Below are 41,586 nucleotides of genomic sequence, written 5' to 3' on the forward strand. Positions count from 1 at the left end.
CTCGCGCGGGCGATAGCCGTTGCGATGGTTGACGCGTTCCTCGCTGACCTGCCCGTACTCCGCGTTGCAGAGGGCGTCGGCCTCCGCCGACATGAGCGCATCGGCGAACGTCTTCACCATCGCGCGCAGCAGATCGGGACTCGCCGAGGCGAGGTTGTCCTCGGCGAGGGCGTGCAGGGGCAGACTGTCTGGTGCGGTCATCGTGCTGATCTCCTTCGAGGCTTCGACACTTCGAAGATCAGCCGGTGGCCGTTCGTCTATGCGGGCGCCATCCCGATGCCGGAGCAAACCCCCGGATCAGGTCGAACCCGTACACCACTTCCCAGGACGCAACCGAGCGGCGGGTCTGCAGCACAGTCGCCTCCCGTTGCTCGCCCACCTCAGATGGCCCCCTGACGACCCTCTTCCCGGTTCGACGCCGCCGCTCAGGAAGATTCCCGTCGTGGCGGCATCCGTGACGCAGCTGGGTGTGGCGCACTGATTGTGCTGACCTGGCCTGCTTACGCAGTGCTCCAGGTCTAGTCTTCTCAGGCCCGCCGCACAGGTCGGGCCTTTGTGCTGCAGTGATCCGTCACAGAAACCCGCCCCACTGACCCCCTATTCACTCCGCGCCAAGCCGTGAATGAGAAGCGTCCGCCGCCGGATGTTGACCCGCGGGTGCGACTGGCGCACCAGCCGCGATGTCCGTGAGCAGCAGTGGGAGGAGGTCTTCCTCGTACACATGTGCGGAGTGTGCCTTCATTGCCGGTGCCAGGTGCGGGTCCCATGGGGAGTCCGATTCCTGCAGGCGCAGTTTGATGGCGCCGTGCTGGGCGACAGATTCGTAGTCGGCTGCATTCATCCGCCATGGAACTGCTGTTGGAGCGGCGGCGAGGAGGGCTCGCATGTGGGCCAGTCCGGCTGGGTCGAAGTCCGCTCGGATGGCGACGCGCCATCCGACATCGGCCAGCGCGCCGATGGCTGCGCACTCCACCTGGGAGGGCGTGCCAGCGGTGCATATCACCCGCGGCGTCTCGGCTGTGTCGTCCACGAGGGCCTGACTGCTCGCGGCGGCGAGGACTGATGGGTTCTCTGTGACGAAGACCCACGTTCCTGCTGTTGGAGGGGACTCCCATGCGATCTCGGCCAGTTCCCTCGGTGGCACGGTGAACGTTGCGTTGGGCGGGATCTGCCAGCCCTTGGGAGTGACTCCGGTGATGAGGAGTCCCCCGAGCAGGTTGTCGTAGTCCACTCCCAGGCGCGCCCAGGCCGAGCGTGGGGTGGTGCCGGAGCTCTGGGCGAGTGCGAGCACGAGCGCAGGCAGAGGCCCGCCGTCGAGTGCGTGCGGGTCTCCGGGGACGAGTGTGCGGCGGTCGATGCGGTGGCCCGGCCGCGGCAGGCGTCCGGCTACCTCGATCGCCTGGTTCAGTAGTGCGTCGGGATCGGGTGTATTGAGGATTCGGGTGATCCATCCGAGACTGTGCAGCCGGGCAAATGCGGTCGCGGGCTCCACAAGTTCGCGTACGTGCTCGGGCCAGGCCTCGGCGCGCGCCTGGAGTTGATGATGGAGCCGGTCGCCGGAGGCCTTCTGTTCGGCGCGGGCGCGGGCCTTCTCCGCGAGGCGTCGGCCGCAGGCGTGGGCAGCGACGGCGCCGGGAGTGAGCGCCGGTCCGCGGATGGTCAGGGCGGTTGTCAGTTCGTTCAGATCGAGGCGGCGACGCTGGCCTGGTGCCAGTGGTCGTCCGCCGATCAGTCCTGCTGCTGCGGCGCGCTGGGCTGGTGAGGCGGGGATCGTCACGGTGACTGCGGGCCCGCGGGTGAGGGCTTCGTCTCCGCGTCGGTCAGCGGCTGCTGCGAGTGCTTTCCACAGCCAGGTGAGCTCAGGCGCGAGCAATGCGGTCAGGTCAGCTCCGGAACACGCCCCGGAGCACAGGTGACAAGTCATGCCGGGCTCCCTGCCGGGGGTGTGAGATCGGTGTCGCCGGGGACTGGTGACACGCCGCGGATCAGCATGGGGAAGGCGACGACTGTTCCGTCTGCGCCTGCTTCGAGGTCGTGAGCATCGATGCCGTCCCACGCGCCGGGTGCGCCGTCCCACAGGTAGGAGGTGCACAAGATGTCTAGGTCGAGTGCGGCGAGGTAGCGTGCCAGGCCTTCGCGGCCGCGCTCGTCGACTTCGGCGGGAACTTCGTCCAGCGGGACGAGGCGCAGGCCCGTGTCCGTGAGACGGTCGTAGTTGGCTGCGATGGCAGCCAGCATGGGTGCCAGTACGACCAGGCGTCGCTCACCGCCGGACAGGCCGGTGCGTGAGCCCCATCGCCGGGTGATGGGCGTGCCGTCGGGTCCGGGGCGCTCGACGAGGTAGTGGACGTCGACCCAGTCTCGGATGTCGACGGCTGCGGCGAGGCGTTCGGTCATGGTGGAGCCGTCGGCGGCGGCGAGCAGCGACTGGAGTGCTTGCCCGACTTGCTCTTTCTGCGTTTCGGTGCGTACGGCGTCGCTCACCTGGCAGGACAACTCGTAGACGGTACGGGTGGCAGCGTCGAGGTCATCCCGCAGCCCGATGTGGACTTGGACGCCGACTCCGGAGGATGCCTGGGCTGCTCGCATCTTGGTGTTGACGGACTTCTTCCAGTCCATCAGGGCGGTCCACGCGGTACCGATGGCGGCCGGCAGACGGCCGATGACAAAGTTTTGCAGCGCTGCTGCTTCGGCCGCGGCGAGGGCGTTTTTCGCCTTCGCTGCCAGGATCTGCGCGCGGGCGGCGGCTATGACCGGGTCGTAGTGGTGTTCCGCGTGCGTGAGGACGAATGTATCGAGGTCCTCGAGACCGGCGGGCGGATCGTCGCGGGCGATGGTCCAGGTTTGTGCGAGTTCGGCGCGGACCTCGTCGTAGCGCTCGCCGAGGGTCTTCTTTGAAGAGGTGGGACGGCGGGCGAGCATGCCTTCGACGGTGTCGAGGAGTTCCTGGCCGGTGCCGGGACCATCAGTGGAAGGGGCGCCGCGGGCGGAGAGGAAGGTGTCGACGTCGAGGGCCTGGGTGATGGGTGGCCAGGCGAGCAGTGCGGCCAGGTGCGCTTCCGTTGTCGTCTGGTGAGGGCGGGCTTCGGTGAGCCGCTTCTGGGCCGTGCTCAGCTCAATCTCGCAGGTGCTGAGCTGCTTCTCGGCTGTGGTCAGCGTCCCTCGGGCTGTTTCGAGTTGTGCGTAGAGTTGGTCGCCTTGTGCGGTGGCGGCGTCGAAGCGGCGGACCGCGTCGTCCGCGTCGCCCTCGGACTGGAGCTCGGTCAGCTCGGCCTGGGTTTCGAGCACCGTGGTGTGCGCGGTCTGTGCTGCGTGCTGGAGGTCGGCGAGGTGGGTAGTCAGCCCGGTTTCGTCGGGAAGCGATCGCAGCCCGCGGTCGAGCTTGGGCAGCAGCCGGTTGGTGAGCCGCTGTGCACACGTGTTCAGCTTCTCGGCGTGAGCGTGGCCGTTGCTGACCAGTGCGGCCAGTTCATCATGGTCGGTGGGCATGCCCAGGTCGCGGGCGCGCATCGCCCAGGCGGTATGCAGGTTGGTGTGCTCGGCGGCGGCTTCGTCTGCCTGCTGACGCAGAGTGTGTGCGGCGCTGTGGAGCCGGTGCGCTTCTTTGGCTGTGTGGGCACGCTCAGCTTCAGCGTTGGTCACCTCGCTCCGCGGGGGGAAGGACTTCGCTTCGCTTCGGAGGGTGTCGCGTCGCTGGCGGCGATCCGCGGCGGACCTGCGCTCGGCTTCCGCGCTGTCCTCGAGTTCCTGCGCGCTCGCGTCGAGCTCGTCCGCCTTGGCGCGGGCCCTGGCCAGGCGCGTGCGGCCACCGATGTGCGAGGCGGCAGGGATCGCGACCCCGGCGGTGGCAAGCGCGGCCGTGGGGTCTGCGATGAGAGGTCCGGCCGCGAACGTGCCGTCGCGTCCGATGACGAGGGCGGCTGCATCCGGGGGGCGGGTGGCGCTGTCGGTCAGGGCGATGCGGGCCAGGACGGTACGGGCGAGATCAGCATGCGGGTGTTCGGGGTCGACGTCCAGGACGGCGGTCAGGCTGTGCCCTGTCGGGGTGCCAGCAGGACTGATGTGCCAGGCGTTGGTTGTGGCGCCGCCTGTGTTCAGGTGGGCGCCAAGGACACCTGCGCTGGCGAGCGCGAGCTCGATCAGCGCCTGCTGGTCGTCCGTGTGGTCGAGTCCGGGACGCCATTCCAGCAGCGCTCCGAGTGCGGTGTCATCATCGCCGGGGCCCGCCCAGTCGGGGCGCGGCAGCGGCAGCAGCTGCCCGGAGCGCAGACGGCGGGCGTCGGCACGGTGCTGCCCGGCAGTGGCGTCGAAGTGAGCCGCGGCGGCGAGATGGTCCTTGGCCGCGCCTTCGTGTAAGGCGGCGAGGGCTTCGCCGGCTCGCACAGTCTGATCGGCCCAGGCATTGAGTTGGTCACGCACAGCGGCAGGTTCAGCGCCATTGAGAGCGTCGATGTCATCTGCGTCCCACACGGGATGCTCGTGGATGGAGAGGGCCGGTCGTTGTGCAGGCCGCGCAGATGAGCATGGTGCAGCGCCCATTGGGCGACGGCGGCGAGTGTCTGGCGGGCAGCTGTGCGGGCCTCAGCGGTGGCGCGATCTGCTGCCTGACTCGCTTCGTCATAGGTGGACTCGGCGTCGGAGGCTTTGCGGCTTGTGGTCTGGGCTGTCTCGGCGGCTGCCGCGACAGGGCGGTAGTCACGCTGGACCAGTGCTGCTTTGTCGGCTGCGGCGCGGTGGTCCTTTGCCGAGGCCTCCCATCCAGTGGCGAGCTGCTGAAGACCGGAGCGGTCATGGGTGAGCGTTATACCGGGGCCGGGGTCGAAGACACGGTCGGCGACTGAGCGTGTGACACGGGCGCGGGGGTGGTGAGCGAGCAGGACATCGAGCGCGGTCGGCGGGATGCCGACGGACTCAGCGTCGGCGGCAAGCTCGGCCAGGTCGGCAATGATCTCGTCCAGAACTTCTTGACTGTTCTTGGTCTGGGTACGGGCCTGGGTGGCGGCGGTGTCGAGGGTTGAGAGGCTGCCGGCCGCGGCGACTTGCTCGGCCTTGAGCCGTTTACGCAGGTCCGTCACTCGCCCGTGCGCCTTGTATGCATCCGAGATCTCAATGGCGCGGGCGGTAGCCATTGCCGCGCGGTGGTCGGTACTTAGGCGCTGGACTTCGGCTGTGGCCTGTTCGACAGCACTTTTCGCATGGGTGAGCATGCCGCTGCCCTTCTGGACTTGCTGATGGCGCGCGCGGGCTTCGTCAGCAGCTTCGCGTGCAGCCGTGTATGCGGTTCGGGTGACGTCGACGACGTGTCCGGTCCACACGCGGGCGAACTCTGCCAGGACGGTGGCGGCATGCTCGTCCCGCTCAAACGCCTCGCGGGTGGTGTCGGACTCGGCAAGGGCCTCAGCCGTCGCGGCAAGGACATCGCTGGCCACGCCCGGAAGTGACTGGCGCAGCGCGTCGGCGGCCGCGGTCGGGGAGACGTCGCCCAGCAGGGTCGGATTGCGGACTTCCCGTAGCCGCGAGGCGAGCTCACGCAGTTCCGCGGCGGTGGTGGACCAGATGCGGGCGGCGAGGTGCTCCACATAGTCCTCGGAGTCTTGGAAGACCTGTCCGCCAGCAGCTTCGACGCGGGCCGAGAACTCCTCATGCTCCAGCGCGGCACCCGTCGGGGCGCGAAGGGCCAGTTCCTTCAGCGGGCGGCCGGGGACCGTGAACGGGACGACTTTCACTGCGGGGGTCGAGCTCGGCGAGTACTGCAGCCGAACTCCGAAGCTCACCTCCCCGTCATGTGATGTTGCTTCTTCCAAGGCTGTCGCAGCTGGTGCGCCGGCGGGCGCGGCAAAGGTCAGCCATAGGTAGCCGTAGCGGCGGCCCTTTGCAGGGGCGCCCTCGCTCATGAGGAGCTTCAGTGTGGTGGGGCGCGCTTTGCCGGCGGCCAACTTGGCCGCGTTCAGATCGAGCAGGTAGGGCCACAGCGCCTCCAGGGCAGTGGTCTTGCCGGTGCCGTTGGGACCTCGCAACAGCAGACGCCCTGATGCTGCGGGCAGGTCCAGGTCGCCGTAGCGCCACACGTTCGACAGTCCGGCACCGACCAGGCGCCAGCGGCCACCGAACCGGTCGGGGTTGCCGGACGGCGGAGGGGGCGTCGGGGAAGCGAAGTCCAGATTGAGGATGTCGCTCACTGTGTGGGCTCCTCCTTCTGCTCGGCCGCGAGGGCACTGAAGAGGTCTGGGCCCTCTTGAGGCCGTGTGGGGCGGTTGCCCGGGGCGGGTGGGCGCTGGCTGGCCGACGTGTGGGTCCGGGAACGGGTGCTCTGGCGCGTGGCTTTGGAGGCGGCGGTGCCTTCTTCCGCCCAGCGGCCGGTGGTGGGCGCAAACCACCACATCGAAGTGGTGGTGTCGTCGGGCTGTGTGTCGGCGTGGGTGAGATGGACAAGGTTCGTGCCGGCCAGCAGATCGCGGACCTTGGTAGCGAGCAGGAGAGGGTCGCTGGAGTACTCGGCACCCCAGCCGCCCTTTCCGGAGGCGTTGTTGCTGGCGAAATCTGTCAGAGCGGCCACCACCTGCTCCTGCGTCATGCCACGCCATCCTGGGCCGGGTCCGGTGCCGGGGGTGCCGTGAATGGCGGCGTGGTCGAGCAGCAGCAGCGCGGCGTGCGCGATGGTGCCCGGGACGGGGAAAGGCATCGGGCCGAGTTGGCGGAAGTGACGGAATGCTTCGCTGGGCACGACGAATGCCGCTCCCTCTACGCGGCGCTCCAGACCCAGTCCGAAGGCGTCCGCCAGGGGGGCGCCGTCATCGCCGCGCACTCGCTGACTCAGCCACTGTGCCTCGGCTTCGTCCAGGAGCGCGGTGTGTACGCATGTGTCGTCCACGAGCGCGCGGCGCATCCGGCGGGCCGGGTCCGGTTCGCGCTGGGCTTGCTCAAGCCATCCATGCGGGTCGGTGGCGGGGTCGAGGGTGCCGGGGTTGGCAACCACGTAGGCCAGTCGAGTGTGGTGCACTGCGAGCAGCACCGGGGCCTGCTCGTCGTGCAGGTAGCCGTCCAGATCGCCGTCGAGTCGCTCGACGACGCCGCGTTCGTCGAGCATGCGGAGTGCGGCCACGACGGCGCGGCGCTCTGCCATGTCGTTGCGTGACGGCAGTGCTGCCTCAGCTGCTGCAGCGCGGGCGGCGGTGACCAGCTGTCCCAGCGCGATCCGTGGTGGCATGGATTCAGCGGCTGCGACGAGGAGGAAGAACCAGGAGCAAGTCGCCGGGCTTGGGCCCTGGAGGGCCCACACGGCTGGGCGTGGCGGTGCGCTTTTGCGTAGACGCACCAGGTCGCGTTCGATGACCAGCACCCATCCGAGCCGGGCTACGGCGGAGCGTAGTGCGGTCTCGTTGCGGCGCACTGCGGCTATGAGGTCGTCGTCGCGGCCGCCGACCAGCCAAGGGGTGGCTGCCAGGTGGCGCAGCAGGGCGGCCGCTTCGGTGTCGGCCTCGGGCCGCCATGCCTTCCGGCGTCGCCGTGGCGGATCTGTCGTGTCCGCCGTATCGGCCGCGAAGTCTGGTTTGGTGGTTTCGGTGAGAGTCTCCTCGCTCATGCCGCGCCTTCCTGCGCTGTGCCCGCGTCAGAGGTGTCGTCGCCGCGGTGGTGGTGTGCGCCGCGATGCGTGGTGAGGTGCAGCGTCGCGCGCGGAGCCAAATCGTCGGCTGTGGTGGTGCCCGCGACGGCTGCGAGGGCAGCAGTGGAGGGGCGGCGGCCGGGTTCGTGGAACAGGGGAATGCGGCCGGGCAGGAGAACGCGCCAGGTGGGGGCGTCCAGCGTGCCGGTGCCTGTGCCCGTGTGGACAAGGGTGCACGCGAGTCCTCCACTGCTGCCGGTGCGTCGCGGCCCTGTCGCGGCAGCGCGGGCGGCGGTCATGAGAGCGGCGAGCGCAACTCTGGCAGCGGCTTCGTCCAGCTGCTGTCCAGGCACGGAGGCCAGGACCGTGGCGACGGCGGCGGTGTGCTCGGCTTGGCGGCGGGCCCGGGCTTCGGCCACTTGGGTCTTTACCGCTGTGTCGTCGCGTGGTGCGGTGCCTCTGCCGCGCGGACCGGAGCGTCCGGCGGTGCGCAGCAGCGTTGGCACCGGCACTTGCGGTCCACCGCGCCAGGACGGGTTGCGGCCGGCTTCGTCTTCGTCGGCTTGGCCGTAGAGCTTGCGCCAGGAGTGGTCACCGGCCGCGGCCTGGAAGATCTGGACCCCGATGTCGGGGGTCAATACGGCTCGGGCGAGGGAGAGCGCGCGGGTGCGGCTCGAGGCTGTGCCGGCTGATGAGTGCAGTCGGCGCAGGTTGGCATGCATGCTCGGCAGCGTCCGTACCAGGCGCAGCGAGAACCGTGCTGCGCGTCCGGTGCGGGCGTCGAACCAGGCGCATAGCCCGTCCCAGTCCTCTACGCGGCCGCCGCGGGAGGCGCTGAGCGCACCGGCCGCGATGAGGTCGCGGGCCTGGGAGGCGTTGACCGCCGCCTGAGCCAGCAGAGGGAACCATGGCCTCAAAGCCGTCAGAGCCGCGGCCGCGCGGGCGGAGCCGGAGTCGAGTTCGGCCGCGACGCGGGTGGCATAGTCGACCAGTAGCCCCTTGAGGTCATTGGTGCGTTCCTCGTTCAGGTCAAAGCGGTCGGCCAGGTTCATCAGCGCGTCCTCGGCGCCGACCAGAGCGGCGTCCAGGTCGTCGTGGCTGGTGAACACGGCCCCTACCGCATCCACGCACGTAGCGTCGAGGCTCCCGTCCACGGGCTCGGTCGTGCCCAGGGCAGCGGCGAGTTGCTCGATGTAGGTGACGATGCGATTCAGCGACACGATCGGGATCTCGCGCACGGTCGCTGTTCCGGCGAGGACTTGGCGGTAGAAGCGCTGGACGTGCCGCCCAGCGGGGCTGGCGGTGTAGCGCCAGTTCCGCGCGAGGATCTCGACGTATCGGCGTGCATGGCTGGTGTCTGACCGCACCGACACCGCGCCCATGCCTTTGAGAGCATCCAGACGTGCCTCGACCACACGCACGTCCAGGCGCAGGCCGACGGACGAGAGAGCTGCCGTGACCTCGGCGACCGTCAGATCGGTCACCGATCCCTCAAGCACGTCCATGATCGCGATGTAGTCAGAGGACTCAGGGCGCACCAAATAGCCCACGACATGTCGTGCATCGGCCGCGCTGTCATCTACAGCAAAGTTCGACTCTTCTGCCGTCACCACTCCCCCTCCATGCGGCCAAGGTCCGTGTCCGCCTCAGGCCTCGCTTTCGGAAAGTAGACGCCGCCACCGACAACGCCCCCGAGAATCGGCAAATCCGCGGGGCTGCTCCCCCACTCCCGGTGACGCAAATTCGTCGGCGGCTACTCCTGCCTGCTGTTGATCAAGAGCCGGCGGACGACTCACCTTGCTCCCCTTCCAAGGGCGACACCAGAGAAGGTTCCGACATGCAGTAATGCGTCTCCGGGCGGGCTTCATCGATCACAGGTGCAGTTCCCTCGAAATGCACCAGACGGCCATCACAGGCTGGATCTGTTCAAGTGGGATCCAGCCAGATTGACGCGGTTGCTGCCGGACCCGGGCACTGAAGATCCGGACGCGGCCTCCCAATTCACGTAATTCGATGATGCGTTCGAGAATTGGGCGGCTGGGGCCCGCGGGCGTTTCGCAATATGAGCGTCGGCTCTACTGGGTGTCGGATTGAAGCCTGCGGTTGTTGCCGGAGCGGCCGATGTCCAGCTCGAGGAACGAGGTCAGCACGGTGCCGTTGTTCCAGAAGCCGAGCAGGTCGATATCGATCAGGCACAGATTGTGCCGTGCGGCGAAGTCGCGGGCCGGCTTGGTGAAGACGCAGGAGGCCACAAAAATGGGCACGTCAGCGCCGTGTTCGGCGCGAGCGGTGCCGTTGAACGTCTGGATGTCGCGGCTACCGACGGTGCGATGTTTGGCGTAGCGCTTGCACTGGATGACGAACCGGCGACCGTCGGGCAGGAGTCCGGTGACGTCGGCACCGAGGTCGCCGGCGCCGCCGACCCGCTTCACGTCTGTGCATCCGTCCCGTCGGCACAAGTCGGCGACGAACTCCTCGAACTGGCGGTCGTCCATGGCCCAGACCGCGCCCAGTGACTGGCGGGCCTGGCGGCGCGCGTCTTCGGCCAACCGCGCCTTCTCCGCCTGGGCTTCGCGCCGTCCAGCGCGTACGAGCTGTATGACGGCGATCCCTATGACGACGACGGCTAACGCGATGAGCAGCGCTGTACCCAATGTGGTCTCCCCTCCGGTGGTCTGCCCACTTCTTGCTCCCCCACTGGCGGTACGTCTATCCAGACAGATGTCGTGCAGCGTGTGGCTGGCGCGGAGCCCTTGGCGATGCCGGCGTGAGACAGCGGTCGGTTGTCTCCTGCAGGGGAAGCCGGGTGATGGTCGATCCATGCCAGGCCACCGCGGTCGAGATGTTGCCGGGCTCGGGTGACGGCGACGTAGGCGAGGCGGGCTTCGGCGTCGTTGACGGGTCCTGGGATGGGATGGCCGGTGTCGTCGCTCTGGTCCGTGTCTTTGGGAGGCGTGAAGTCGTCGGCGATCTTCACGGTGGACCATTCGCGACCCTTGGCCTTGTGAGCAGTGGAGACGACGACGTCTGCCCGCTGCTCTTCGCTGAGCTGGTCGACCGCGGCCAGGACGGTATCGGTGCCGTGTCTGTCGATGAGGTCGACGAAGGGCTGCAGGTCGCCTCCGGCGGGGTCATGTCCGGCGTAGTCCTGGAGGTCGCCCCAGGTGGTGAAGAGCACGAGTTCGGGATGGCTGGTGCGGCGGCCGGCCTTGAGGTCGCGCGCGGCGAGGGCGAGGGAGCGCAGGCCTGCTCCGCCTCCGACGAGAGCGACGCGGCGACCGGCGTCAAGGAGCTGCATGACGTGGGTCATCGCGCCGACGTTGGTGCGGCACAGGACCGCATGCGGTTCTTCGAGAGGACCGAGTTCGGTTGCGAGGTGCGTACTGCCGTGAAGGCGGATCGGGGCCTGGGCGAGGGCGAGCCAGCGGTTGGCTTCGGCAGCGAGATGGGGTCCGAAGCGGAAGGACTGGGACAAGGCGAGTGTGGTGCCGTCGAATCCGGTCATGACGTCGCGAGCGCCCCGCCAGTGGTAGATGGCCTGCGCGGAGGCCCCGACCATCACCAACTGCGCATGCTCGCGCTGCGCATTGAAGACCTGTTCGACGACGGGATTGGTGTCCTGGGCCTCGTCGAGGAGGAGGAAGTCGGTCTCGATGGCAGGGTTCGTGAGGGCCCAGATCTTGAGGTAGTGGTCGTGTTCGAAGCGGACCACTCCCCCGTCGGGGTCTTGGAGATCTTTCCAGGCGCGTTTGGCGAATGGCAGGACGGTGCTGGCCAGTTGGGCGTGCGGGGCGGGGGCTTCGAGGCCGCGCATGCGGGGTACGTGGTGGCGTCCCAGGGTGGGGTCGGCGGAATGGCAGAAGCGGGTGATGGTGCGCAGGGCGGCGTACGAAAGCGCTCGCGGGCTGAGGTCGCGTTCTGCGATGCGGACGGGCCTGGTGATGCCGAGGGCCTGTCCGGTCTTCCAGGCAGGCTGGCGTGGGGCGGTCAGGCGTGCGCGGTAGCGGTGGCCGACGGCGGCGTAGGCCAAGGCGTGCGCGGTCTTGCACCTGACGGTTGGCGGGAAGCGGGTGGCGGCGTCCTGGGCGATGGCGCGGTTGTAGGCGAGGTAGCGGCCGCGGCGTCTGGTGCCGTGGGCGAGGACGGCGAGGGTGCTGGTCTTGCCGGTGCCGGCGCCGGCTTGGAGGACGAGGTGGTCTCCGGCGTGGAAGCGGTCGGCTGCAGCGGTCTGTTCGTCGGTGAGGTTCAGCACGGGCGCGCTTCCGGGGTAGTGAGTGCTCGGGCTGCAGCGGTGAGCAGGCGTTCTCGGGTGGTGGTGGCCAGCAGCGCTTGCATGGCATGGGTGAGGCGCTCGGCTTCCTGATGGTCGATGCGCTGCAGTGCACGGGTGAGGGACTGCTCGATGAAGGCTGCGACGTCTTGGCCGTGACGGGCTGCGGCGCGTTGCAGGAGGGCGTGAGTGGCTGGCGGAGGGTCGATGTTGAGGATGATCTGGCCGTGGGTGTCCGGGTAGTGGGTGGCCAGGACGTCGATGGGGAGTGTCTCCTCAAGGGCGCGGCGCACCCGGCTCAGGGCGCGGTTGGGGGTCTTTGCGCGGGTCAGGGTCAGCAGTCGGGTGTGGTCGTGGTTGATCGCGAACCGGGTGAGACGACGGGCTTGATCGAGTTCGGTCGTGGTTGCGGGTCTGGTCAGGGTGATCTCGAGGGCGTGGTGCGGCACGTCATGGCTCCTGTCGGGCGGCGGTCCTGCGGTGGCAGGACTGTTGCCCGTTGCCGCGGCGGCGTGCGGTGTCGGGGAGTCGGGTGTGGATGTGTGGGTGGTGGAGGAGGGGGTCGAGGACTTCCCAGCCGGTGAGGGCGAGGTCCGGAGCGCCGGGGGTGGTGGCGTGGCGGGGGCAGCGCTGGGTGCGCCAGCGCAGCTGTTCGCTGTAGGGCAGGTGGCTGAGGTCGTAGACGGCCATGGAGGTAGCGGGGAGGGTGAGTTGGCCGCGGGCGGGGGTGGCGGGCAGGAGCTTCCAGATGCCGGCCTCTGTGGTGGGGTCGAGGACGGGCTGGGTGCAGCGTCGGCGGGTGCGGGTCTGTGCCACGCACTGGATGTCGTCGAGTGGTGTGGCTGCGAGGTAGCGGCCGTAGAGGAGCTGGACGACGGGGCGGGCCGGCCGGCACTCGGCCGGGTTTCGGGGTTCGGTGGGGGCGAGGGGCGGGGTGAAGGTGCCGTTGTCGGTGAGGCGGCGGGTGTGCAGGGCGAGGCGGCGTCGGAGTGCCGTGAGCTTCGGGGTGAGCAGGGTGGATGCGGAACGGGCCGGGCACAGGACGGTGTGCGGGATACGGCACCACGGGCTGCCGTCGTCGGCGGGGTGTGCGATGCCGGAGTCGATGTGCCAGCGGCAGACGAGGGGCACCGCGGTCGCGGGGAGCTCCTGCGGGTGCATGGCGATGGGGCGGTGGTCGGTGCGGTCGTGCCAGGTGATGTGGTTTCCGCAGTCGCGGCAGCGGCTGGCCTGGGCCGTGCACAGCAGGCGGCTCGGGCTGCTCTCGGAGAGCCGCAGGCTCCGCAGGCGGTGGGTGCGGATGGGGGTGCCGTCCCATCGGCGGCCGGAGGAGGCAGGGGTGGTGGAACTCATGGCGGCGAAGGTGGCAGGCGACGCGCCGCAGGCATCGAGTTGGCGCCGTGCGTGTCCTGCGATCGGACCAGTTCCCGGGAACGGCCGTGCGGAATGCCGTACGTCAGTTCGCAGCGGCTGACTCGTTCAGGTGATTCGCTGCCCGAGGGCGGAGGGCTATGCGGTGGGGGTGGGCGGCTCGTGCCCCTCGCAGAGGGTGGCGAAGAGCCGGTCGACCGGGACGCTCAAGGCGTGGGCGAGGGCGTGCCAGGTTCTGAGGGTTCCGATGGTGCGGCCCTGCTCGATCTCGATGAGAGTGCGCCTGGCCAGGCCGCTGCGGCGGGCCAGCTCGTCGTAGCTCCAGCCGCGTTCGCTCCTCAGGCGCGCGAGCTCCAGGCGGAGCGCGGCGAGGTTCGGGTCGGGCGGAAAGATCGTCACCCCACCATCCGACGGTGCAGAACCCTGCCCTGTCAGTGCAGACCTCTGCCCTATTTCCGCAGGTGGCCGCCATACGGTGGAGGGCAGAGGTCTGCACTACGGTGTGCCGCCGACACTCACCCGCTTCCCGCACGGAGCGGATCGGGATCTGACGCTTAGGCAGGAGGAATGGACGCCTCATGAGGCTGTGCACGCTGCGCCCTCACGTGCGGCGCACCTGGACCGTGGAACTACGACCGCAACGGGGCGGCCCGATGCTGTACTGCCCACTGTGCACGTCGGACGGCCACGCCCTCCTGGCCCCTGCCGCCCAGCCTGCAGTCCTTGCGCACCTGGCCCAGCACGCCAGGCACGAACCACTACCGGCCCATCTGCGTACCTGCCAGTGCCACGAACGCGGATGCCGATGGCATCCCCGCCACCGAGGCTGCGCCGGCCCGGTCCTGCTCGTCCTCACCCGTGAACGCGGCGGGCGGCTGTGGCGCCTGTCGGACATCTGCACGGCCTGCGCCAGCGCGACACCGGGCAGTGCCGTAGTCCCGGACGTCTCCCCCACACCACCTTCGGCAAAGCCGGCCACCAGCCCGCCCAAGGCGAGACGTGCCAGGGTCCCCCGTGGCGCCCGTCCGGAACTGCGCGTACGCGACATGCTCAGCTACCTGGCAGCCGCCCTCCCCTGGCCCGTGAGTGCCGAGGCCCGACTCATCGCCCTGCAATGCGCGCTGCGGGCCAGCGCACCAGGACTGGCGGTCATCCACGCCGGGCTGCTCCGCGCCATGCGCCTGGCCCACTCCCCCGCACCGTGGAACGAGCTGGAACAAGCACGCTGGCTGTGCCTGCTGCCGGACCACCTCTCACTCCAGCGTCCAGGTGGCGTCGCCGTACGCCTGCTCGATGCCGCCGTCCATTACCAGGAGCCTGCACGCCGCGATCGTCTCCACGCTGCCGGCTGGGCGATGCGCGTGGTCACTCAACCCGAACTGCGCGCCCTGCCGGCCGAGGCCAGGCTCACCGCGTTGACGCTCACCGCGCACCATTACTCCGGCACCGGATGGTGCACCAGCGTCGAGACGGATCGGCTGCTGCGGACATGCGCTCTGGATCGGAGCAGGCTGGCCGCAGCGCTCGACCTCCTCGTAGCAGTGAAGGCCATCGCCACGTGGACAGTGGATCCCACGACAGAGGACCTGCACTGGGAGCCACCACCCGGATCCGCCTTCCCTGCTCACGAAGTCTCATGAGCCGTGACGCCAATGCACTGGGCTACAGCGGAGTCGGTGCGTCAGGCGTCGAGCTCAGCCTGCGAACTCGACGCCGGGCCAGCGCGGCCGTGGGGGCAAGGGGGTGAACGGCTTCCGGGCGCTGAGCGAGTCGGTGCCGGAGGTCCTGTCGGCCAACGCAGTGCAGCGGTTTCGCGGAATACTCCCCATATGCCTGGTCCTGATCTTCCTGCACCCGAGGAGCCGATGACGGTGGAGGCTTGTCTGCACCGTTGGCCTAGCTGCGCGTTCAAGACCGAACTGATTCACGGTGTTCTCCTCTTCAGCGGCGTGTTCGATGAGCGTGATGTCCTGGCGGTCGAGCGGACCTATCCGGGCCGACGGGTGCTGCTCAACGCTGACGGCAGTATCGAGGTTCATCCGGCTGGTGCCGCCCGCCACCGTGCGTGAGGCCTCACACCGCGCCCTGGCACCACGCCCCTCTGGCCGGCTTTCCCTGTGGCCGTTCGACAGCTCACTGCGGGGAATCAGGACCCAGCCGACCCGCCCCAAGCGATTGCCGCCGGTCACTGATAGGCGTGAGCTATCGGTGTGCTGACGCTGGCGCCTGCCCCTTCGGCCCGGTAGGAGATGGTCCACAACGCGTTGGACTTGTCCGGCTCTCCGTATAGGTGCCCCCCTTCCTCACAGCCATAGTTCATGCGTTCTCCGGCGAGGACAGTGGTGGCACCTGTCATCGTCCGGCAGGCGTTCCCGTCAGCGAGGATGATCAGGAGCGGTGTGACCTGTGGTCCACCGGGGATGTGGAAGTTGTTGCCGGGCAAGGGCTCGGTCAAGGTGAGGCGCACCATCCGGTTCGGCTGGGTGCCCATGCAGAGCAGTGCTTCGTGTTCGGGGCTTTCGTCGGGTGCGAAGCAGGGGTCGAGTATCTGGTCTTCAGCGATGCATCGCCAGGAGTCCAGTCGCATGGTGGCTTCAGAGGATGACCAGCAGGAGCCGACGGTTTCGCCGGTGACCGTGATGTCATCAGCGGGGTATCCGCCTACGGCCCAGGGGGCGATGGTGGTTACTTGTGTTCTACCGACGGGCGGAGTCGGTGATGGCGCCACTTGAGATGGCGTGGAGACAGCCCGTGCAGCGGGTGGCGAACTGACCGGAGGCGGGGACGTCGCGGGTGACGGCTTTCTCGCGGTCTCGCGGACGCTGGCGGGTTCGGTACTCGGTCTGGTTCCAGTGTCCGAGTGGCTATTCATCGCGGTGGCCGCCCAGGCGCCCATCGCCGCGGCGAGAATGAGCACGAAGGATGCGGCGAGCCAGGCCGCGCGCCTGGTGTTTCGACGGGGGGCTATCGTCCAGGCCGGATCATCGTCGACTTCCGGTATGTGCCATTGGCTCGCCAGGACTTCCTCGACGGCTGTGGTCTGGATGGGTCCTCTGTCCAGTACCTGCGTCGCTTGTCTTCCCAGCAACTCCGTCGTCCGCTCTGCGAGCGTCGCGGCTGTTGGCCGCTCTTGCGGGTCCTTGGCCATGCAGGACTCAAGCAGTTCGCGCAGATCATCGGGCGCACCCTCCAGGTTGGGCTGTTCGCGCATCACCCTGAACGCGACCGCGTCTGCCGCTCCGGAACCGAACGGGAGTCGTCCCGTCGCCGCGTAGGCGACGAGCGCGCCCCAGGTGAACACGTCGCCGGGTGGGCTGACAGTGCTGTCCCGATAGTGCTCGGGGCTGATCCAGCCTGGTGTGCCCGTCAGCATTCCCGTTCGGGTTATCGCTGTTCCGTCGGCGACGTGGGCGATGCCGAAGTCCAGCACACGCGGCCCTTGGGGGGTGAGGATCACGTTCGTCGGCTTCAGGTCGCGGTGGACCACGCCCTGGGCGTGTATGGCGGCCAAAGCGCTGGCCGTTCCGGCGGCGAGGAGGTGAAGCTGCATGGGCGCCAAGGGCCCGTGCGCGGTGAGGTGCTGCTGCAGGGTGGGCCCGGGGACGTAGTCGGTGGCAAGCCAGGGGATGTCGGCCGCAGGTGCGGCATCGAGCAGTGGCACCAGGCACGGGCCGGCCACCCGGCGTAGGACTTCGACCTCGCGATGGAAGCGGGCGCGGAATTCGGGCTCCGCGGCGTGCTGCGGGTGGATGACCTTGACTGCGACCCGGCGGCCTTGAGGCCCCAGCGCTGCGTACACCGTGCCCATGCCGCCCGACCCCAGCCGACCCAGAATGCGGTAGCAGGCGATGCGCTCTGGGTCTCCCGGCGCGGCGGGCACGATCGACGGCATGGCTTCTCCGGTCCGGACACGGTGGGGTGCGAAATGTTGAAGGACAAACCGTAGCGGTTGGGCAGGTCCGGAGTGCGGACTTCCCAGATGAGGACACCGGTATCTCGCTGGCCTGCTGCTGATCCTTCTTGTGGCGGGCAGCGACTGCTTGCTCTCAGACTTCCGATCGGCCAGACGCCGACTTCACCTGTGCGGGAGTACGTGGCGGGTGGTGGGGTCGAGGCGGCTGAAGGCCCAACGTACGAGGTCTTTGGTGAGCGTGAGGTCGGGGTTTTTCCTCGAGGGCGTCTTGGAGGTGGAGGGTGAGTTTGGCCCAGTTGCGGAAGGAGCCGTGGCCGGCGTGGTCGTCCGTGTAGAGGATCAGGTCGGGGTCGGTGTCCGTCCAGATGGGGTGGTAGGCGGGGATGGTGTTGAGCACTTCGGTGGGCTTGAGGGGGGTGAACTGGTACCAGTCGTAGATGCGGGAGTGCAGGGCGGGGCAGCTGAGGATTCGTTGGCGGATGGTGCCGCTGCCGACGAAGATGACGGCGGCGCGCTGTTCGTCGTCGCCCCAGAGGTCGCGGATGTACTCGAGGGCGGGTTTGCTCAGCCACTGTGCCTCGTCGAGGAGGAGAACGCGCCGGGGTTGTTGTTCGAGGGCTCCTTTGAGTTGTTGTCCGCACAGGTCGGCGGACTGGTGTGGTTCGCCGGGTAGTTCCAGGGCGCGCCAGAGGGCTCCGCGGAGTTCGCTCATGTTGTGGGCTTGTCGGAAGCGCAGGCGGATGGTGGTGTCGGGGGCGTGGCGGCGCAGGACGGTGTGGACGGCGAAGGTCTTCCCGAGGCCGACGTGGCCGTGGATGCACACCATGGCGGCGTGCTTGAGGGCTTTCCTGACGCGGTCTTCGGTCTCGGCGACGGCTTTCGTGCCCATGATGTTGGCGCGGGTGAGGCCGAGGTAGTGGTCGTTGGAGGGCGGCGGGAGCTGGCTGGGGGGTGCGGCGGGTTCGGTCATGTCTGGTCCTGGTCTGGGTCGGTGGGGGTTGTCCAGTCTTCTGCGGGTGCGGGCAGGGGGACGATGTCGGGCAGGGCCTGGGCTTGCATGTCGAAGCCGTCGAGGTTGCGCAGGTGTTCCAGTGCCTGCTCTTCGGGCATGGCGTCCAAGGGTGTCGGAGGCTGCGGTTCGGTCGCGGCGGCGTAGCGGGTGCGTCGGTTCTTTTCGGACTTCTTGAGTTGGGCGCGCAGCCGGTCGGCTTCGCGGCGCTGTGCGCGCTTGATGTCGCGAACCTGTTGAGGGGTTGCCTGGTTGGTCATGAATGCGGGGCCGAGGTGGCGGCCGGTGTCGGGGTCGTAGAGCTCGACGCGGTGGTCGTGGTCGGGCAGGTAGCGCAGGGTGACTTTCTCGCCGGCGAAGCCGTGCATCCAGTCGGCGATGTAGTCGCGGCGCTTCCAGCGGACGCCGGTGTTGTTGATGGTGAGTGGCTTGCCGTGCCGTTCGAGGGTGTAGGTGTGGAGGTCTTCCGCGCTGACGGTTTCGATGAGGGCGGTGTCGTCGTTCCAGGCTTGGGCGGGGGTGCGGCCCTCGAGGTCTTTGATGGTGTGCTCGTGGTTCCACCGGTGGACCCAGTCGCGGACGAGGGCGACGAACGCGTCGAAGCGGAGCAGGGGCTGGTCGGGGTCTACTGGTTTCCCGCCGCGGAGGGTGGGTGCGTGGGTGTAGCCGGGCATGCCGGTGAACAGGGTCTTCTTGACGGCGCCGTTGACGGCCTCGACGGTGCCTTTGCCCTCGGGTGTGTACGGGGGAAGGACGATGCGTTCGGTGCCGAGGGCGCCGAGGGCTTCTTGGACGGTGGTGCAGAGGAACTCTTTGCCGCCGTCGACGCGGATGCGGTCGGGTACGCCGCCGAAGGGGCCGTGGTGTTCGTCGATGAGGACGGCGTCGCGGACGGCGACGAGGACGGCTTCGCGGGTGGGCCGTTGGGGGGTGATGGCGAGGCCGCAGATGGCGCTGGTGGCGACGTCGACGAACCAGGTGATCCAGGGTTTGCGGGGGTGGCCGTCGACCATGACTTTCACGCTGGCTTCGACATGGTCGGTTTCCCAGGCGTAGTTGCGGTGGTGGCGTTCGCGTCTGCCCGCGATGTCGTGGCGGCGACGGGCGTTCTCGCCGTGTCGCAGGCCTGCTCGCATGCCGGGTGAGAGGGCTCTGTTCACGGCGCGGTGGAAGGTCGCCGGGGAGGGGAGGTCGTGGTGCTCGGCTTGGAGTTCCCGCCATGCGGCGGTGGCGTTGCCGCGCCAGCGGGCCACGGCGTCGAGCATGTGGGGGGTGAGTTCGAATCGGGAGCGGGCGGTGGGGGTGTAGGTGCCGCAGTTGTTGCGGGCGTTTGTGAGCCAGCGGTCCACGGTGCGGCGGTCGACGCCGAAGGCGTCGGCGACGCCGGCGATGCGGGTGCGGGTGAGTTTGCCCTGCTGTTCCAGGCTGAGGAGTCGGTGGACGGCGGTGGCGCGCAGGGTGGTGAGGTCGGGTTGCGGGTTCATGGCGGACGCTTTCGGTCAGGGCTGTGCGGGGGCGAGGGAGAGCAGTCCGGCTCCGTAGTTCTTGGCTTTGCCGATGCCGTGGGTGACGGCGGTCGTGAGCAGGTCGGTGTCGGTGATGCGGGCGTGGCCTTCGAACTGGGTGAGGGTGTAGGGGCCGATGCGGCTGTGGTCTTTGCGGGGGAAGGGCCGTGGGGTGGCGTGGCTGGTGAGGGGTTCGAGTCCGGCGGCCAGAGCGCGGCGGTGCCACCAGGCGTCGGCGGCGTCTCCGGTCAGGGGGGTGGTTTTGCCGCGGCGTTTGCCGGTGACGGGGTGCGGGTGGGGGGTGCCGGCTGAGCGGGCGATGGTGGGGGCCGCGGTGATGCGGTAGCGCACGGGCATGCCGGGGCGCAGGGCGGTGAACATGGAGGCGAGATTGCGGGTCTGGGCGGTGCCGTAGCGGCGGGGTAAGGCATTCAGGTCGGGTTGGTGGGCGGTTTGGATGAGCAGGACGTGCTCGGGTCCGGTTTCGAGGCGGAAGAGGAGACCGGCGCGGGCCCGGGGGTGGGGGCCCAGGTTGTCCGGGACCAGGCGCATGAGGGTTTTGTGGAGGCTGTCGACGTCGGCGAGGTCTTTGCGGACGGCGGTGTGGCGGGGGTCGAGGGTGAGGCGGGTGAGGTGGGTCATGCGGGTGCTCCGAGCTTGTAGGCGGCGAGGGCGTCGAGGGGGCGGGGGCCGGTGTGCAGGCCGGCAGGGAGGGGTTCGGTGGTGAGCCACAGGGGGCGCGGTAGGTGGCGGCGGGCGCCGGTGGTGAGGTCGATGGGTTCGCTGGTGGCTTCCCGGTCGGGCTGGTCGGGGTTGGTGGCGTGGGGTGGGGGGTGTTCCCACACGAAGGTGACCGGGATCGGGGTGTCGTCGCGGGGCGGGGCGTTACGGGTGAGGGGCGCTGCGGTCTTCAGTTCGTGGATGGGATCGGGTGTGTGGTGCCGCAGGACGAGCGGCTCGTCGGGCAGGCATGAGCGGCGGCCGAGGAAGAGGCCGAAGCGGGGCTGCTCGAGGGTTTCGGCGATGTGGGCGATGAGGGGGGCTGGGCCTTCGACGGCGACGGTGAAGCAGGCGTCGATGAGGTAGTCGCGGTGGGAGACGAGGGTGGATTCCTTTTCGGGCCGGTAGGTGCCGTTGCCGGTGCGCAGGGCGTTGCGGGGGCCGTATCCGCCGCCGACGGTGTGGAAGTCGCGGTAGCGGGTGCCGGGCTGGTCGATGCGGATGGTGATGGTCAGGTCGCGGTGGTCGGGGCGGCCGGGAAGGTGCGGGTAGGGGTCGAGGGCGTGTTCGCGGGTGCGGCCTTGGGCGGCGGCGAACATGCCGATGAGGGCGGACCGGGTGGGGAAGGCGCTGGTGTCGCGGCGGTGGAAGACTCCGCGTTCGCCCCAGGCCTGCACGGGGCCGGCCAGGCGCAGGAGGAGGCCGCTCATGCCGGGTTCTCGGGGGTGAGAGCGGCGGTGGCGCACGCGGCGGTGAGGTCCTCGAACGAGGTGTGGTGGGTGCCGAGGTGTTCGATCGGTGTGGTGGTGGTGCCGGCGTGTCCGTGGGCGATGCGGGTGCGGGTGCCGACGAGGCGGTTGACCGTGGCGGCGTAGTCGGCGAGGGCCTGCCGGGCGGGGGTGGTGTAGCCGCCCGTGGGCGCGGGGGCGACGGGGTGCTCGAAGGCGGCTCCGTAGGAGACGGAGCGCCGGTCCCGGACGGCGTAGTGGACGAGGTCGGGGATGGTGTGGGGTGCGGTGGACGTCTTCTTACCCTGGGGCATGCTCATGATGAAGTGCCAGGCATAGAGCTCGATGAGGTGCTGGGCGGTGGCCGTGCCTGTGCCGAGGTTGCTGAGCAGGTCGGTGACGTTGAGGGTGGAGAAGCGGTAGAGGACGCCGGTGGTGAGGAAGTTGGTCTCCAGGTGGGCGCTTCCGTTGTCGCCGGGCCGGGGCCAGTCCTCGACCGCGGTGAAGAAGTCCTGCTGGAGGTCGCTTCGGTGGACTGAGAAGGCGGGGGCCATCTGGACGGCGGCTTCAACGTGGCCGCCGGGTAGTTCGGCGAGCATCCGGCCGAAGAGGTTGATGCTGGCGGTGCGGCGGGTCAGCTCGGCGGCGACCTCCTTGGTCGGCAGGACCGGCGCCGGGGTCTTCTTCTTCCTCTTGCTGTCCGTGTCCCGCTGCTGCTCGGCTGTGTGCTCAGCGAGAGCGTCTTGCAGCGCTTCCCGGTTCTTCTCACACACGGTGACGAGGCCGTCGGCGACGTCACGGGGCAGGTAGAGCATCGCTTGCGTGCGGTGTCGTTCCTTCTCGTTGTGCTTGAGGCCGCCCTTCTTCGCGGACAGGACGATCTGGGCTGATGCGAAGTCCGCGAGCTCGTCGGGCCATCCGGACTCCCGCAGGCGGTCGGCGACGACGGGAGGAAGCATCCGGGTACGGGCGGCGTGTTCCCCCAGGTCCTGCTCGACCTCAAGGCGGAGCGGGCGCTTCCAGGCGTGGGGAGAAACGTAGGACCGTGTCGCGTTGCCGTAGTGGATCGTCTTGGGTTCGTTGTTCTCATCTCGGTTGAGGTTGGAGGCGGTGACCGGCTGGAGAACGTGCAGGTCGAGGAAGCGGGCGGGTGTATACATGCGGGACCTTCTTCATTGGCCTCGAGTGATGCGGACAGCCCGAGGCGAGAGGACGGTGCGGTGAGCTCAGGTCGGGTCAGGGCCCCGGCGCAGCGATGCCCCTGCACGGGCGGCGGCTACACGCTGCGGCCACTGGCCGGGGGGTCAGTCGGTGGCCGGCTGATGGAGGGTGAGGTAGAAGGCGTCGCGCCAGCGCAAGCCGACGGTGTCGGGCCGGTAGGAGCGCTGGATGAGGTCGTGCAGCAGGACGCCCCAGTCGGGTGTGAGACCGTCGGACAGCAGCCGCCTGATGAGAGTGGGCAGTCGGCGGTGCAGCTGATCCTCGCCGACGCGGGTCATCACGTGGAGACGGTCCGCGGTGCGGTCTTCACCCCAGCCGGCGTCAAGGACGGCGGCAGCGAGCGCGGTACCGAGGTTGGGGCGACGAAACCAGGCGTCCAGGGCTACGCCTGTGGCGGGCGGGTTGGGCGACCCGGCAGGCTCCGTCAGTGCCGCGAGGGTGCCGGCGCGGCGGGTGGGGCGGACACCGGGCGTGTGGACTTCGGGTCCGGCGAGGGCGATGAGGCTGGCAACCGTGTAGTGGGCGCGGCGCCCCGGCCGGCCCGCGGTGTACCGGGTCAGGAGCTTGTCCATCTGGGCGCATTCCTCGACGGGACGGCCGAGGCCCGTGCTGAGCCGTCTGCGGGTGCCGGGGTCGCGGCAGAGGCCGTGGATATGAGTGACGTATGCGTCGTAGGCGGTGCGGCGTTCGGCCATCGTGCTCATCGGCTCGTCTTTCGCTGTGGGTTCGGCTGCCGGCGGTACAGCTCGCGGACGGCGAGGGCGACGGCGCGGGCGGCGCTGTTGTGGCGGGCGCGGGCGGTGGCAGTGGTCTCCCGCAGGGCGGTGACCGCGGCGCGGGTGAACGCGCGGGTCGGTGCGGCGTCGGGATCGTCCAAGAGCTGCCAGAAGACGGATTCCGCCAGCGGCCAGTACCGAGCCGCGCACTTGCCGACCCATGCCGGTTCTTTGCGGCGTGGCCGGGCAGGGGATCCGGCGCGCCCGGGTGTGGCGGCTTCCTCCCACGCCTGCCTGGTGACGTCGGCCAGCTGGCGGGCAGTTGATTCGGCTGCCTGGCAGCAATCGGCGATGCGCTGGGCGCGCTGCGGGTCGTGTTCTTCCATCCAGTGCAGCAGCGGCGGGGTGAGGGCGGTGTACCACTGGTAGTCGGTCGCCTTGGCGTCCTGGTCGAAGCCGTGGACGCGGATGCGCAAGGTGGTGCGCACCTCGTCCGGTAGGTCGTTGAGGGTGTCGAACACGGCTGGCCGCCGGTGGCTGCCGTGCTCGTCTCCGGCCAGGAGAAGAGTGTCCAGCTCTCGCCACCAGGCCCGGTCGGCGTCCGCGCGGCGGACGCTGCGGCGCCGCGGAAGGGGCTTGGCCATGTCGAAGTGGTAGGTGAGGTAGGGGTCGGTGACGGGGACCTTGGGGTGCTGGGTGGCCCAGGACAGGTACGCGTCGGTGACGGTGGCGCCGTCATCGCCGGGGACGAGGAGGATTGCGTGCCGGGACATGCCGGTCAGGAGCCGGCCGGGCCAGGACACCGGCCTGGGTGGGGCGTCGGGGTCAGGGGGCGCGGGGTCTTCCCACGGGCAGGTGTCGGCGGCGGGGAGTTCGTCGCCTGTGAATGGGGCGCAGCCGGCGAGAAGGGTTTCGTGCAGGGTGCGGCCCACGGGGTGGAAGGACACGGTGCCGCGTAGCGGGCCGCCGGTGAGTTTCCCGCTGGAGCAGGTCGCGGTGGTGCGTGGTGTGCTGGTGCCGGGGCGGCCGTAGTAGTGGTGGATGAGCAGGTACTGCAGGGCGTGAGCGGTCGGTACGGGGGTCGCGTTGTCGTGATGGTGAGGGCTGAACCAGGCCAGATTGTTGCCCGCGGGGCGGCCGGGGACGAAGGCGTTGATACCGAACGGCTTGGCGCACTGCTCGCGTAGGGACGGGTCCTGGAGCCAGGGCCGCTCGGGATCGAAGACACTCCATGGGTGGGCGTCGAAATAGGCGTGCACGGCGTCTGGTTCGAAACGCCCGGCGGTCAGGCAGCGGCGCCGTAGCGCTGTCCATTCGGAGGCGGTGAGGTCGGCATTGTCCAGGCCGGTGATCCGGGTGGTGATGGCGACGGCAATCCGCAACAGTGCCGAGGCGGCCGGCGGGTGGGGCAGGGCGAGGTCGTCGATGGTGTCGGCGCGCAAGAACAGCTCGCGCAGGCCGACGGTGGCGTAGCGGTGGCCGGTGCGCACCTCGATCCACGGGTCGTCGGCCGCACTGAAACGTGGGGAAGGTAAGTCTGATTCGGGCATGGCAGGGCAGCTTTCGCAGCACGTTGGGGCAGGTGGAAAGGGGAACGAGCCTGTCAGGCTGAGACGGCAGCATGATTGCTGCCGTCGTCGTCGCTCGAACACGGCAGCGATGTTCTGTCGTGGTGTTCGATGCGAACAAGGGAACACAATCATGTGTGCGGTTCGTCGCACAAAAGGTGAGAAGGTGTGACTATCAACCAGCGGCGTGATCTGTATTGCCCAGAGCTTGCCGCGTGGTCATCCCTGCTGATCGATGCGGTGCATTAGGCCGAGAGTGTCGTCCATGCGCAAGTGGTGCCGACCGAAACGTTGTCCATCCAAAGGGTGAGCGGGGTCAGTGGGCAGCAGCACGGTGCCGGCGAGGAGGGGGTGCTTCGCCCAGGTCGCGGGCGGCAGGCTGTCCACGGGTGCGCGGGCGACCCAGGCGGCCGGGACGGGCAGGGTGTGCTCAAGGATGCTGCGGATCGCGCGGGTACTGAGGTGTTCACCGTCCGGCAGTGGCAGCCGTCCGGCCGGGTCCAGGGAGAGATTGTTGCCGGGCAGGCGATAGCAGGGAAGCAGGCGGCGGGACATGGTGCCCAGACGGGTGGCGGCGTGCGCGGTGGTCAGATGCTGACGGTGCAGGTCCGCCATGGATGACACCCGCCGCGACGGGGGCACGAGCTGAATCGCGCTCAGGTGCTCTTCACGCAGGGTCTGCGACTGCTGCGTGGCGAGCATGCGGGCCAGGCGGTCGGTCTCAGCACCGAAACTCGAGTCCCTTCCGTGGACCAGCTCCACCAGCCGCTGGATGTCGTCGGGAACGGTGAGCGTGCGGCTCTTGAGCGTGTGCAGCAGTTCGGCGGTGGCATGAAGGGTGAATCCGGGTTCGATCCTGTTCCAGCCGGGCGGCAAGGCCGTGCCGCCGCGATCACCGACGGGGTTCAGAACAGTCATGCAGGGCTCGTGGCCAGGCTGCCACCATCGCGGACGGTGTTCGTCCTTCCACAGTCCGGCGAACCGGGCCAGGCGCCCCAGGCGCTGCAGCAAACGCGCCATCGAGGCGAGATCGCTGACCATCACGTCGACGTCGATGTCCAGACTCATGTCCAGCAGGCTGGTGGTGACGACCACCAGCCGCTGAGGTCGAGGGCCGCTCCGGCCGAGACGGCGGCGCAGGGCACTCAGCAATCTCTCGCGCCGGTATCCGGGCAGACGGGCGTGGACGAGCAGCAGGTCTGCCGGCGGTCCCGGCCACGACCGGGACAAGTGGGTGTAGGTGTCCTGGGCGTCGGCAACGGTCGCGCACACCACAGCCGCGCACCCTCCCTCCTCCGTGACCGGCCGGAGAAGGTCGGCGACAGCCTCCAGGCGCTCCCGCTCCCCCACCGTGCGGTCGGCATGCTCGAGCTGCCGGTAGGTCACGTCGCGTACGGCCAGGCGGACGGTGCGGCGCTGTGCGGCCGTGTGCGCGGTGCGGGCCGTGTCATTCATGTGGTGGGTGAGGCCGGTGGCTGCGTCGGTGAACGTACAGCCGGGATAGACGGGGGCTGAAACCGTTCCATCCGGGGGCGTACGGCCGGCGCCGGAGAGATAGGAGCGGATCAGGCCGGACTGGGTGGAGGCCGGCAGGGTCGCCGACAGCAGGACGACAGGCGTGCCGAGTGCTCCGAGCCAGTTCAGCAGACGTTGCAACTGCAGTTGGCTGAACGGGGTGAGGGCGTGGGCTTCATCGACGATGACCGTCTTGCCCGACATGGCCAGAAGGCGCAGCGGACTGTGGCGCACAGGCAGCACAGCCATCTGGGCCTGGTCGACAGTGGCGACGGTGTACTGCGCGAGCAAGGCGCTGTCCCAGCCTCGTAGCCACGCGTCCGGCCCGGCCGGGCCAGGACCGTGTTCCGTCTCCTCATCGTCGCCGCCCGCCGCGGCGTCGACGCCGAGTAGGTCGTCGCCGGGGCCGTCGAGAACAGAATCCTCCGACCCGGCGGACAACGCGCGGTCTGTGTAAGCCGGGTTGAGCCAGCTGTGGCTGTGGACCAGGGTGACCGGCGGGTGTTCCGGCTGGTGGGCACGCACGTAACGGTCGAGGATGTCGTAGGCCTGGTCAGCTGCGGCCGTGGCCGGCAGCAGCCACATCACGCCTTGGGTGCCGCAGTGCTCGTTGAAGATCCGTGCCAGCTCCAGGCCGGTGACCGTCTTGCCCGAACCCGTCGCGTCGGTGACCACCGCAATGCCGCTCCCCTGCTGCCGCACGAGCTCTGGCATCGCCTCCAGGACCGAGGCCTGCATGGCGTTCGGTGTCTGAACGCCCCGGTGGGCGGCAGCGAACGGGATCCGGTCGAGATCGAACCGGGTCAGGTGGGAGCGTTCGACCTCATCGCTGGCCTGCCGGCGGGCCCGGCTGTAGTGCTCGTTGGCGCCGGACGACGGCGTGTCGGCGTTCGGCAGCCAGAACCGGCGCTGGCTGGACACGCGGTCGGCCAGCATGATCAAACCGGTGATCAGGACTGCGGCCTCCGCCGAGAACCACCGCGGCGGCTTCGGGACGTCGAACAGATGCCACAGCAACCGGACATACCTGTACCGCAGATCCCGCCACGACGGGCCGCCCAGGGTCGCCTCCACCCGGCGGGCGGAGGCCGCCCGGTGCAGGTCCATCTGCAGATACCTGCCATGGTGCCCGCCCAGGCACTGAGCCGCCCGCACCGCGGGACTGTCGTTGCCCTCGCGGGTGAACCCGAGACCGTGCAGCAGGTTCACCCCGATGTGCATCGAAGCCCGAGCATGCGACACAGGAGTCACCGGCCCCATATCCGCCAGCAGCTCATCACCCAGACGCAGCCGCGCCACAGGCTCGCAGCACTGGAAGTGCGGAGTCAGCTTCCCCACGTCGTGGCAAGCCGCGAGGAACGCGACCAGCGAACGAGCTTGCTCCTCCCCCATCTGCAGACCCGCTGTAATCGCCGCTTTCTGACTGGGAGTGAGGAACCTGTCCCACAGCCCGCCGGCGACCGCCCCGCTGTCGATCAGGTGAAAAAGCAACGAATACGCCGTCCCCGTCAAGGCATCGAACTTCCCCCACGGCTGCACACTGATACCGCTATGCCGACCGTCCTCCAGAACTCCCATCACGACAACTATCGCTACACCGGGCCACTTTGCACGTGATACCAATGAAGCGGTCGAGTCCCACTGGAACACCCAGTACGCTGAGAAGCCGTCGTACTCGCGCAAGCGAGGGTGACTCCAGCGCGCACTCGCGAAGCGGAGTACGGTCGCTGTGACTCGCGCAAGCGGGGGTGGCTCGGCGGTCTCGGCAGGGCCTTCGTGGATGGTGCCCTACGACCCGCCCAAGCGGGGGTGACTCGGCGACGCCGGTCCACCAGCATCTGTGCCCGAAGGAAACCCGCGCAAGCGGGAGTGACTCTCGGCTCCAGTCGGAGCGGATGGCGGGGTGAAAACCCAGCCCGCGCGAGCGGGGGTGACTCGGCCGAAACCGGCGGCAACTCCTCGAACGGGACCTCCAGCCCGCGCACGCGGGGGTGACTCGTGCCCGAACTTGGGGACGTACGCGTGGTAGTGCTCCAGCCCGCGCACGCGGGGGTGACTCCTAACATCCACTCCATGAGCACTTCCGCCCCCGCTCCAGCCCGCGCACGCGGGGGGACTCGCCTGGGACCAGCCCTCCCTGGAGCGGATCCGCATGAGGACCTGCAATCGGCCGCAACGCGGCCTGCCCTCATGCCAGGATGAGCACATGCGACTGAAAGCCCAGCGAGGCAGAGAGGTCGCAGAGCAGCCCTGAAACCCCAGCTCGGAATGGGCTCGCCCTGCGCCAGCAGGGGTGTTTCGCTCGGCTTCGACCGGAGCCGTCTCACCGACCGGCTCGCCCTGCGCCAGCAGGGGTGTTCCGAAGTACGCAGGCCCCTACCGCCTCACCCTCGCCCCGCGCCAGAAGGGGTGAGCCCTCACGTACCTTTACCCGCCCGCCGGCGGTGATCTCTACCGGGGCCGGGTGCGGAACCTGTCCCCCGCGCGAGCTGAGGCCCGGCTCTGGTCCTGGTGGCGAACCCCGAGCTCCACCGTGCCCTGCGCCAGCAGGGGTGGACCGCCTTCGACCTTCCCGTACAGGTCGAAGGGATCCTATCCCTCGCGTCAGCAGGGGTGGTCCGGCGATCAGAAGCCGGTGGAAGCCACCGTGCCAAGCTAGCTCCAGTGCAAACAGGGGTGATCCGGGTGGGGCTCAGGTGAGCCGTACGTGTCTCGCCCCCTGCAAGGGGCAACTCCTCGACAACAGCCTTCCTTCTCTCTGAAGCCAGCGGTCGCTATTCCTTGCTCTCGCTGCGTCACCGCTGGCGTACGGCCCCTCTGCTTGCCCCACTCTGGAAGACGGGGCCTGGGTCGGGGCCGGTCATCAGCGCCGTTGATCGGTCCGGGCTGTGCCCACGGACAGGCAGCCGAGGACCAGTTGCTGTGCGAGTTCGTCCTCAAGGTCACCACCCTGTCGGTCTTCCAGCATCGCCTGGGCGGCAGGCCGATGTCACAAACGGGAGGTGGAATCTGGGGTGGCAAGCGATCCGATCCGGCAGTCGGATCGCTTGCCAGGTGCGCGGTGGCGCAGCACGGTGCTTGGGTATCGGCCGGTAGCATCCGTCGTCAGCCGATGCTGTGCTCGCTCAGGCGGCATTCGGGGCGCCGTTGCGTGGTCACCGCAGCGGGGGGATCGGTGCCCACAGCACTGCCTCGACTTCGCGGGGCCCAGGACGGTGCTCACCTCAATCATTAACAGGACGGAGTAGTCGGGGGCGAAGAACACCGATCACGAGAGTCGGTACAAGAGACGCCTTGGCCGGTCTACGGGCGCCAAAACCTGAAGTGACGACGGAGACTGGCCATGCGTCGCGGGCGCTGCTCGCCGCTGTCATGGGCGGCCAGCAGGCGGCGGTCGCGATCCTGGTTCTGGTCGATTTCCGCCGGCGTGTAGCGGTGGCTCCAGCGGACGCGGTCGTCGCAGATCCAGTAGTGCGAGTGGCGCGGAAGCGACCAGTTGCCGATCGAGGGCGTGAGGGGGTCGTTCGCGCCGTTGTCGGTGAGGGACCACTGGGCCGGGGAGAGTGGTGTGGCCACATCGCAGCAGCACAGGTGGCCGCAAGGGCGTTGGCCCCGGCCTGAGCGTGATCGGCTGGACGAGTCCTGGTTACACCCGGGGCGTCAGATCGCAGGGACTTCCCGTATCGACGGGTGGACAGGGGCTGTTGGTACCAGAATCCTCGATGTGACTGATATACCTATTGAGTTGCAGGACGACGTCTCGCTCGCGCCCGGCTCCAGCCTGGCCGATCTGTTCTCACGGCTGTCTGCCGCTGACAACCCGCATGCACGCGGCAAGGACTTCGAGAAGTTGTTGCTGCGGGCCCTCGAGCTTGCCCACTTCGTCGTGGAACTCGATCCTCGTATGGCGCAGCCTCGTCAGACTGATCTGTCCGCGCGTTATGGCGAGCGTCGCTACCTGCTGGAGTGCAAGTGGCAGAAGGCAAAGGCCGACATAGATGTGCTGGGCGCCGTGTATGACCGGCTCGAGCGGGTCAGTTCCAGTGTGGTCGGGGTGATCATCAGTGTTTCCGGGTTCACCAAGGCCTGTCTTGACGATGTTGTTCAGCGCCGGCGCAGGCCGGTACTGCTGCTGGATCATGCCGATGTGCTGGGTGCGCTGCGGGATCCGGCGTCGCTGCCGGGTCTGCTTCAGAGCAAGCAGGATGCTCTGATCACGCATGGCCGAGTGCACCTGGGCGCCCAGAGGCCGCCTGTGCCGAGCCGGCCGTCGCGCGAGCTGCCGAAGGGCGATCTGGTGGTGCGCAGTGACCGGGGTGATGTTCCCTACGTGTCCCTGCCGGGCGGGTTCGCATCGGCCGTGTTCGCTACCTCGCTCACGGACGTGGACTGGTCGTTCGGCCGGGGCCGTGGTGTGTGCTTGGACATGCCGATACGCGCCTACTCGACCGAGGACCTGATCCGGCTGGTGCACGGGATGGACGAGCTCGGGCTGTCCAGCCCGAGGCCCACTTGGACTCTGCAGCAGAACGACACGTCCTGGTTCGGAATAGGGGCCCGGGCACTGGTCCAGGCCCTCGACGACGCCTCTGCGCGTACCGCGGCCCTGGACGACCCTCACCACAGTGAGCAGCTCGTCTACTGCGATACCGCGCTGGACGGTGTCTACACGCTGACCGCGAGCATCTCCGCTCCCCCGCAGCTCAGCCATACGGACGCGGACGGCGATGATGACGGTGCCGGCCTGCCCGCGGGGGTGCGTCACCTCTTGCACTGCCAGCTCTCTTTTCAACTCCCGGGCACTCCTTTGGACACCACCGCGCTGCAGCACCTGCGCGACCGGTTTGGGGTGACAGGCAACGCCTACTTTCGACACCTGGACACGGCAGCGGTTCGCATCACGTGGCTGGACCGGCAACCGGTAGATCCGATGGCCACGATCATCGAGCGCGATCCCTACACAGGCAAGGAGTTCGTGGTCGGCCTGGTGGTGCGTGACCACTACTCCGTGAACGGCGACCACGCCGTCCTCGAAGGGTGGCCGCTTGAGCTCCAGGGCAGCGGATTCCTGGTGTGCTCACTCTCCCACCACCATCTGGTGAGCGAACCTCCAGAGCGGTACTGGCTCGAGGCTGTCCACACCGCCCACACATCCGACCTCGCCGTTACAACCATCCGCGCCGACTGGTGAACCAAGAAGCAGTGGCGCCTGCTGCGCAAGCTCCGGTGCAGCACGACCCGTAACACCGGCACCGTGAAGGGACGTCCTGGTCCTCCACTTCGCTACTTCGGACTGAGCTCAGCCTGCGGCATTCACCAGGGCCGTCAGTTCGGCCTCTGTGGTCCCAGCCGGCACGCGCACGTCGAAGGTGTAGCCCTCATCGCAGAACACCAGGTCAAGGTGCATGGGTGTCAGCCCGCGGAAGGCGACCGCCAACCAGATCGCGTCCGCCTCCCACACATCCAGGTACAGACAGGTCCCGTCCTCGTGGAGATAAGCCTCACCCGGGCCGTTCTCCGTATCGAGCCCCCAGATGAGACTGCGCACTGCACTACGGGCCGACGAATCGATCTCGACCTCAGCCCACCGAGCACGGATCACCTCGGTCAGCGCACCCCGATCGACGTGCCACCCGCCCGCATCCCCCTCGACCACCACCACGAACGTCATGAGCAGGGTCTATCAGATGCCCACGACACGGCGCTGACCAGCAGTTGCCCGAAGTTGGAATGGGCTCACTGTCCCTTTATCGCAGGTGCGGAACCCTCTGCCCGCGCCAGGAGGCACGGCCCGCAGCGCAGGTCGTGCTCAACTCCCCGCCCCGCCCCGCTCCCTCCGGAACATAGGCATGCCCGACGGTCGCATCAGGATTCACCACTGGCCCGTAGGAACTCCGCCCACGACACAAAGCCGCAGGTCAAAGACTCCGTCGTATACCGACTCTCACTACGCTGAGCAGGCTTTTCTCATCAGAGGGCGGAGCAGATTCTCATGACCTGTCCTCACCGGTAGCGCTTAGATAGGCACTAGCCAGGAACCACGAAGCGACCTGCAGTGCCACCTCAGCGAGAAACCCCTGTGACACTTTCGCGAGAGACAGCACCCCACAACACCTCCAACCCCCGCCATACAGAAGCGTCATAACGCCCCGTGAGGCTCTGACCGTCCACCATGCCCCCACCCACTCACACAGGAACCGAGTACCAAAGCGTAAGAGCCACCACCGACACTGACGCCCTGCCCCTGCGAGACGTGCAGACCAAGAAGTCCCACTCGTGAGGCGACAGCGGCACGAGTAGCGTCTCGGCGGCCGACCGGCTGCAGAGCCGGCAAAGCAGCACAGGACAGCCACTGCAAGAGGCCCACGCGCAACCCGCGCGCGACCCCCAAGGCTCGCAGAGGCAGGCACGAAACGCCGGCCGACCTCCCAGTAACGGCAAGCTCCGGACCATCCCCCGCAAGAGCGGGGCGACGGCGCGGCCGTGTCGCTGGTGAACGTGACGGTCGGACCATCCCCGCGAGTGCGAGTGCGGGGGCGGGGGCGGGGGCGTCTGGGCGTCGTCGCCGTTGCCCGGCGCAACCTCGGGACCATCCCCGCGGGCGCGGGAGCGACTTGAGGTCCGCGCGAACTTGGAATTCCCGGACCGGACCATCCCCGCGGGCGCGGGGGCGACGGCCCCGCGGACGGGGTCGCCGCCGTCTGGTCCGGACCATCCCCGCGGGGGCGATCCTCCGCCCGGAGTTGCCCGGAAGTGACCCCGGGGACCATCCCCCGCGGGCGCGGGGGCGACATGTCCGCGGCCCACTCCTTGAACCCGGCCGACGGACCATCCCCGCGGGCGCGGGGGCGACACTTGCTGAGCTGAGTTCTTACCGGGCAGGACGGTTGTTCTCATTTAGTTGCTTCTTGGGGAGGGCCGAGAGGATCGGTCCGTCGAAGTCGACAGGCTGCCAGCGGTCGCGGCCTGTGGTGCGGACGGCCCATCCCTGTTCGTTGGCGGCGGGTTCGATGAGGATAGCTTGACCGTCACCGATGCGGGTGGCCAGGAGTTCCCAGAGCCGATCGCGGATGCGGCGGCTGGGGTTGCCGACGAAGACGCCGGCGCTGGCCTCGACCATCCAGCGGTGACCTGGCCGCCGAGCAATGGGCCGGGGTGAAGTTTCCCCGTGATGCTGGACACTCGATGCTTACGCTGCGAGGGCGTGTTTTTGCTCGTGTCTCTGCCGGGTCTCCAGCGGGGTGAGGTAGCCCCAGGCTGGATGCCTCCGCAGCCGCTTGCGGTTGTAGAAGGTCTCGATGAAGGCGAAGATCTCAGCGCGGGCAGTGGTCCGGTCGGGCCAGCGGCGGGTGCCGATCTCCGCTTTCAGCAGCGCGAAGAAGCTCTCGGCGGCGGCATTGTCATAGCACGAGCCGGTTCAGCCCATGCTCTGCCGCAGGCCCAACCTGCTTATTTCCCGGCGGAGTTCGTCAGAGGTGTACTCGGCTCCGCGGTCCGAGTGCACGATGCAGCCGGTCTGGAGCCGGCCACGTCCGGCGGCCATCGTCAGTGCGTCGACCACCAGGGAGGCGCGGTGGTGGTCGGCCATCGAGTAGCCGACGATCTCGCGGGTGGCCAGGTCCAGCCAGGTCGCGAGATAGAGCCAGCCCTTGTCGGTGGGGATGTAGGTGATGTCACCGACCAGCTTCAGCCCCGGGTCGGCGGCCGTGAAGTCGCGGCCGATCAGGTCGTGAGCGGGCACCGCCTTCTTCGCTGGACGGGTCAGCGACCGGCGCTTGCGCCGAGTGACCCCGGTGATGTCACGCTCACGCATGATCCGCTCCACTCGCTTTCGGTTGACCCGCCGGTCCAGCCTGCGCAACTCGGCATGGATAGGGGCTTGAGGAACATCGGAACGAAAACCGGCGCTAAGCACTCGTCGGCCCTGGTCGGCGACTGACGGCGACTCAGCGCGGGTCGCGGTCTGAAGTCTTCCCACGGATAACACCCCAATATCTGCGGTAGCTTGATCCGTCACCTGCGGTGACGCTCTCCGGGCCGTACATGAAGCGGCCCTGTTATCTGTGGCAAGGGGGAAGCGGTGCCCACCGTTGTACAGCTGCCGACCGGCAAGGCGCTCACCGTCCGGACGGCTGCCGACGTGTTCCTGGACTCGCTCGGCAACCCGAACACGGTCCGCAACTACGGGATCGGGGTGGGCAAGACCGCGGAGCGGCTCGGCGAGGGCCGACCGCTGGCGTCGGTCGCGGACGACGAGATCGGTGAGGCCCTCGAACTGCTCTGGGGCACCGCCGCGGTGAACACCTGGAACTCCCGGCGCGCGGCGGTGCTCTCCTGGCTCGGCTGGTGCCGGGAGCGCGGCTACGACGGCCCCGCCGTCCCGGCCTGGGCGAAGCGACTCGCGGTGCCCGAATCCGAGACCCCCGCCCGCTCGCGCATGGCCATCGACCGGCTGATCGCCCGGCGCGAGGTGCACCTGCGGGAGAAGACGCTGTGGCGGATGCTCTACGAGACCGCCGGGCGCTCGGAGGAGATCCTGGGCGTGAACATCGAGGACCTGGACTTCGCCGGCCGCCGCTGCCCGGTCAAGGCCAAGGGGGCGAAGTCGAAGTCCCGCCGCCGGGGCCAGGCCCGGGAGGACTTCGTGCTGGAGACCGTCTACTGGGACGCCGGCACCGCCCGACTGCTGCCGAGGCTGCTCAAGGGCCGCACGCGGGGGCCGGTGTTCGTCACCCATCGCCGCCCCGGACCGGGGAAGGTCGTCAGCCCCCGCGACGTATGCCCGGACACCGGCTTCGCCCGGCTCTCCTACGGGCAGGCCCGCGCGCTGCTGGACGAGCACACCGCCGTGCGAGGGCCGGGCACCGGCTGGGACCTGCATGAGTACCGGCACTCCTCCCTGACCCATCTCGGCGAGGCGGGCGCAAGTCTGCTGATGCTGATGGCGAAGTCGAGGCACAAGAAGCCGGAGAACGTACGCCGCTACTTCAAGCCCAGCCCGGAGGCCATCGCCGAGCTCACCAGCCTGCTCGCCCCCGGTGACAGCAGGCGCTGAACCCAGGCCGCGGGCGGCCCGGCGCACTGGGTCAGGTCAGGGCGGCGGAGGTGTTCTGGTCCAGGCGGGTGCGGAGGGTGGCGGCGAAGTCCTCGGCGCGGGCCAGCTGGACGCGGAGCTTGTCGACCTGCTCGGTCGCGGCCTGCTCGTACTCGCGCACGCGGCCCAGCAGGACCTCTCGCTCCCCGGCGTCGAGGGCGCCGTCGGCGTCCAGGCGGTCGGTGGCCTCCAGCAGGTCGCGCATCTGCTCCAGGGTGAAGCCGAGCGGCTTCATGCGGCGGATGACCATGAGTCGGGCGACGTCGGTCTCGGTGTAGAGGCGGAAGCCGCCCTGGGAGCGGGCGGAGGGGATGACCAGTCCCGTCTCCTCGTAGTGCCGGATGGTGCGCAGGGACAGCTCGGTCCGCGCGGCGACTTCGCCGATCTGCATGTGCTTGTCGTCCACGCCCGTGGTCCTGGCCCTTCTCGTCGTGGCGGACCGCGCTCCTGCGCGACCTCACCTATCCCTACTCTAACGTTAGGGTAGAGTTGCTGGTGGTGAGGGCGGCACGTCGGCCCTGCCACTGCCGATCCGGGGCCGATGGCGCCCCCGGCGAAGATCCGATTCTTGCAGGAGAGAGCGTTCGCAAGCCCATGACGCCGATCGCCGCCGCCTGCCCGCCGTGACGCTTCGCCCCCTGATGTGAGCCGCTCGGCCGTGCCTTCGCGCAGGCCCCGGCTCCGTCGTTTCTTCGACTTCCGGCCCGCCCCTTGCGGGCCGTCCGCGGGGCGCCGGCCCGGCTCCTCCGCGTTCTCCCGCACGCCTTCGGCCTGCCGACGGGGTGTGCCCGAGCACGACAGGTACGCATCTCCTTGTCTTCTGCTGCTGTGACTCCCGCCGCGCGGTTGCGCGGCCTCAAGCCCGACTGGCTGAACAACCCGAAGGTCTGGCGTACCGAGGTCCTGGCCGGCCTGGTCGTCGCGCTGGCCCTGATCCCCGAGGCGATTTCGTTCTCGATCATCGCCGGGGTCGACCCGGCGGTCGGCCTGTTCGCCTCCTTCACCATGGCCGTCGTCATCTCGATCGTCGGCGGACGCCGGGCGATGATCTCCGCCGCCACCGGCGCCATCGCGCTCGTGATCGCGCCCCTGAACCGTGAGCACGGTCTGGGCTACCTGATCGCCGCCGTGATCCTCGCCGGCGTCATCCAGGTCGCGCTCGGCGCCCTCGGGGTGGCGAAGCTGATGCGGTTCGTTCCGCGCTCGGTGATGGTCGGATTCGTCAACGCCCTCGCGATCCTGATCTTCATGGCCCAGGTTCCCGAGATGCACGACGTGCCGTGGCCGGTGTATCCACTGATCGCGGCCGGGCTGGCGCTGATGGTGTTCTTCCCGAAGGTCACCACTGTGATCCCGGCCCCGCTCGTCTCCATCGTCATCTTGACCGTCATCACGGTGGCGGCCGGTATCGCGGTGCCGACCGTGGGCGACAAGGGCGCCCTGCCCTCCTCGCTGCCGATCCCCGGCCTGCCGGACGTGCCGTTCACCCTGGACACCCTGACCACCATCGCCCCCTACGCCTTCGCGATGGCGCTGGTGGGCCTGATGGAGTCGCTGATGACCGCCAAGCTGGTCGACGACATCACCGACACCCACTCCTCCAAGACCCGCGAGTCCATCGGCCAGGGCATCGCCAACATCGTCACCGGCTTCTTCGGCGGCATGGGCGGCTGCGCCATGATCGGCCAGACGATGATCAACGTGAAGGTCTCCGGCGCCCGCACCCGCCTGTCCACCTTCCTCGCCGGTGTGTTCCTGATGGTGCTGTGCATCGTCTTCGGCCCGGTCGTCTCCGACATCCCCATGGCCGCCCTGGTCGCCGTGATGGTGATGGTGTCCTTCGCGACCTTCGACTGGCACTCCATCGCCCCCAAGACCCTCAAGCGGATGCCCGCCGGGGAGATCGCCGTCATGGTCATCACCGTGATCTGCGTGGTCGCCACCGACAACCTCGCCATCGGCGTCGTCGTCGGCTCCATCACCGCAATGGTCATCTTCGCCAAGCGCGTCGCCCACCTCGCCAACGTCACCGCGGTCACCGATCCCGACGGCAGCACGGTGGTGTACGCCGTGACCGGCGAACTGTTCTTCGCCTCCTCCAACGACCTCGTCGGCCAGTTCAACTACGCCGCCGACCCCGACAAGGTCGTCATCGACCTGTCCGCAGCCCACATCTGGGACGCCTCCTCGGTCGCCGCCCTGGACGCCATCGAGACCAAGTACGCCCAACGCGGCAAGACCGTGGAGATCATCGGCCTGAACGACCCGAGCGCCGACCTGCACGGCAAGCTCACCGGCGAACTCACCAGTCACTGACCCCACCACAGCGATGGCCGCCCCGGCCCCGGCCCCGCGGCGGCCATCGCTGTGTCTGGGCGGGGGCCGACGGCTACCGCCCGACCGCTTCGACGTCATCGGAGACCTGGTCCTGGCGGGGATGGCCATGATCATGTACGCGCCCCGCAGCCACTGACCTACTCCTCGTCCACCGCGTCCGCATCGCGCAGGGGCCGCAGGCCGCCGGGCAGGTCGGGCAGGTCGGGCAGCGAGAAGGAGTAGCGGCCCAGCATGTTGATGTGGTGCCGCACGAACGGCGAGAGACGGGCCACGTCCGCATCCCGTACGTCGAAGCCGTCGGCGCGCAGCTGCGTGACGGCGGCGTCCATGTAGCGGGTGTTGAACAGCACCAGGGCGTTGAGGACGAGTCCCAGGGCGCCGATCTGGTCCTCCATGCCGTCCTGGTAGCGCTGGTAGAGCTGCCCGGCCCGGCCGTGGAAGATCTTCCGGGCAAGCGCGTGGCGGCCCTCCTGGAGGTTGGCCTGCACCTTGATCTGGCGGCGGTAGCCGGGCTCGTCGGCCAGGCGCAGGATGTGCAGGGTCTTGGCGATCCGCCCGTAGTGCGCGATCGCGTCCCCCAGCGGGGTGGGGCGCCCGTCGCGTGACAGCATCCGGATCACGTCGTAGGCGCGGACGGCGCCGGTGTGGATGGAGCCGATGATCCGCAGGATGTCCTCCCAGTGCCGCTCGATCCGCGCGAGGTCGACCCGGCCGCGGGCCGCGTCCTGGAAGGCCCCGTAGTCGGCGGCGCGGTCGATGCGCCACATCTTCTGGTCCGGCAGGTCCGCCAGCTGCGGCGCGTAGGCGAACCCGGCGAGTGTGAGCAGCCCGAAGACGATGTCGCTGTAGCTCGCGGTGTCGGTGACGATCATCTCGGGGCGCTTGCCGCCGTCGCGGTCGTAGAGGAGGTCCAGCACATACAGCGAGTCGCGTGGGGTGCCGGCCACGATCTTCCCGCCGAGCCCCGCCGCCTGGTCGTTGATCATGTTCAGCCAGGTTGCGCCGCCCCGGCGCCCGAAGTACTTCGGGTTCGGCCGCGCGTACACACTCGGCACCGGCACCACGAACCGCATCCCGTCCACCGAGGCCACCAGTCCACCACCCCACGCCTGCGCGAGAGGGATGGATGCCTGGTGCTCGATCAGGGTGGCGTTGGCGGCCCGGTAGGTCGCCAGGCGCAGATACGTCTGGTCGACGTGGGACAGCCGCCCGTACTTCAGCGCGTCGATGCCGCTGATGACCGGCGTGTAGCCGACGTTGCAGCCGTGCGCGACCAGCAGCGCGGCGATCGTGACGTGCAGGTCCTTCAACCGGGCCTCGCCGCCGGTGACCGAGGTGAACGCCTGGTCGGCGCCGGTCCAGGAGAACACTTCCAGCAGTACCTCGGGCAGGTCAACGCGGGGCAGCATCGCGTTCACCGCGGCCCGCAGATCGAGCAGGGAGGCCTGTTCGGGCTCCGGCTCCAGGGCGGCGAAGTGCAGCTGGCCGGCCGTCGTCGTCGAAGACGATCTGCGCGTTGTCCGGCAGCCGTCCCGCGACCTCCCGGTAGGTGCCGTCCAGCAGCGCGGCCCGTGCCGCCAGGTGCTCGTCCGCTGCGGCCGGCAGCCCGAGGGAGGCCAGCACGGTGGGCTTGGCCTGCTCCCACGCCTCACCGGCCAGCAGCTTCGCGCGCGGGTCGCCCCACTTGGAGGAGTTCTTCGCGAACACCTCCTTCCGGCGCAGCATCCGGTGGAACTGCTCCATCACGCAGAACACGTACGCCTTCCAGTCCACCGTGCCCGGCTCCAGGTGCGGGGCGGCCAGCACCAGGCGCCGCCACGACCCAACGAGCAGGCCAGTGTCGATCTCGGCCGGGCCCACCTTCTTGCGGCCCATCAGATCCGGCAGCGACTTCAACGCGGTCAGGACCGGCAGCCCCTCCGGGGTGGCGCCGAAGTCGACCACCTTGACCAGCAGCTTCAAGAACGGCCGGACCGTGCCGAACCGGGTGACCAGCATCGACCGCCATGCCTCGTCCGCATCCGAGTCCAGCGGCGGCGTCAGCTCGAACAGCGCGGCGATCGCGGCGGCCAGCTCCGCGCGCGGCACCACCGCCTCGATCTGCTCCCACATCGCCTCGAACGACTCCACCTTCGGCCCGCTGACCTCGCCGGTGTCGGTGTCGACCTGCTCGGCGGTGGTGTCGAACACGACCTGGAACGCGGTCGCCAGCTTCGCCGAGGCCCGCTCCACCCTCGGCAGGGTCTTGATCTTCTCCTTGACCGTCTCCCGCTCCGCCTTGGCCAGCAGCTTCGTCGCGATCAGCACCTCCAGCAGGTCCAGCGCGTCGTCCACGGCCCGGGTTGTCAGGTAGACCGCGGTGGCCAGCAGCGTCGCCAGCCGCCGCGAATCGCCGTGCCGCCGCAGCAGCGACGCCTTGCCGTCCACCCCGTACCGCGACAGCTCCGCCAGCCGCCGCGGCGGAACCGCCGAGACGTCCAGCACGCCCATGCCCAGGTCGGCGATCTCCTCCGCCCGCTGAAGCGACCACTTCATCTGCGGCCCCGACACCCGCACCGGGCCCCGGCGCAGCCGGTCCAGCTCCGAGACCCGGGCGCCGGGCGGCACGGTCAGCAGCGAGTCCAGCACCGCCCGCTGCCCGGTGTTCAGCAGCCCGTACAAGGTGTCCCACAGCCGCTGGTTGGCCGCCTCACGCACGGAGGCGACCAGCCGGGCCAGCGTCGTCACGCCGGGCAGCAGCACCCGGCGCTCGCGCAGCCAGCCGGCCGACGCGTCGAACAACGCTTTCGGGCCCTCGCCCGTCGTCCAGGCCCGTGCGTCCACCCACGCCCGCAACTCGGCCTCCGCCTCGGCGAACTCCCGGTACTCCAGGACCCGCCGCAGCTCCCGCACGTGTTCAAGCCGGGTGTTCTCCCGCTCGCCGTACGCCTTCAGCACCGACGCATCTGCGATGTCGAGCTGCTCGGCGAGGTAGTCCACCACCTCCACCGGCACATCCGTCGGGTCCTCCAGGAACACCCCGAGATACCGCGCCGTCGTCAGCTGCACCGCGAAGCCCAGGCGGTTGTGCGCCCGCCGCTTGCCCTCGATCAGCTCCCGGTCCGCGTCGTCCAGGAAGAAGAACCGCTCCAGCTCCATACGGGAGGGCGCCCCACGGAACGCCGCGTACGCGGCAGCCTGCTCATCCGTCAAAAACTCGACCGGCACCCCGGACCTCCAGACAATCGATCAATACGACTGCCGAAGGTTCGGCCCCCACAGAAGCCCAGGTCAAAGCCCTCTCAGCACCGGGCAGGGCTTAGCGCCGGTTTTCGTTCCGATGTTCCTCAAGCCCCGGATACGCGGCCCTCCGTTGGTGCACCGGGAGGCTATGTGCAACACGGTGATCTCGTGGGCCAGGGCGTCGTCGGCGGCCCGGCGGGCGGCGCGGGCCGGCTCGCCGGCCAGCCAGGCGTAGAAGGAGGACCGGGCCACCTTCAGCAGCCGGCACAGCAGAGCAACGTTGTGGGTGGTCTTCTCCGCCTCGATGAACGCGTACACCTCGTTCATCGATCGCTCTCCTTCGCGAAGAAGACCGCCGCTTTTCGCAGCACCTCGATCGTCTCGGCCTGCTCACGGTTCTGCCTCCGCAGCCGACGCAGCTCTTCCCGCTCCGCGCTCGTCAGCTCACCCGGCGACCCCTGCCCGCGGTCGATCGTGTCCTGCTTGACCCAGTTCCGCAGCCCCTCGGCGCTGACCCCGATCTCCCGAGCCACCTCGGTGACGGTCTTGCCGGAGGACCGGACCAGCGCGACCGCGTCGCGCTTGAACTCCTCCGAGTACCGCCTGCTGCGGTTGCTCTTACTTCCCACCTGGCACTACTTCCTCTGGAACCTCATGTCCCAGTCTCCAGGTGTCCAACATCAAGGGGAAGCTTCAAACGGCTCGGCCGCCGCAGATGGGTCATCGAACGCACCATGTCCTGGCTCACCGGCTACCGCAGACTCAACCACCGCTACGAGCGCCACCCCCGCAAC

General features: G+C 68.9%; 32 protein-coding genes and 3 pseudogenes. 6 read left to right on the forward strand and 29 right to left on the reverse strand.

Translation table 11 applies throughout. From position 1 onward, the window contains the following. From BLT82_RS34925 to BLT82_RS34980, 11 genes are all read right to left on the reverse strand, one after another. Positions 1 to 201: transposase (locus BLT82_RS34925; protein WP_208868127.1), on the reverse strand; the 201-nt coding region annotated here is incomplete at its 3' end. A 400-nt stretch (positions 202 to 601) separates the two neighbouring features. Next, positions 602 to 1,777 carry a DUF2399 domain-containing protein gene (locus tag BLT82_RS34930; RefSeq protein ID WP_167746179.1) on the reverse strand — a complete coding sequence of 392 codons (1,176 nt, stop codon included), beginning with the start codon at positions 1,775 to 1,777 and terminating at the stop codon, positions 602 to 604. A gap of 143 nt (positions 1,778 to 1,920) precedes the next feature. Beyond that, the gene (locus tag BLT82_RS38755) at positions 1,921 to 3,510 is read right to left on the reverse strand and encodes an SbcC/MukB-like Walker B domain-containing protein (protein WP_342029437.1); all 1,590 of its coding nucleotides are present in this window, start codon (positions 3,508 to 3,510) and stop codon (positions 1,921 to 1,923) included. A 629-nt stretch (positions 3,511 to 4,139) separates the two neighbouring features. Next, a complete protein-coding gene (locus BLT82_RS38460; RefSeq protein WP_244529906.1) occupies positions 4,140 to 6,179 on the reverse strand; it encodes a hypothetical protein in 2,040 nt (679 codons plus the stop codon). Then, complete coding sequence (locus BLT82_RS34950) at positions 6,176 to 7,582, reverse strand: DUF2398 family protein (RefSeq protein ID WP_244529907.1); 1,407 nt, start codon at positions 7,580 to 7,582, stop codon at positions 6,176 to 6,178. Before BLT82_RS34950 ends, BLT82_RS38460 begins: the two co-directional genes overlap by 4 nt. After that, a complete protein-coding gene (locus BLT82_RS34955) occupies positions 7,579 to 9,213 on the reverse strand; it encodes a DUF2397 family protein (protein ID WP_244529909.1) in 1,635 nt (544 codons plus the stop codon). The genes BLT82_RS34950 and BLT82_RS34955 overlap by 4 nt, the downstream gene beginning before the upstream one ends. Before the next feature lie 465 nt (positions 9,214 to 9,678). Then, positions 9,679 to 10,257 carry a restriction endonuclease gene (locus BLT82_RS34960; RefSeq protein WP_093662266.1) on the reverse strand — a complete coding sequence of 193 codons (579 nt, stop codon included), beginning with the start codon at positions 10,255 to 10,257 and terminating at the stop codon, positions 9,679 to 9,681. Next, on the reverse strand, positions 10,230 to 11,852 hold the full coding sequence (locus BLT82_RS34965) for a UvrD-helicase domain-containing protein (protein WP_093662308.1): 1,623 nt from the start codon (positions 11,850 to 11,852) through the stop codon (positions 10,230 to 10,232). The genes BLT82_RS34960 and BLT82_RS34965 overlap by 28 nt, the downstream gene beginning before the upstream one ends. After that, on the reverse strand, positions 11,849 to 12,322 hold the full coding sequence (locus tag BLT82_RS34970; RefSeq protein ID WP_093662268.1) for a hypothetical protein: 474 nt from the start codon (positions 12,320 to 12,322) through the stop codon (positions 11,849 to 11,851). Before BLT82_RS34970 ends, BLT82_RS34965 begins: the two co-directional genes overlap by 4 nt. A 1-nt stretch (position 12,323) precedes the next feature. Then, a complete protein-coding gene (locus BLT82_RS34975; protein ID WP_093662270.1) occupies positions 12,324 to 13,226 on the reverse strand; it encodes a DUF6083 domain-containing protein in 903 nt (300 codons plus the stop codon). A gap of 156 nt (positions 13,227 to 13,382) precedes the next feature. Continuing rightward, a complete protein-coding gene (locus tag BLT82_RS34980) occupies positions 13,383 to 13,643 on the reverse strand; it encodes a helix-turn-helix transcriptional regulator (RefSeq protein ID WP_093662272.1) in 261 nt (86 codons plus the stop codon). Positions 13,644 to 14,290: 647 nt separating this feature from the next. Between BLT82_RS34980 and BLT82_RS38465 the strand changes: the two genes are divergently transcribed. Together BLT82_RS38465 and BLT82_RS34990 are read left to right on the forward strand one after the other, a co-directional pair. Continuing rightward, complete coding sequence (locus BLT82_RS38465; RefSeq protein WP_244529911.1) at positions 14,291 to 14,884, forward strand: hypothetical protein; 594 nt, start codon at positions 14,291 to 14,293, stop codon at positions 14,882 to 14,884. A gap of 225 nt (positions 14,885 to 15,109) precedes the next feature. Then, positions 15,110 to 15,313: a hypothetical protein gene (locus tag BLT82_RS34990; RefSeq protein ID WP_093662274.1), complete on the forward strand. Its 204-nt coding sequence runs from the start codon at positions 15,110 to 15,112 to the stop codon at positions 15,311 to 15,313. A 116-nt stretch (positions 15,314 to 15,429) separates the two neighbouring features. On the opposite strand, the gene BLT82_RS34995 is transcribed toward BLT82_RS34990, so the two are convergent. The 10 genes from BLT82_RS34995 to BLT82_RS37500 form a co-directional block, all read right to left on the reverse strand. Continuing rightward, positions 15,430 to 17,136: a serine/threonine-protein kinase gene (locus BLT82_RS34995; protein WP_093662276.1), complete on the reverse strand. Its 1,707-nt coding sequence runs from the start codon at positions 17,134 to 17,136 to the stop codon at positions 15,430 to 15,432. Between the two features lie 154 nt (positions 17,137 to 17,290). After that, positions 17,291 to 18,127 (reverse strand): AAA family ATPase, encoded by an 837-nt coding sequence (locus BLT82_RS35000; protein WP_093662278.1) that lies wholly within the window; start codon positions 18,125 to 18,127, stop codon positions 17,291 to 17,293. After that, positions 18,124 to 19,650: a Mu transposase C-terminal domain-containing protein gene (locus BLT82_RS35005; protein WP_093662280.1), complete on the reverse strand. Its 1,527-nt coding sequence runs from the start codon at positions 19,648 to 19,650 to the stop codon at positions 18,124 to 18,126. The genes BLT82_RS35000 and BLT82_RS35005 overlap by 4 nt, the downstream gene beginning before the upstream one ends. A 15-nt stretch (positions 19,651 to 19,665) precedes the next feature. Beyond that, positions 19,666 to 20,313 (reverse strand): type I-E CRISPR-associated protein Cas6/Cse3/CasE, encoded by a 648-nt coding sequence (cas6e, locus tag BLT82_RS35010; protein WP_093662282.1) that lies wholly within the window; start codon positions 20,311 to 20,313, stop codon positions 19,666 to 19,668. Further along, complete coding sequence (gene cas5e, locus BLT82_RS35015) at positions 20,310 to 21,101, reverse strand: type I-E CRISPR-associated protein Cas5/CasD (protein WP_093662284.1); 792 nt, start codon at positions 21,099 to 21,101, stop codon at positions 20,310 to 20,312. Before cas5e ends, cas6e begins: the two co-directional genes overlap by 4 nt. Continuing rightward, positions 21,098 to 22,279: a type I-E CRISPR-associated protein Cas7/Cse4/CasC gene (cas7e, locus tag BLT82_RS35020; protein WP_093662286.1), complete on the reverse strand. Its 1,182-nt coding sequence runs from the start codon at positions 22,277 to 22,279 to the stop codon at positions 21,098 to 21,100. The genes cas5e and cas7e overlap by 4 nt, the downstream gene beginning before the upstream one ends. 144 nt (positions 22,280 to 22,423) lie before the next feature. Beyond that, positions 22,424 to 23,044 carry a type I-E CRISPR-associated protein Cse2/CasB gene (gene casB / locus BLT82_RS35025; RefSeq protein WP_093662288.1) on the reverse strand — a complete coding sequence of 207 codons (621 nt, stop codon included), beginning with the start codon at positions 23,042 to 23,044 and terminating at the stop codon, positions 22,424 to 22,426. Then, on the reverse strand, positions 23,041 to 24,606 hold the full coding sequence (gene casA / locus BLT82_RS35030; RefSeq protein ID WP_093662290.1) for a type I-E CRISPR-associated protein Cse1/CasA: 1,566 nt from the start codon (positions 24,604 to 24,606) through the stop codon (positions 23,041 to 23,043). The genes casB and casA overlap by 4 nt, the downstream gene beginning before the upstream one ends. 237 nt (positions 24,607 to 24,843) lie before the next feature. After that, positions 24,844 to 27,717 carry a CRISPR-associated endonuclease Cas3'' gene (locus BLT82_RS35035; RefSeq protein ID WP_093662312.1) on the reverse strand — a complete coding sequence of 958 codons (2,874 nt, stop codon included), beginning with the start codon at positions 27,715 to 27,717 and terminating at the stop codon, positions 24,844 to 24,846. A 1,725-nt stretch (positions 27,718 to 29,442) separates the two neighbouring features. Beyond that, positions 29,443 to 29,730: a ubiquitination-like system serine protease family protein gene (locus tag BLT82_RS37500; RefSeq protein ID WP_280142519.1), complete on the reverse strand. Its 288-nt coding sequence runs from the start codon at positions 29,728 to 29,730 to the stop codon at positions 29,443 to 29,445. 133 nt (positions 29,731 to 29,863) lie between these two features. On the opposite strand from BLT82_RS37500, the gene BLT82_RS35040 reads away from it, so the two are divergent. Then, positions 29,864 to 31,330, forward strand: coding sequence for a restriction endonuclease (locus BLT82_RS35040; RefSeq protein WP_167746183.1), 1,467 nt, complete (start codon positions 29,864 to 29,866; stop codon positions 31,328 to 31,330). Positions 31,331 to 31,438: 108 nt separating this feature from the next. Here the strand turns inward: BLT82_RS35040 and BLT82_RS35045 are convergent, their stop codons facing one another. The 4 genes and pseudogenes from BLT82_RS35045 to BLT82_RS35060 form a co-directional block, all read right to left on the reverse strand. Beyond that, entirely contained in the window at positions 31,439 to 31,810 is a 372-nt protein-coding gene (locus BLT82_RS35045; protein ID WP_093662294.1) for a hypothetical protein, read from the reverse strand. Positions 31,811 to 33,010: 1,200 nt separating this feature from the next. Next, positions 33,011 to 33,259 (reverse strand): type I-E CRISPR-associated endoribonuclease Cas2e, encoded by a 249-nt coding sequence (cas2e, locus tag BLT82_RS35050; RefSeq protein ID WP_093662296.1) that lies wholly within the window; start codon positions 33,257 to 33,259, stop codon positions 33,011 to 33,013. Positions 33,260 to 33,328: 69 nt separating this feature from the next. After that, positions 33,329 to 33,541, reverse strand: a pseudogene (locus BLT82_RS38925) (IS3 family transposase); the annotation flags it as partial. A gap of 15 nt (positions 33,542 to 33,556) precedes the next feature. Beyond that, the gene (locus BLT82_RS35060; protein WP_280142518.1) at positions 33,557 to 34,156 is read right to left on the reverse strand and encodes an IS3 family transposase; all 600 of its coding nucleotides are present in this window, start codon (positions 34,154 to 34,156) and stop codon (positions 33,557 to 33,559) included. 63 nt (positions 34,157 to 34,219) lie between these two features. On the opposite strand from BLT82_RS35060, the gene BLT82_RS35065 reads away from it, so the two are divergent. Beyond that, positions 34,220 to 35,194: a tyrosine-type recombinase/integrase gene (locus tag BLT82_RS35065; protein WP_093662298.1), complete on the forward strand. Its 975-nt coding sequence runs from the start codon at positions 34,220 to 34,222 to the stop codon at positions 35,192 to 35,194. 31 nt (positions 35,195 to 35,225) lie between these two features. On the opposite strand, the gene BLT82_RS35070 is transcribed toward BLT82_RS35065, so the two are convergent. Beyond that, entirely contained in the window at positions 35,226 to 35,639 is a 414-nt protein-coding gene (locus BLT82_RS35070) for a MerR family transcriptional regulator (RefSeq protein ID WP_208868128.1), read from the reverse strand. Positions 35,640 to 36,061: 422 nt separating this feature from the next. On the opposite strand from BLT82_RS35070, the gene BLT82_RS35075 reads away from it, so the two are divergent. Beyond that, entirely contained in the window at positions 36,062 to 37,549 is a 1,488-nt protein-coding gene (locus BLT82_RS35075) for a SulP family inorganic anion transporter (RefSeq protein WP_093662300.1), read from the forward strand. 158 nt (positions 37,550 to 37,707) lie between these two features. Here BLT82_RS35075 and BLT82_RS35080 read toward each other — a convergent pair. From BLT82_RS35080 to BLT82_RS35090, 3 genes and pseudogenes are all read right to left on the reverse strand, one after another. Beyond that, positions 37,708 to 40,777 (reverse strand): annotated as a pseudogene (locus BLT82_RS35080) (Tn3 family transposase). 63 nt (positions 40,778 to 40,840) lie between these two features. Continuing rightward, the gene (locus tag BLT82_RS35085) at positions 40,841 to 41,119 is read right to left on the reverse strand and encodes a hypothetical protein (RefSeq protein ID WP_093662302.1); all 279 of its coding nucleotides are present in this window, start codon (positions 41,117 to 41,119) and stop codon (positions 40,841 to 40,843) included. After that, a complete protein-coding gene (locus BLT82_RS35090) occupies positions 41,116 to 41,421 on the reverse strand; it encodes a transposase (protein ID WP_093662304.1) in 306 nt (101 codons plus the stop codon). The genes BLT82_RS35085 and BLT82_RS35090 overlap by 4 nt, the downstream gene beginning before the upstream one ends. 60 nt (positions 41,422 to 41,481) lie before the next feature. Between BLT82_RS35090 and BLT82_RS37655 the strand changes: the two are divergent. Beyond that, positions 41,482 to 41,586: pseudogene (locus BLT82_RS37655) on the forward strand (transposase); the annotation flags it as partial.

Origin of the sequence: Streptomyces wuyuanensis (assembly GCF_900103455.1) — a bacterium.
Lineage (GTDB): Bacteria > Actinomycetota > Actinomycetes > Streptomycetales > Streptomycetaceae > Streptomyces > Streptomyces wuyuanensis.

What these genes read in the sequence shown, in the direction of transcription:
- cas7e (WP_093662286.1), bottom strand. Translation starts at nt 22,279, where the DNA reads ATGTATACACCCGCCCGCTTCCTCGACCTGCACGTTCTCCAGCCGGTC.
- BLT82_RS38755 (WP_342029437.1), bottom strand. Translation starts at nt 3,510, where the DNA reads ATGCGCGCCCGCGACCTGGGCATGCCCACCGACCATGATGAACTGGCC.
- BLT82_RS34995 (WP_093662276.1), bottom strand. Translation starts at nt 17,136, where the DNA reads ATGCCGTCGATCGTGCCCGCCGCGCCGGGAGACCCAGAGCGCATCGCC.
- BLT82_RS35035 (WP_093662312.1), bottom strand. Translation starts at nt 27,717, where the DNA reads ATGGGAGTTCTGGAGGACGGTCGGCATAGCGGTATCAGTGTGCAGCCG.
- BLT82_RS34950 (WP_244529907.1), bottom strand. Translation starts at nt 7,582, where the DNA reads ATGAGCGAGGAGACTCTCACCGAAACCACCAAACCAGACTTCGCGGCC.
- cas5e (WP_093662284.1), bottom strand. Translation starts at nt 21,101, where the DNA reads ATGAGCGGCCTCCTCCTGCGCCTGGCCGGCCCCGTGCAGGCCTGGGGC.
- BLT82_RS34975 (WP_093662270.1), bottom strand. Translation starts at nt 13,226, where the DNA reads ATGAGTTCCACCACCCCTGCCTCCTCCGGCCGCCGATGGGACGGCACC.
- BLT82_RS35005 (WP_093662280.1), bottom strand. Translation starts at nt 19,650, where the DNA reads ATGAACCCGCAACCCGACCTCACCACCCTGCGCGCCACCGCCGTCCAC.
- cas6e (WP_093662282.1), bottom strand. Translation starts at nt 20,313, where the DNA reads ATGACCCACCTCACCCGCCTCACCCTCGACCCCCGCCACACCGCCGTC.
- BLT82_RS38465 (WP_244529911.1), top strand. Translation starts at nt 14,291, where the DNA reads ATGCTCAGCTACCTGGCAGCCGCCCTCCCCTGGCCCGTGAGTGCCGAG.
- BLT82_RS35000 (WP_093662278.1), bottom strand. Translation starts at nt 18,127, where the DNA reads ATGACCGAACCCGCCGCACCCCCCAGCCAGCTCCCGCCGCCCTCCAAC.
- BLT82_RS34990 (WP_093662274.1), top strand. Translation starts at nt 15,110, where the DNA reads ATGACGGTGGAGGCTTGTCTGCACCGTTGGCCTAGCTGCGCGTTCAAG.
- casB (WP_093662288.1), bottom strand. Translation starts at nt 23,044, where the DNA reads ATGAGCACGATGGCCGAACGCCGCACCGCCTACGACGCATACGTCACT.
- casA (WP_093662290.1), bottom strand. Translation starts at nt 24,606, where the DNA reads ATGCCCGAATCAGACTTACCTTCCCCACGTTTCAGTGCGGCCGACGAC.
- BLT82_RS35045 (WP_093662294.1), bottom strand. Translation starts at nt 31,810, where the DNA reads ATGACGTTCGTGGTGGTGGTCGAGGGGGATGCGGGCGGGTGGCACGTC.
- BLT82_RS35085 (WP_093662302.1), bottom strand. Translation starts at nt 41,119, where the DNA reads ATGAACGAGGTGTACGCGTTCATCGAGGCGGAGAAGACCACCCACAAC.
- cas2e (WP_093662296.1), bottom strand. Translation starts at nt 33,259, where the DNA reads ATGGTCGAGGCCAGCGCCGGCGTCTTCGTCGGCAACCCCAGCCGCCGC.